Origin of the sequence: Streptomyces arenae (assembly GCF_022343545.1) — a bacterium.
In the GTDB taxonomy this organism is placed as follows: Bacteria; Actinomycetota; Actinomycetes; order Streptomycetales; family Streptomycetaceae; genus Streptomyces; species Streptomyces humi.
The window spans coordinates 1-56,709 of the sequence record NZ_JAKQYH010000044.1 but is presented as its reverse complement, the minus strand read 5'-3'; the positions used below and the strand labels follow the sequence as shown (position 1 = coordinate 56,709).

The window sequence follows — 56,709 nt, the reverse complement described above, 5'->3', positions numbered from 1 at the left end:
GCCCGCTTCACCTCGGTGCGCAGTCAGCTGCTGAACCAGTCCCCGGAACTCCGGGACTGCTGACGCGGTGTTTCGCCACTGCTGACGCAGTGAGCCGCTTGCTTGCCGCTCCACACGCGGGAGGTGCATCAGTCACTGGGGCGGCAAGCTCCCCGCGGCGGCCGGGTCACCCGAGGTTGGGGAGTACCTCGGCACCCAGCCGTCGTACGTTCTCCTCCGTGGCCGCCAGATCCCCCGAGCCCTCGGTCAGCAGGGCGAACCGGGAGATGCCGGTCCGCTCGGAGGTCGCGGCGAGCCGGTCGGCGCAGAGCCGCGGGGTACCCACCGGGTGCAGCCCGCAGAGCAGTTCGGTGTAGGCGAGCGGGTCGCGCATCGAGCGAATCCGGCCGTCCACCGTCACATGGGCCTCCAGGCCCTGCTTCAGCCAGCCCGGCATCGCCTTCGTCAGCGTCTCCGCGGCGTCGGCGCGGCTGTCCGCGATCTGGCAGACGCCGGCCGACACGTGGGCCGCGCCGGCGATCTCGTCGCCCGGCCGTCCGGCGGCCCGCGCGTGCTGCCGCCACAGCGCCACCATCTCGGCCTTCTCCTCGTCCCCGACGTGCATGCCGAGCAGCATCGGCAGGCCCCGCTCGGCGGCCAGCCGGACACTCGCCGGCGAGGTGCAGGCGACCACGACCTCCGGCCCCGGCACCTCCGCCAGGTTCTCCGCCAGCGCCTCCGACGGGCGCGGTACGACGGGGACTTCACGGAAGGAGAAGCGCGGCCCGGAGGCCGACACGGCCGGTTCGCGCAGCCAGCGCATCAGCAGATCGAGTGATTCGGGGAAGCCCTGTTCGTACGCCTCCAGTCCGGCCCCGAAGACCTCCAGGTCCACCCATGGTCCGCCGCGCCCCACGCCGAGCGTGAAGCGGCCGCCGCTCGTCACATGGAGCAGCGCGGTCTGCTCGCCCAGGGCGACCGGGTGGACGGTGGGCAGCACGCTGACCGCCGTACCGACCCGCAGCCGCCGGGTGCGGCCCAGCAACAGGGCCGCCAGCGTGACCGCCGACGGGCACGTGCCGTACGGCACGAAGTGGTGCTCGGCCAGCCAGACCGCGTCCAGACCGGCCTCTTCGGCCACTTCCGCCGTGCGCACCGCCCGGTGCAGGGCCTCCCCCTGGCCCTGGCCCGGGAACTGGGCGGCCAGCACAAAACTTCCTACGCGCATCGCATTTCCTGCTTTCCTGGCTCCTACCCGGAGCTCCCCCACCCGGCATAACCGTCTGACACGTGCCGAGGACACGGCCTGACGGAGAGATTTGCGGATTGTCTGGAGAATGGGTCGCCCTGAAGGGGGACTTGTGCGGGTTGGTTCCCTACGCGTACCCCCGCGTGCGCGTCGTAGGCTGGACACAGCCCGTGCTTCCTGTATAGCCCCGAGAGGTGTCCCGTGTCCCCGCGTCGCAACCGACCCAAGGGCCCGAACGGAGCGGCCTCGTCCGGCCAGAGCGCCGAGGACGACCGTACGGACCGTTACGGCGGCTGGCAGTCCACGGAGAGCTGGCAGGGCGAGGAGTGGAGCGTACGGCATGTGGCGGGCGCCAGCGCGGTCGGGAAGACGTACCGCTGCCCGGGCTGCGACCAGGTGATCCCCTCCGGCGTGCCGCACGTGGTGGCCTGGCCGGAGCACTCCGGCGTCGACGAGCGCCGGCACTGGCACAAGGCCTGCTGGAACGCGAAGGACCGCCGCACCACGCGGGTGCAGCGGTCCCGTAACGCGCCGAAGTTCTAGCCGGCTACACGTCCCGCTTCTCCAGCAGCAGGAAGGCGCCGCCGAAGGCCAGCGCGGTCACCACCAGCATGATCCACAGCGGGTCCCAGCCCGACGGGCCGTCCTGGCTCAGCGAGTTGGAGTAGAAGATGCTCAGCTGGTTCGGGATCGAGTACTCGAACAGGGCGTTCCGCACCTTCTCCAGCGACTGCGAGAACATGAACAGCGCGATCACCAGCGGGGCGAGCAGCGCGCCGATCATGATCGTGATGGCGCCCGCGGAGTGCCGGATGATCGAGCCGACGAGCAGCGAGAGCAGCCCCAGCAGCGCCATGTAGAAGCTGACGCCCAGGGTCGCCTTCAGCCAGTCCTCGTTCGTCGGGGTCCGCGCGCCGGTGTCGCTCAGCATGGACGCCTGGGCCATGGCGACGAACGCGCTGGCCGCGAGCGTGACCACGAAGGCGACCGCGAAGAAGACGATCGCCTTGGCCGCGAGCACCCGCACGCGCGACGGGCAGGCCACCGTCGTCGTACGGATCATGCCCGTGCCGTACTCGGAGGCGGTGGTGAGCACACCCAGCGTCATGATGCACATGCTGCCGATGAGCAGTCCGAAGAAGCCGAGCGACAGCGGGTTCTCACCGCTCATGCCGGAGGACGACGAGGCGCCGCTGACCAGGGCGCCGGCCAGCAGGCCGATGCCGACGACCAGCACCACGAAGACACCGAGCGTCCATATCGTCGAACGCACCGACCTGATCTTCGTCCACTCGGAACCGATCGCGTGCCCGAGGTGGGTGCGGACCACCGGGATCGGCGAGACGTAGCCGGCGTACGGGCCGCCGGGCGCCGCCTGCCGTTCGGGCGCGGCCGGGGCCGCCTGCGGCGTCACGGGCTGGTGGGTGCTCATCGGGCGTCCTCGGGCTTGGTCAGGTCGGCGGAGGCGGGGGCGGGAGCGGCGGGGGAGGGCGCGGGTGCGGGCGCCGCCGGTGCGGGCGTGGCGGCCGCGGGCGGCACCGGCGCGGCAACGGGCGCCGCATAGGGGTTCGGAGCGCCGTAGGGGCCCTGGGGGGCCTGCGGAGCGCCGTACGGACTGGCGGGTGCCCCCGGGGCGCCGTACGCCCCGGGGAAGGGCCCGCTGCCCTGCTGGGGCGGCGGCGGGGCGTACCAGCCCGGCTGGCCCTGCCCGGGCACCGGCATCGGCGGCTGCGCGCCGGGCGGCAGCGGCGGCTGGAAGCCGGCCAGCTCGTCGGCGGTGGACCGGTAGTCGACGGCGCCCTGCGTCATCCGCATGTACGCCTCCTCCAGGGAGGCCTGGTGCGGGGAGAGCTCCCACAGCCGTACGTCCGCCTCGTGCGCGAGGTCGGCGATGCGCGGCAGCGGCAGGCCGGTCACCCGCAGCGCGCCGTCCTGCTCGGGCAGCACGTGGCCGCCGGCCTCGGTCAGCGCCGAGGTGAGCTTCTCGCGCAGCTGCGGCTCGGTGTCCGGGGTGCGGACTCTCGCGAAGTCGGCGGAGTTGGCCGAGATGAAGTCGGTCACGCTCATGTCGGCGAGCAGCTGGCCGCGCCCGATCACGATGAGGTGGTCGGCGGTCAGCGCCATCTCGCTCATCAGGTGGGAGGAGACGAAGACCGTGCGGCCCTCGGCGGCCAGCGACTTCATCAGGTTGCGCACCCACAGGATGCCCTCCGGGTCGAGGCCGTTGACCGGCTCGTCGAAGAGCAGCACCTGGGGGTCGCCGAGCAGCGCGGCGGCGATGCCGAGGCGCTGGCCCATGCCGAGCGAGAAGCCCTTGGAGCGCTTCCCGGCCACGTCCTGGAGGCCCACCACGCCGAGCACCTCGTCCACCCGGCGGGCCGGGATCGCGGACAGCTGGGCCAGCGAGAGCAGGTGGTTGCGGGCGGACCGGCCGCCGTGCACGGCCTTGGCGTCGAGCAGCGCGCCGACCTGGCGGGCGGCGTTGGGCAGCTTGCGGTACGGGTAGCCGCCGATGGTGACCGAGCCGGCGGTCGGGTTGTCCAGACCGAGGATCATCCGCATGGTCGTCGACTTGCCCGAGCCGTTGGGCCCGAGGAAGCCGGTGACGGCTCCGGGCCGTACCTGGAAGGAAAGGTTGTACACGGCGGTCTTGTCGCCGTATCGCTTGGTCAGGCCGACAGCCTCGATCATGCTCCGCACCCATCGAAAGGATCAGGACAGCAGGGCAGACGCCCCCGTAAGGGTTAGGAGGATATCGGGGCGCTGACGGTTCCCATCAAGAGCTGGCAAAGCCGGTCCGTACCGGTCAGGTCACCGGGCGTCCCGCCGCCTCACTGGGCGTCCCGTCTCTTCAGCAGCACGTAACCGCCGGCGAGCGCGGCGACCACCCACAGCCCCATGATGCCGAGCCCGCCCCAGGGACCGTAGGGGACCTCGTCGCCGACCCTCGGCACCACCTGCATGACATGGCTGCCCGCCTGGTCCGGCAGGAACCGGCCGATCTTCTTGGTCGCGTCGACGTTGCCGAGGATGTTGGAGATCAGGAAGAAGAACGGCATCAGGATGCCCAGCGACAGCATCGGCGAGCGCAGCATCGTGGCCACGCCCATCGAGAACACCGCGATGAGCGTCATGTAGAGCCCGCCGCCGACGACCGCGCGCAGCACCCCCGGGTCACCGAGGTACGCCCGGTGCGGGCCGAGCATCGCCTGTCCCAGGAAGAAGGCGGCGAAGCTGGTCACCATGCCGACCACCAGCACCAGGGCCGTCGCCACCGCGATCTTGCTGAACAGGAAGGTGGCCCGCTGCGGCACGGCGGCCAGCGAGGTGCGGATCATGCCGGTGCTGTACTCGTTGGACACCACCAGCACCCCGAACACGATCATCGCGAGCTGGCCCAGGGTCATCCCGGCGAAGCTGATGTTCGTCGGGTCGAAGGAGAGCCGCTCCCGCACGGGCATGTTGCCGAACTGACTGTTCGCCAGCGCGGACAGCAGCATCCCGAGCGCCACGGTGACCACGACGGCCAGCGACAGTGTCCACACGGTCGACGCGACCGACCGGATCTTGGTCCATTCCGACCGTACGACCTGGGTGACGACCGCCATCTCAGGCTCCCCTGTCCCAGCCGGCGCCCCAGGCCCGCGGCGCCGGGGGCGAGTCGGCGTGCGCGTGGTACTCCACCGTCTCCGCGGTCAGCCGCATGAACGCCTCCTCCAGCGAGGCCTGCTGGGTGCTCAGCTCGTGCAGCACGATCCCGTGCCGGCCGGCGAGCTCCCCGATCGGTTCGGCCTTCCCGCCCTCGGCCTCCAGCGCCCCGGTGTCCGTCTCCACGACGGTGATCCCGGCCCGGTGCAGCACGTCGAGCAGCCGCTCGCGCTGCGGGGAGCGGACCCGGACGTACGACCGTGAGTTCGCCCGGATGAAATCGGCCATGGAGGTGTCGGCGAGCAGCCGGCCCTGTCCGATGACGACGAGGTGGTCGGCGGTCAGTGCCATCTCGCTCATCAGGTGGGAGGAGACGAACACCGTCCGCCCCTGCGCGGCCAGCGACTTCATCAGGGTCCGGATCCAGTGGATGCCCTCGGGGTCGAGGCCGTTCACCGGTTCGTCGAACATCAGGATCCGCGGGTCGCCCAGCAGCGCACCGGCGATCCCGAGCCGCTGCCCCATGCCGAGCGAGAACCCCTTGGCCTTCTTCTTCGCGACGGCGGTGAGGCCGACGGTGTCCAGCACCTCGGCGACGCGTGCCTTCGGGATGCCGTTGCTCTGCGCGAGGCACAGCAGGTGGTTGTAGGCGCTCCGGCCGCCGTGCACCGCCTTGGCGTCGAGCAGCGCACCCAGGTACGTCAGCGGGTCCCTGAGCTGCTCGTACCGCTTGCCGTCGATCCGGACCCGGCCGGAGGTGGGGTGGTCGAGGCCGAGGATCATCCGCATGGTGGTGGACTTCCCGGCGCCGTTGGGCCCGAGGAACCCGGTCACGATGCCGGGCCGCACGGCGAAGGTGAGGTCGTCGACCGCCGTCCTGTCGCCGTAGCGCTTGGTCAGGCCCGCCAGTTCGATCATGCGGTCACGCTATGACCGGGGTGCGGGGGCTGCCACCTGAGCGGCCCCTGAGAGTGTGCTGGTGGAAATCGGGGGAGTGGCGCCGCGGGGGCGGACGGTGTAGCCGGGTGCGGGTTGTGTGTGGTTGCTCGCGCAGTTCCCCGCGCCCCTTTCAGGGGCGTCCACCGGCGCCCCTTCAGGGGCGCGGGGAACTGCGCGACCAGCCCCCACCGGCCCGCACGTCGGCGACGAGGGCCAGCCGCCCCGGACCGACCGTCCCCTCCCGCGGCCCATGACGAAAGCCCGCACCCCCGTAGGGAATGCGGGCCTCGGTGTCGCCGGGTGTCGCCAGGGCTTACCGGGACTGCTGGGCCGGGACCCCGCGGGAGATCGGCTCGTCCTCGGTCGGGGAGCCGGCCGCGGCCACCGCGGCGCCCGTCAGCGTCGCCAGCATCTCGCGGACGTTGGTCAGCTGGGCGTTGATGCTGTCGCGACGGTTCGTCAGCGCGGCGAGCTCACGCTCCGATTCCGAACGGATCCGGTCGGCCTTGGCGTTCGCGTCCGCGACGATGTCCTCGGCCTGACGCTGTGCCGTCTCGACGGTCTGACGCGCCCGGCGCTCGGCGTCCGTACGGAGCTTCTCGGCCTCCAGGCGGAGCTGCTCGGCGCGGTGCTCGATCTCCGCGAGGCGCTTCTCGGCCTTCTGCTGACGGGACGCCAGGTCACGCTCGGACTGCTCGCGGCGCTTCGCGAGGTTCGTCTCGAAGTCGGCGGCGGCCTGCGCGGCCTTGGCGCGGGTCTCCTCGAAGAGGGCGTCCGCCTCCTCGCGCTTCGACTGCGCGTCCTTCTGAGCCTCGGAGCGCAGCTGCGACGCGTCGCTCTTGGCCTTCTCGACGATCCGGACGCCCTCGTCCTCGGCCTTGGCCTTGCGCTCCGCAGCGAACGATTCTGCGTCGTTGCGCACCTGCTGGGCCGCCGACTCGGCGAGCTCGCGGTGCTGCTCGGCGGCCCGGCGGGCCTCCTCGCGCAGGTCCTTCGCCTCTTCCTCGGCGAGGCGGAGGATCTTCTCGACACGCGCGCCGAGACCGGCGTACGACGGCTCGGCGTCGGTAACGGCGGCCTGGGCGTTCTGCGTCTCGAGGTGGAGCTCCTCGATGCGCTTTTCCAGAGCGGTGATGCGGGCGAGAGCGCTGTCACGGTCGGAGACGAGCTTGGAGATCCGTTCGTCCACCTGAGCGCGGTCGTACCCACGCCGCACTAGCTCGAAGCCGTAGGGGGAAGTGTCGCTCATGGGTTTCCTGTCGAGTGAGACCGGTGAGGTGATAGGTGGAATCCTAGGGGCGAAAGCGGTGTGTCATCGAGCGGATGCGCGTTTGATCTGGAGAATGACACCCCTTTTGGGTGGCTGGCTGTGAGAACGCTTGCCAAAGCCTCAGCGGATGAAACGGGCAAACGCCTCAGACAGCTACAGAATCACCCTTGGTCCCTAGCCTTCTGACGACTTGCCACCCGATCGGGGGGCACCCACCGAACTGCCCGCCTTGACCCCGCCGTCCTTGCTGCCCGACGGGGCCTCGAAGGACTCCAACGCCTCCAGGACGTCCTGGACACGGGAGATCTCGCCGTTGATGTTCTCCCGCCGGCGCTCCAGGATCTCCAGCTCGCGCTTGCCCTCCTCGACCGTGCGCCGGGCCTCGCGGATCGCCTCGGCCTTGAGCTCCTCGGCCTCCCGCACCAGCGTGGCCTTCTTCTGCTCGGCCTCCTTGAGCAGCCCCTCCGCCTTCTTGACGGCCGCGATCCGGACCTTGCCCGCCTCGGAGTTGGCCTCCGAGACCAGTTCCTTCGCCTTGACCTGGGCCTTGGCGAGCTGCTCCTCGGCGGCCTTGATCAGCGCGTCGCAGCGGTCACCGGTGGACTTCATGGTCTCGGCCGCCTCACGGCGGGCCCGCTCGTGCAGCTCCTCGATCTCGCTGGTGATGCGGTCCCGCAGCTCCTCGGCCCGCTCCCTTATGGCGGTGGCGTCCCGGCGGGCACCGACGAGCAGTTCGTCCGCGTCCGTACGGGCCTTCTCCACCCGCGAGTTGCCCTCGACCGTGGCCTCGGACACCAGCCGGTCGGCCTCCTTGCGGGCCGCGCCCACCATGAGGTCGGCCTGCGCCTCGGCGTCCGCGGTGGTCTTGTGGGCCTGCGCCTGCGCCTCCGTGAGCAGCTTGTCGGCCTCGGCGGTGGTCTCGTTGATGAGCGTGTCCACCTGCTCGGCCACGTCCTGGCGCCGCTTGTTGGCGTCCTTGCGGGCCTCGTCGAGCGTCCGGTCGGACTCCTCGCGCGCGGCGTTGACCATGCGCTCGGCCTCCGCCTCCGCCTCCGCCTTGAGCCGCTCGGCGTCACTGCGGGTGCGGTCGGCGTGCAACTGGGCCGATCCGACCGTCTCGGCGGCCTCGGCACGCAGCCGCTCCGCGTCCCCGGTGGCGTCCGAGATCAGCTTCTCCGCCTTGGCGATGGCGTCCGCGCGGACGCGGTCGGCCTCGGCGATGGTCTCGTTCTGGAGGAGTTCGGCCTCGTTGCGGGCTTCCGTGATGAGGGTGTCGGCCTGGGTGGCCGCGTCGGAACGGATCCGGTTGGCGTCCTCCCGGGCCTCGGCCCGGGCACGGGCGGCGTCCTGCTCGGCCTGGGCGATGCTGTCGGAGGCCTCGGTGCGCACCCGCTGGGCGTGCGCGGCCGCCTCGGACCGCAGCCGCTCGGACTCGGCCATGGCCTCGGCGACGGTCCGCTCGGCGAGCGCCTTCGCCGCCTCCGAGGCCTCGCTGGACTCCCGCCGGATCCGGGTCGCGTCCTCGCTGGCCCGCTCCCGCTCGGCGTAGGCGTCGGCGCGGACCCGGTCCGCCTCCTCCTCGGCCTCCCGCCGGGTGCGGTCCGCCGCGTGCTCGGCGGCCGAGCGCAGCCCGCTGATCTCCTCCTGCGCCTGCTCGTGCAGCCCGGAGACCGAGTCCCGCACCTGCTGGGCGTGGAGTTCGGCGGCCGACACCATCTCGGTGGCCCGCCGGTCCGCCTCCTCGACCAGCCGCACCGCCTCGGCCTGCGCCTCCTCGACCCGGTTGCGGGCGGAGGCGAGCAGGTCCTCGCTCTGCTCGCGGGCGCGCTCCCGCTCCTGGTCGGCCTCCTGCCGGGCGGAACCGAGGAGTTCCTCGGCCTCGCGACGGCGCCGGGTGGCCTCCTCCTGCGCGGCGGCCAGCGTCTCGGACGCCTCGGTGGACAGCCGCTCGGCGGCCGCCTGCGCCTCGGCACGGACCCGGTCCGCGGTGTCCTGCGCCTCCTGCTTGAGCCGCTCCGCCTCGGCCGCGGCCTCGGACCGCAGCCGTACGGCGATGCTCTCGCCCTCGGCACGGGACGCGGAGGCGTCCGCGGCGGCCTCGTCGCGCAGCCGCTCGGCCTCGGTCTCCGCCTGCTGCTGGAGCGTACGGATGCGCTCGGCGGCCTCGGACCGCAGGCGCTCGCTCTCCTCGGCGGCCTCCCGGCGGATCCGGCCGGCCTCCTCGCGGGCCTCGGTCAGCGACCGCTCGGCGCCCGCCAGCCGGTCCTCGGCCTCGGTGTGCAGGCGGGCCAGCTCCTCGGCGGCCTCCGCGCGCCGCGCCTCGACGCCCCGCTCGGTCTCCTCGCGCAGCTCGGCCGCGGCCCGCTCGGCGTCCGCCTGGACCCGGTCGGCCTGCTCCTGGGCCTCCGCGCGGAGCCGGTCGGCCTCCTGCCGGGTACGCTCCAGGGTCTCCTCGGCCTGCCGGCGCAGCGCGGTCGCCCGCTCGATGGCCTCGGTGCGGACCTTCTCGCTGTCCGTGGTGGCGGTCTGCCGCAGCTCGTCGGCGTCGGCCTTGGCCTTGGCGAGCAGCTCCTCGGCGGACTTGGCCGCCTCCTCGATCTGCTGCACCGCCTCGCGCCGGGCCTCGGCACGGATCGACTCGCCCTCGGCGACCGCGTCGGCACGCAGCTGCTCGGCCTCGCCGCGCAGCCGACGGGCCTCCTCCTGGAGCTCGACCGTCTTGGCGCGGTACTCCTTGGTGTCGTCCTTCGCGGCGCCCTTGAGGCCCTCGGCGATGTCGTGGGCCTCGGCACGCAGCCGGTCCGCCTCGGTCTCCGCCTCGGTGCGGATCCGCTCGGCCTCCTCGGCGGCGGCCTTGGTGGTCCGCTTGGCCTCCTCGGCCGCCCGGTTGAGGACGTCCTCGGCGGTCTTGGCGGCCTTGGACAGCTGGGAGGCGCTCTCCTCGGCGGTGAGGGTGCGGGCCTTCTCGGAGGCCTCCGCGATGATCTTCTCGGCCTCGGCCTTGGCGTCCGTGACGATCTGCTCGGCGTCCGCCTTGGTGACCTCGGCGTCCTTGGTGGCCTCGGTGACCAGCCGGGCGACCTGCTCCTTGGCCGTGCGGGTGCGCTGCTCGTTGGTGGCCTCGGCGCTCGCCAGGGCCTTGGCGGCGGTGGCCTCGGCCTCGGTGACCAGCTTCTCGGCCTCGGACTGCGCCTTGCGCAGCGCCTCCTCGGCCTCCGCCATCCGCTGCTCGGCGGCCCGGCTCAGCTCAGTGGCCTGCCGACGGGCCGAATCGGACTCCGTCGCCGTCGAGTTGCGCAGCTGCTCCGCGTGGTCGGTGGCCTCCTGGGCCTGGGTGGAGGCCGCGTTCAGCAGCCGCTCGGCGTCCCGGCGGGCACGCAGCAGGATCTGCTCGGCCTCCGTGCGCGCGGCCTCGGTGTCGTTGCTCAGCCGCTGCCGGGCCTCGTTCGTCAGCCGCTCGGCCTCGGCGCGGGCGGCCGCCATGGCCTGCTCGGCCTCGGCCCGCGACTCGTCGAGCAGCCGGCGGGCCTGGGACTCGGTGCGCGCCCGCAGCTGCTCGGCCCACGCCACGTTCTCGTTGACGTGCGACTCGACGGTCTGGCGGCGCTCGGCCAGCTCCTGGTCGAGCTGCTGGCGGCGGGTCACCGCCTCCTGGTGCAGCTCCGACTGGAGCCGCGCGGCCTGCTCGGCGTGCTCCTGGAGGATCCGCTGGGTCTGCGCCCGGGCCTCCGCGGCCACCCGCTCCGCCTCCTGGCGGATCTGGTCGGCCTGCATCTGGGCGTTGCGGAGCATCTGCTCGGCCTGGTAGCCGATGTCACCGCCGTCGAACGCGGGCCGGGACATGATGGTGCGCCGCGCCTCGTGCAGCTTGGCGCGCAGCACCTCGACCTGGTAGCCGAGGTCCTCGGCATGCTGGATCGCCTTTTCCCGCTCGGTCTTCAGCCGCTTCATCTCGGCCTCGAACCGAGAGAGGTGGTCGACGTCAGCCGCCGGCTCTCGCTCCTGGCTCTCGTAGCCCCGCACTGCGCGGTCCCATCCGTCCCCTGGTCGCAACCTTCTCCGTACGAGCTCCGTCCTTCCGCCGAACGGGGCCCCCGGGGAATGGTGTCAGATCAACGGCGGAGCACGGGCTGCTGCCCCGACGCTCGTCCCCCGAAACCCGGACCCCGGCATGCGGCCGCCCCGGCCCTGCGAACCTGCGAAGGGACGACCGCCCCCAACCCTACCGGCCCATATGTACGAGGGTCAGTGCTCAGGTGACTCAACAGCCGCCGAAGTGACCAGTTCTGTCAGTACTCCGTGGCAATCCTTGGGATGCAGGAAGGTGATCCGCGACCCCATGGAGCCGCGCCGTGGCTCCTCGTACAGAACGCGTACGCCCTTGGAACGGATGTCCGCGGCGTCGGCGTCGACGTCCGCCGTGCCGAAGGCGATGTGGTGCACCCCCTCGCCGTTCTTCGCGAGCCACTTCCCGACCGCCGAGTCCTCCCGGGTCGGCTCCAGAAGCTGCAGGTAGGAGGCGCCTCCGTCGGACGTCTCGTTGATCTTGAGCATGGCCTCGCGCACGCCCTGTTCCTCGTTGACCTCGGTGTGGAACACCTCGAAGCCGTACGTGGCCCGGTAGAACTCGACGGTCGCGTCGAGGTCGTGGCAGGCGATCCCGATGTGGTCGATTCGCGTCAGCATGGATTCAGTGCAGCGCCACCGCGATGGTTACGCAACGTGCCAGCGATCACACTGACGGCCCGATGACGGCACGGAGTGCCACGCAATACATTCGAAGTAAACCCTCGTTCACTCCTCGGCAGTGCAGCCGGTAAGGGGAATCACCGCTCATGACTTCTGAAACTCCCGGCAGGCCCACCTCGGTGATCGTCGCGGGCGCCCGGACGCCCATGGGACGACTGCTCGGCTCGCTGAAGTCCTTCTCCGGAGCCGACCTCGGCGGCTTCGCGATCAAGGCCGCCCTCGACCGTGCGGGCATCGGGGGCGACCAGGTGCAGTACGTGATCATGGGCCAGGTGCTGCAGGCCGGCGCCGGCCAGATCCCGGCCCGTCAGGCCGCCGTGAAGGCCGGCATCCCGATGAACGTCCCGGCGCTCACCGTCAACAAGGTGTGCCTGTCCGGCCTCGACGCGATCGCGCTGGCCGACCAGCTGATCCGTGCGGGTGAGTTCGACATCGTGGTCGCGGGCGGTCAGGAGTCCATGACCAACGCCCCGCACCTGCTCCCCAAGTCCCGCGAGGGCTTCAAGTACGGCGCCGTCGAGATGCTCGACGCGATGGCGTACGACGGCCTCACCGACGCCTTCGAGAACATCGCCATGGGCGAGTCCACGGAGAAGCACAACACGCGCCTCGGCATCCTGCGCCCCGAGCAGGACGAGGTCGCCGCCCTGTCGCACCAGCGGGCCGCCGCCGCCCAGAAGAACGGGCTCTTCGAGGCCGAGATCACCCCGGTCGAGATCCCGCAGCGCAAGGGCGAGCCGGTCGTCTTCAGCAAGGACGAGGGCATCCGCGGCGACACCACCGTGGAGTCGCTGGGCAAGCTGCGTCCCGCGTTCACCCGTGACGGCACGATCACGGCCGGCACCTCCTCGCAGATCTCGGACGGCGCGGCCGCCGTGGTCGTGATGAGCAAGGCCAAGGCCGAGGAGCTGGGCCTGGAGTGGCTCGCCGAGATCGGTGCCCACGGCAACGTGGCCGGACCGGACAACTCGCTCCAGTCCCAGCCGTCCAACGCGATCCGGCACGCCCTGAAGAAGGACGGCCTGGACGTCTCCGACCTCGACCTCATCGAGATCAACGAGGCCTTCGCCGCGGTCGCCGTGCAGTCAATGAAGGACCTCGGCGTGTCCACGGAAAGGGTGAACGTCAACGGTGGCGCCATCGCCCTGGGCCACCCCATCGGCATGTCGGGCGCGCGTCTCGTGCTGCACCTGGCCCTGGAGCTCAAGCGACGGGGCGGCGGGGTCGGCGCGGCCGCGCTGTGCGGTGGCGGCGGGCAGGGTGACGCCCTGATCGTGCGGGTACCGAAGGCCTGAGTACGTTTCTGAAGCGAACGGAGCTGTGATGCAGGACGTCTCCTCACTGGTGGCCGGGGCCAGAGAAGGCCGACCGCGTGCGGTGGCCCGGCTGATCTCCCTGGTGGAGGGGGCGTCCCCGCAGCTCAGGGAGGTCATGGCGGCACTCGCGCCGCTGACGGGCAACGCCTACGTGGTGGGCCTGACCGGCTCGCCCGGTGTCGGTAAGTCGACCTCCACCTCGGCACTGGTCAGTGCCTACCGCAAACAGGGGAAGCGGGTGGGCGTGCTGGCCGTCGACCCCTCCTCGCCCTTCTCGGGCGGCGCCCTCCTCGGCGACCGCGTCCGGATGTCCGACCACGCCTCGGACCCCGGTGTCTACATCCGCTCGATGGCCACCCGCGGCCACCTCGGCGGCCTCGCCTGGGCGGCCCCGCAGGCCATCCGGGTGCTGGACGCGGCGGGCTGTGACGTGGTCCTGGTGGAGACCGTGGGCGTCGGCCAGTCGGAGGTCGAGATCGCCTCGCAGGCCGACACCTCGGTCGTCCTGCTGGCCCCGGGCATGGGAGACGGCATCCAGGCCGCCAAGGCCGGGATCCTGGAGATCGGCGACGTCTACGTCGTCAACAAGGCCGACCGGGACGGCGCGGACGCCACGGCCCGTGAACTGAACCACATGCTGGGCCTCGGCGAGTCCCGCGGCCCCGGCGACTGGCGCCCTCCGATCGTCAGGACGGTCGCGGCCCGCGCCGAGGGCATCGACGAGGTCGTGGAGGCCCTGGAGAAGCACCGCGCGTGGATGGAGGAGCGGGGTGTCCTGGCGGAACGCCGGCTGGCCCGCGCCTCCCGGGAGGTCGAGACGATCGCCGTGACGGCGCTCCGGGAACGCATCGGCGACCTGCACGGGGACCGCCACCTGGGTGCGCTGGCGGAGCGCATCGTGGCCGGTGAGCTGGACCCGTACCGCGCGGCGGACGAACTGGTGGCGGGCCTGACGGAGGGCTAGCCACCGCAGGGGCTGTTCTCCGGGTGCGGACGGGGCGATACAGCGAGCGGCGAACGAGACCTGAACCCTCGTCCGCCGCTCTTCAGGTGCTGTCTGTCGTCACGGGCGCCCGCGTTGGCCCCTCAGGTGCTCCGCGATGGGCTTCAGGCCCTTGTCCAGCTCTATCAGTGCCTCCGGCGACAGCAGGTCGATGAAGTGCCGTCGCACGGAGGCGACATGATGTGGCGCCACCTTCTTCATCGTCTCCATGCCGTGCTCGGTGAGGACGGCATACAGCCCGCGGCGGTCCGACTCGCAGTTCTCACGGCGGACCAGGTTCGCGTTCTCCATACGGGTGATCTGGTGCGAGAGCCGGCTCTTGGACTGGAGCGTGGCGGACGCGAGATCGCTCATGCGCATCCGGTCGTCCTCGGACTCGGACAGGTTCACCAGGATCTCGTAGTCGTTCATTGTCAGTCCGAACGGCTGTAGATCTTTTTCGAGCTGGTACGTCAACAGCCTGTTGACCTCCAGGTGGGTGCGCCAGGCGCACTGCTCCGCATCGGTCAGCCAGCGCGTGGCCGTCTCGGTCTCCATGAATGAAGTCTACCTAAAATGTTGAAAGGCGAACTAGTGAGGGTGGTGTGACTGTGCGCACGCGTTCGATGTCACACTCCGCAGACTACCGCTCACAGCCCGAAGCGACGCTGGAGGTCTCCCAGCTGTCCGGGAAGGCGCGGTGTGGGCTGCTGCTGTGGAGGCCCTGTGAAGGGGCCTCCGCCGCCGGGTACCCCGGGCTGCTGCGGAACCGCTCCCGTGGCCTGCTCGGCCATCAGGGTTTCGGTGGACTGGAGCAGGACCGTACCCGCCCCCACGAACTCGAACTGGTGCTCCTCCCCGGAGGCCCCGCCGAGGCCCGTCATCGCACGTAGGCCGCCGATGACACCTGTCAGGTAGCCGTGGTCGTAGTGGTGGCAGGGGGAGGGGCAGTCGGCCCATCCCACCAGCGCCTGCGGGTCCACCCGGATCGGGGGTTCCATGAACACCACCGGACCGTTGGACGCGGCCACAAACTTTCCGGTTCCGATAAGGGTCAGAAAACCCGGAACGATTGATTGCTTCAGAGCGAGACTTGGCTGAAAAGCGAGCAGGTTGCCGGAGCGAATGGTCAGGTTGCCGTCGTCGAGGTCGTACGAATTGACGTCGAAGGCCCGGTCGGCGAGGAGCATCTTGCCCGAGCCCTCCGCCACCACCCAGTCGCTCGCGTGCAGAGGCGAATGGAAGGAAGTGCGGACCAGACGGTCGAGACGGCCGTGCCCGACGCCGTTGAAGTCGACCGAACCGTAGTAGGCGATCATCTTCCCCTTCTGCAGGAACCACTGGCTCCCCTTGAGCTCCACGCAGAAGGTGTACTTGTTCACGTTGTCGTCGACGGGCAGGGTCATCGGGTCGTACACGACCGGTCCGGCGGCCCCGTATGCGCTCACAGCTTCTCCTCCGACGCCTGCACGTACACCATGCCGTTGCCGCTGAGCTCCAGCTGGAACGCCTCGCCGGAGCCGCGGCCCACCATGTCCCGCCAGCCGAGCGCGGTCGACAGCTTGTTGCGGACGTCGCCGTGGTGGGCGACGTAGGCCTGCGGGTCGACGTGGACCGGGCGCTGCGGGGTGACCGGGATCTCGAAGACCCCGCCATGGGCCATCACGGCGACCGCGCCGTGGCCCTTGAGGGTGGTGGTGAACAGGCCCTGGCCGGTCACCTGGCCGCGCACCATGCCCATCACCCCGCCCTGCGAGCCCATGAACATCGTGCCCTGCTGGAGCGTGCCCTCGAAGGCGAGCAGCCGGTCCGCCTCGACGTAGAGCGTGTCACCGGTGAGGGTGATCACCTGGACGTGGTGGCCGCCGTGCCCGAAGAAGACCGTGCCGCTGCCCTCGACCGTCATCAGGGGGGTCGCCTCGCCGGCCACCCGGCGGCCGAGCATCGACATCACCCCGCCCTGGCCGCCCTGGATGTTGGGTGTGAAGGACACCTCGCCCTTGTACGCGAGCATCGCCCCGCGCTGACTGAACAGCCGCTGCCCGGGGACGACGGTCGCCTCGACCATCTTGGAGTTCACCTCGCGCAGGGCCATCTCACACGTCCCCCGCGATCGTGTTCCGCTCGCTCGGCTGTACGTACACCAGCCCGTCCCCCTCGAACCGGATCTGGAAGGCCTCGCCGCCGCCCTCCCCGAGGAACGTGCGGAACGTCACACCCGACTGGAAGGACTGGCGGAGGTTGCCCTGGTGGGCGATGTAGGCACCCGGGTCGACGGTCAGCGGGTACTGCCCGCTCACCCGGAGCACCACCGCCGGGCCGTCCGACATGATCGCCGCCTGGCCGTGGCCCTCGACGGTCGTCGTGAACAGGCCGTTGCCCTGGGAGGCGCCGCGCAGACCGGTGAAGGTGGTGCCGGTGCGCAGGCCGGCGTCGGTCGCCAGCAGGTTGCTGGACTCGACGTACAGCTTGTCGCCCTGGAGGCCGACCAGGTTGATCTCGGACGCCCGGTCCGCGAACCAGCACGTCCCGTGCCCCTTGACCTCCATCACGGTCATCTGCTCGCCGGTGAGCCGCCTGGTCACCATCCCCCGCAGCCCCTCACCACCACCGCTCATCTTCTTGAACGTCATCTGCCCGTCGTACGCGACCATCGAGCCGTTCTTCGCCTTCACGGCGTCCCCGGTCATCTCGACGGCGAGCACCTTGCTGCCCTGGAGTCGGAACATCGCCACGCTGCGAAGGTAGCCGCAGGCCGACGGCGGCGACAGGTCCCGTGGGTGGACGTCACCCCGGATCCGTCCCCTAGGGGGCCGGCTGTCGCTTCCCGGGCAGCCGGACGACCGCCGTTCCGGCCGCCAGGTCGACGGTGGACCGCGGGGGCGCCCCGTCCTCCTCGTCGTCGCGCAGCACCAGCGCGCTCTGCCGCTCCTTGAGCTCGTGCTGCTTGCCCGGGGAGAGCGCCGCGTGCAGCTGCTCGAAGCCGGTCGCGGAGATCTGGCCCTGCCGCGCCGCGTTCCGCCAGGGCAGCATCCCGGCCCGCCCGGCCCGCAGCAGCAGCTGGTCCGCGAAGGCCAGGACCGTGAGCAGCACCACCAGCCCCGGCAGGGTCATGAAGAAGACGAACTGCATCGCCCGGCACCCCCTCCGTCTCGGGACCCACCCTGCCACCCCCGTGCCGGGGCCGCGAGGCTTCTTTGCCACAATGGTTGAACGTTTGTGCCCGCGTTCACAAAGAGTGGACGTCTCTCCCCCCGAAGGTGACTCGTGGACATCAAGACCGCCACCGCCATCCGCCGCCTGCGGCTGGTCTCCGCCCCGGAGGCCGTCTCCTTCCTGATCCTCCTCCTCTGCTCGGTGCTGAAGCGGACCACGGACTTCAACGCGGTGCCCGTGATGGGCGCGGTCCACGGTGTCCTGTTCATCCTCTACGTGATCTTCTGGGCCGACGCCTGGAACCGCGCCAAGTGGCCCGCGGGGACCGCCGCCCTGTACTTCGTCCTCTCCGTGCTGCCGACCGGCGGTTTCTTCGCCGAGCGCAAGCTGCGCCGGGAGGCGGAGGACGCCGTCATCGCCGCCCGCGCCCGCCAGGAAGGCGTGGTGAAGGCATGATCGTCGCCTTTTCCGTGACGCCGCTGGGCGTCGGCGAGGACGTGGGGGAGTACGTGGCCGACGCGGTCCGTGTCGTGCGCGAGTCCGGGCTGCCCAACCGCACCGACGCCATGTTCACCTCGGTCGAAGGCGAGTGGGACGAGGTCATGGACGTCGTCCGGCGGGCCGTCGCCGCCGTGGAGGCACGCGCCCCGCGGGTCTCCCTGGTCCTCAAGGCGGACATCCGGCCCGGCGTCACCGACGGACTCACCAGCAAGGTGGAGACGGTCGAGCGGCACCTCGCCCGGTAGCCGACAGCCGACAGTGAACAGCGCCCCGGGCCGCCACGGCCGGGGCGCTCAGTCGTCCCCGGGGGCCGCGGCACCCGACGCCAGGGCGATGCCCAGCGGGGTCCGTTCGTACAGCACCTGGTGGCCGTAGCGGCGGGAGGTGAGCAGCCCCGCGTCCCGCAGTGCCGTCAGATGGGCGGAGACCGAGGACGGGGCCAGCCGGAGCCGGTGGGCGAGGGCGGTGGTGGTGGCGGGGTCGGTGAGCGCGGTGAGGACGGCGGCCCGGCCCCGGCCCAGCAGCCGCACCAGGGTGTCCGGCGCGGTCGCGGCCGGGTCGGTCCACAGGCCGCCGATGCCCCGGGCGGGGTAGACCAGCGTCGGGCGCGCGGGCGGGTCGAAGGAGCTGATCAGGTCCGGCCAGGTGAACACGCTGGGCATCAGCACCAGGCCCTGACCGCCGAGCCGCCGCTCGTGCACACCCGCCGACTGCACGGTCAGCGTCCCGCTGCGCCAACCGCAGCGGCGGTGGATCTCGGGCAGCAGCCCGCCCAGACCGACCTCCGCGAGCCGCCGGGAGTGGAAGGCGATGTCCGCCTCCAGCAGGGAGCGCAGCCTCGGCCAGTCCGGGGCGACCAGGACCTGCCAGGCCGCCTCCAGGGCGTCCGTCAGCTCCCGGACCAGGCGCGCCGGATCGGCCAGCCAGGCCCGGCCCGTCGCCGACTCCAGCGCGCCGGGGGTGTCCGCGAGCGACCGCGCGGTGTCCGCCCGCGCCGTCTCCGGGTCCACCGCCCGCAGGACGGCGAGCTCCTCCTCGATCGAGGCCGCGGGACCGGAAGGCGGCGGCACCAGCCAGTCCGGGGTGTGACCGCGCCGGGGCATCACCAGCCACAGCGGGGTCAGATCGAGGCCGTCGGCCACCGCCCGGATCCGCCGCAGCCACGGCGCGTGATAACCGTGCCGGTCCGGCCGCCGCAGCGTACGCACCGCCTCCTGCGTCTCCCACACCGGCGACACGACGAACCGGCACCGCAGAAAGTCGTCCTCGTCGAAGTGGAGGTGGGAGGGCATGGCGGGTCCTGGAGGGGTCCTGGAGGGTAAAGGGGAGCGGGTGGCCCCGGCGGCGGCCGCTCCGGAGGCGAAGCGGCCCGCACCGGCGGGCCTGCCGAGGGCGGCAGACCGGGCCCGGGACCGGCCGGTGCCCACGCACACGACGTGGTCAGCCGGGGCGGAGGCGGGGCCGGTGTGGGGACCGGGGTCAGGGCCGGTGTCGGCGTCGGCGTCGGCGTCGGCGTGGGGGCCGGGGTCGGTGTCGGGTCGGCGTCGGTGTCGAGGCCGGGTCGGTGTCGGTGTCGGCGTGGGAGCCGGGGTCGGTGTCGGGGGTGGCGTGGGGGTTGGTGTCGGGGCCGGGGCCGGGGCCGGGGTCGGTGTCGGGTCGGCGTCGGTGTCGAGGTCAGTGTCGGGGCCGGGTCGGCGTCGGTGTGGGAGCCGGGTTTGCCGTCGGTGTCGGGGGTGGTGTGAGGGTCGGCGTCGGTGTCGAGGTCAGTGTCGGGGCCGGGTCGGTGTCGGCGTCGGCGTGGGGGTCGGCGTGGGGGTGGGAGCCGGGTGGTGTCGGTGAAGATTCGGCTGGTGCCGAAACTCTAAGGCGGCGGGCCCGGCGCGGGCACGCTGGGGCCCATGTCCGCTCCCGCCCTGTCCGGGCCCGTCGGCTACGGCCGGGTCCTCGCCGTTCCCGAGTTCCGTGCCGTCTTCGCCGCCCATGTCCTGTCGATGCTCGGTGTCATCGTCAGTGAGATCGCGCTGTCCGTGCTGGTGTACGACCTCACCGGGTCGCCGCTGCTCAGCGCGCTGACCTTCGCGCTCGGGTTTCTGCCCTACCTGGTCGGCGGCACGCTGCTGGCCGGGGTCGGCGACCGGTACCCGGCCCGCCGGGTGCTGGTGGTGTGCGACCTGGTGTGCGCGGGCTGCGTGGCCGCGATGGCCGTACCGGGAACCGGGATCGGCGTGCTGCTCGGGCTGCGCTGCGCGCTGGCCGTCGTCTCGCCGGTGTTCGCCGGCACCCGGATGGCCACCCTCTCCGACATCCTCGGCGGCGGCGACCTGTTCGTGCTCGGCCGCTCCCTGCTCCGCATCGTCGCGCAGAGCGCGCTGCTCGTCGGCTACGGCCTCGGCGGCCTGCTGCTCGCCGTCCTCGCCCCGCGCCACGCGCTGCTGATCACCGTCGCCGGCTTCCTCGCCTCGGCCGCGCTGCTGCGCCTGGGCACCCGGCACCGGCCCGCCCGCGCCCGGGTCCGTGAACGCGGCGGCACCCGCCAACTGCTCGCCGACCGCCGCATCCGCCTGCTGCTCCTGCTCTTCTGGATCCCGGCGATGTTCGCCGTCGTCCCCGAGGCGCTCGCCGCCCCCTACGCCGACGCGCTCGGCGCCGGATCCCCCGGCCTCGGCCTGCTGATGTGCGCGCTGCCGGTCGGCACGGTCGCCGGCGAGCTGTACGCGGGGGCGCGGCTCGGCCCCGCCGCCCGGGAGCGGATCGCCCTTCCGCTGGTCTGTCTCACCCTGCTGCCGTACCTGGGCTACGCCCTGCACCCCTCCCTCACCGTCTCGCTGCTCCTGCTGCTGCTCGCGGGCGCCGGGTCGGCGTACACGCTGGGCCTGGACCAGTGGTTCGTGCGGGCCGTGCCGGAGGAGCTGCGCGGCCGGGCCATGACGGTGCTCAGCGCGGGGCTGATGACCATCCAGGGCGTCGGCATGGCCCTGGCGGGGGTGGCCGCGGAGACGGTGGGGGTACGGGCCACGGTGGCCGCGGCCGGGGTGGTGGGCGCGGCGTGCTGCTGCGCCCTCGCGGCGGCGGCCCGGCGGGCGGTCAGGCCGGGGTCCTGACGGAGGTGGCGCGCCGGGTCGCGGGCAGAGGTGACCGAAAGCCGAGACAGGGCTGACCGCTATATGACCGGCCGGTAGGGTCGGTGGCGTGCCCAAGCCACTCAGTCTTCCCTTCGACCCCATCGCCCGTGCCGACGACCTCTGGAAGCAGCGCTGGGGGAGCGTCCCCTCGATGGCCGCGATCACCTCGATCATGCGGGCCCAGCAGATCCTGCTGGCCGAGGTCGACGCGGTGGTCAAGCCGTACGGGCTGACGTTCGCGCGCTACGAGGCGCTGGTCCTGCTCACCTTCTCCAAGGCCGGCGAACTGCCGATGTCGAAGATCGGCGAGCGTCTGATGGTGCATCCCACCTCCGTGACGAACACCGTCGACCGGCTGGTCAAGTCCGGGCTGGTCGCCCGGCGGCCCAACCCCAACGACGGGCGCGGCACGCTCGCCACGATCACCGAGAAGGGCCGTGAGGTCGTCGAGGCGGCCACCCGCGACCTGATGGCGATGGACTTCGGACTCGGCGTGTACGACGCCGAGGAGTGCGGCGAGATCTTCGCGATGCTGCGCCCGCTCAGGGTCTCCGCGCACGACTTCGACGAGGACTGAACGCGCCGCCCGCCGAGCGGTGCCCCGGGGCAAGATCTACCGGAACGGGTGGTTACGCTCGTGCCCATGAAAAAGAGCGTGCTGACCCGCTACCGCGTCCTGGCCTACGTCACCGGTGTGCTGCTGGTGCTGCTGTGCCTGAGCATGATCGCCAAGTACGGGCTGGACATCGACGGCGCGGCCGACGTCACGCGGGTCGTCGCCATCGCGCACGGCTGGCTCTACGTCGTCTACCTGGTCTTCGCCTTCGACCTGGGTTCCAAGGCGAAGTGGCCGGTCGGCAAGCAGCTGTGGGTGCTGCTGGCGGGCACGATCCCGACGGCCGCCTTCTTCGTGGAGCGCAAGGTCACCCGTGAGCTCGACGCCAGGGTGACCGAGGGCGCCCCGGTCGTCGCCAAGGCCTGAGACCCGGCACACACCGCCGTACGGACACCCGTGCGGCGGTCTCCATCGACATTTACTTGGACGTCCTAGTAAATTCGAGGGTATGGACGCTGACGCCATCGAAGAGGGCCGCCGACGGTGGCAGGCCCGTTACGACGCGGCCCGCAAGCGGGACGCGGACTTCACGACGCTCTCCGGTGACCCCGTGGAGCCCGTGTACGGGCCCCGAGCGGGTGACACGTACGAGGGATTCGAGCGGATCGGCTGGCCGGGTGAGTACCCCTTCACCCGCGGGCTGTACCCGACCGGCTACCGCGGGCGGACCTGGACCATCCGCCAGTTCGCCGGGTTCGGCAACGCCGAGCAGACCAACGAGCGCTACAAGATGATCCTCGGCAACGGCGGCGGCGGTCTCTCCGTCGCCTTCGACATGCCGACCCTCATGGGACGCGACTCGGACGACCCGCGCTCGCTCGGCGAGGTGGGGCACTGCGGGGTCGCCATCGACTCCGCCGCCGACATGGAGGTCCTGTTCAAGGACATCCCGCTGGGCGACGTGACGACGTCCATGACCATCAGCGGGCCCGCCGTGCCCGTCTTCTGCATGTACCTGGTCGCCGCCGAACGGCAGGGCGTCGACCCGTCGGTCCTCAACGGCACGCTCCAGACCGACATCTTCAAGGAGTACATCGCGCAGAAGGAGTGGCTGTTCCAGCCCGAGCCCCATCTGCGCCTCATCGGCGACCTGATGGAGCACTGCGCGGCCGGCATCCCCGCGTACAAGCCGCTGTCCGTGTCCGGCTACCACATCCGCGAGGCGGGGGCGACGGCCGCGCAGGAGCTGGCCTACACGCTCGCCGACGGCTTCGGATACGTCGAACTGGGCCTCAGCCGCGGCCTGGACGTCGACGTCTTCGCGCCCGGCCTCTCCTTCTTCTTCGACGCGCACGTCGACTTCTTCGAGGAGATCGCCAAGTTCCGGGCCGCGCGCCGGATCTGGGCGCGGTGGATGCGCGACGTGTACGGCTCCCGGTCCGAGAAGGCGCAGTGGCTGCGCTTCCACACCCAGACCGCCGGAGTCTCGCTGACCGCCCAGCAGCCGTACAACAACGTGGTGCGCACGGCCGTGGAAGCACTCGCCGCGGTGCTCGGCGGGACCAACTCGCTGCACACCAACGCCCTGGACGAGACCCTCGCCCTGCCCAGCGAACAGGCCGCCGAGATCGCGCTGCGCACGCAGCAGGTGCTCATGGAGGAGACCGGGGTCGCCAACGTGGCGGACCCGCTGGGCGGTTCCTGGTACGTCGAGCAGCTCACCGACCGGATCGAGGCCGACGCCGAGAAGATCTTCGACCGGATCAAGGAGCGCGGACTGCGCGCCCACCCGGACGGCCGGCACCCGATCGGGCCGGTCACCTCCGGGATCCTGCGGGGCATCGAGGACGGCTGGTTCACCGGGGAGATCGCCGAGTCCGCCTTCCGGTACCAGCAGTCGCTGGAGAAGGGTGACAAGCGGGTCGTCGGCGTCAACGTGCACACCGGTTCCGTCACCGGCGACCTGGAGATCCTGCGGGTCTCCCACGAGGTGGAGCGGGAGCAGGTGCGGGTGCTGGGCGAGCGGAAGGCCGCCCGCGACGACGGCGCGGTGCGCACCGCCCTGGACGCCATGCTGGCCGCCGCCCGGTCCGGCGCCAACATGATCGCCCCGATGCTCGACGCCGTACGCGCGGAGGCCACCCTGGGCGAGATCTGCGGGGTACTGCGGGACGAGTGGGGGGTGTACACGGAGCCGGCCGGGTTCTAGGGCGTCGGAGCCGGCCGGGTTCTGGGGCGTGTCGCGAGGCAGGCGTGTCGCGAGGCAGGCGGGTCTTTCGCGACGCGCCCCAGCCGTGCCCTAGCCGCCGTCGCCCGGTGGGGTGGTCGCCTCGGCACGCTCCGAGCCGAGGCCCTGGAGCAGCACCCGGGTGAAGTCGCGTACCCAGTCCGCGTCCGCCGGTTTGCCGCTCATCAGGGTGCGGTGCACGACCGCGCCCGCCACCATGTCGAAGATCAGGTCCACCGTGCGGGCGGCCGCGCCCGGGTCCGGTTCCGTGGGGAGTTCGCCCCGGCACTGGGCCCGGGCCCGGCCCTCCAGGACGAGCCGCTTCTGGCGGTCCACGATGGACGTGCGGATACGTTCCCTCAGAGCCTCGTCCCGGGTCGACTCGGCCACCGCCGCCATCAGGCCGCTCCTGGCCTCCGGGCGGTCCAGGATCGCCGCGAACTGGAGCACCACGCCCTCGATGTCGTCGGCCAGGCTGCCGCGGTCGGGGAGTTCGAGCTCGTCGAACAGCTCCGCCACCGCGTCCACGACCAGTTCGTTCTTGCCGGCCCAGCGGCGGTAGAGCGTCGTCTTCGCCACCCCGGCCCGGGTCGCCACGTCTCCCAGGGTGAGCTTGGACCAGCCCAGTTCCACCAGTGCCTGCCGGGTCGCCGCCAGGATCGCCGCGTCCGCGGCGGCGCTGCGCGGGCGGCCGGTACGGCTGGCGGGGGTGCGGCTCTGCATCCCTCGACCATAACCGGCGGTTCGTGTGAGGTCGTGAGGGAGATCACCGGAAACCGGTGTCGCGCGGGGCCCCGATGGCATTACGCTACGAGTCGTAGCGAAAGCTCGTGACGACCGCACGGGCGACGACCACGGGTGTCGGGTGGGGACCCGGCACCAACTGAAAACGTACCGCAGACCTGGCTTTCACAACGCTTTTCACTTGCGCGCGGGAACGGGGGAGGATAGACGCATGCAGCCACGGAACATGTCCATGAGCGGCGTCGTCGACCTCGCCGCGGTGAAGGCGGCCCAGGAGGCCAAGGCCAAGGCCGAGCAGACGCGCGCCGAAGCGGCCCGGCAGGGTGGTGCCGGTGCCGTCGCCCCGGCCGACCTGGTCATCGACGTCGACGAAGCCGGCTTCGAGCGCGATGTCCTCCAGCGGTCCGCCGAAGTCCCCGTCGTCATCGACTTCTGGGCCGAGTGGTGTCAGCCCTGCAAGCAGCTGAGCCCGGTCCTGGAGCGTCTCGCCGTCGAATACAACGGCCGCTTCCTGCTGGCCAAGATCGACGTCGACGCCAACCAGATGCTGATGCAGCAGTTCGGGATCCAGGGGATCCCGGCCGTCTTCGCGGTGGTCGCCGGGCAGGCGCTGCCGCTCTTCCAGGGGGCGGCGGGCGAGGAACAGATCCGCGGCACCCTCGACCAGCTGATCCAGGTCGCCGAGCAGCGGTTCGGGCTCACCGGACTCGTCGTCGACGCCGACGCGCAGCCGGGAGCCCAGCCGGCGCCCGCGATGCCGGCGGGTCCGTACGACCACCTCCTCGAAGCCGCCGTGCAGGCGCTGGACGCCGGTGACTTCGGCGGTGCGGTCCAGGCCTACCGGAACGTGCTGAGCGACGACCCGGCCAACAGCGAGGCGAGACTGGGGCTGGCCCAGGCCGAGTTGCTCCAGCGGGTGCAGGGGATGGACCCGCAGCAGGTGCGCAAGGACGCGGCCGAGAAGCCGGCCGACGCCGAGGCGCAGATCGCCGCCGCGGACCTGGATCTGGTGGGCGGGCACGTCGAGGACGCCTTCGGGCGGCTGATCGAGACCGTGCAGCGGACCGCCGGGGATGACCGGGACGCGGTACGGCGCCGACTGCTCGAACTCTTCGAGGTGGTCGGCACCGACGATCCCCGAGTCGTCGGCGCGCGCCGGGCGTTGGCACGGGCGCTGTTCTGAACCGGCTTCTGACCAGTCGCTAAACGTCACGTCCTGTGATGCCCGAGTGAAAGATTGGCCGACATGGGGTCACGGCGGCTGCTCTTTGCCAAATCTTGGTAATTGCAGCCGCTGTTACTCGCAGTAAATCAGGGGCGTTGACCTGTCCGGTTCCGTCCAAGGATCAACTGTTTTGTTCCGCCCCTGAAGGCCACCCAGCGTCGCACTCCGAGACCGGCAGGTCGTCCTTCGGTTATCCGGCCGTTACTACCGAGTAACGAAGGGCCTTGTGCGGGCGGCGAGAATGCACCACGATCGGCGACGCTCGGTCCATTCCCGTACCCCGACAGCCGGTCGGGTCCACGGGTTCATCTGGGTCCCCACCGAGCAGAGTCGGCGGCAGTGACGCCGGCTCTTGGGCAGGGGGGTCTTCGCCGGTACGGCGAAGCCTGTCCGGCAAGGTTGTGCGTGATGCGTGTCAGGCGCGACCAGTGGTTGTCGCTCGGGGGTGATCGCCGGTGATCGAGGTGCGGTTCGCGCCTCCGAGCGCGGGCGCTCCCCTTCCGAGGACGTAGCACTTCTCCCATCCCTGCCCGGCCGAGCCGCCGCCGGTGGCGATCCCGGGCCAGGAGATGTACGTCCGAGAAGGAGGAAATATGGAGTCCCAGGTGCGTGGCGGGACCAGATGGAAGCGGTTCGCTGTGGTCATGGTGCCCAGCGTGGCCGCCACGGCGTGTATAGGTGTCGCCCTCGCGCAGGGCGCTCTCGCCGCGTCGTTCAGTGTGTCGGGACAGCAGTTCAAGGTCACGGCGGACTCGCTCGAGGGTGACGGCTTCGTCCAGTACGGTGCCGTCGACTCGGGTTACACCCTCTCGGGTGACAAGACGGCCCACCCGGTGGCGGTCTCGGCGTTCAACAGCGCCACGATCACCAACCTGTGCCAGTCCGTGGTCACCCCGAATGTGCCGTTCTTCGGGAACGTCAGCCTCATCCTGCACGCGGGCACCGACCCGAAGAAGCCGGTCGAGGCGACCAAGCTCTACATCGACCTCGACGACCTCAACGCCGACGCGACGTTCACCAACATCAACATCGGTGTCGCGGCCCAGGACTCGACCAAGGGTCCCGGCATCAAGGGCGACGAGCTCAAGGCCGGCAAGACGAACCCGTACGGGTTCGCGCAGGAGGCGGACCACGCCTCGCTGACCGGAGTGAAGCAGACGGCGTGGGCGACCACCGCCGCCACCTTCAAGCTGAGCGGTCTGCACATGTCGATCTCGACGAAGGGAGCGGAGTGCTACTAAGCGCTCCGTGACGGGCGGGGGAGCCGACGGCACCCCCGCCCTTGCCCCTTCTGTCCACGGTCTTCACACGCGGTACAACGCACCACCACCGCCCGATCACAGCAACACACCACAGCAACGCCGCACCAGGGAGCTGTTTCCATGAGCGCCGAGACCTCTGCCGCATCCGGCCAGTTCACCCGCCGGAGGCTGCAGTTCCGCGCCTGGCGGGGCACCCGGCCGTTCTGGGCCGGTTTCTACATGCTGCTCGCCGGCTTTCCGATCATGTACTTCCCGTACGCGCACCTCCAGGTCGGTCACCTCACGATCGCGATGGCGACCACCGCGGGTGCCGGGTCCCTGATCATCGGCGTGCTGCTCGTCGTCCTGGGCGTCAGCGTCTGGTACCAGAAGCACATCCGCACGTTCGCGGGAGTCGCCGCGATCCTGCTGGCGCTGGTGTCCCTCCCCGTGTCCAACTTCGGCGGCTTCGTCATGGGCTTCCTGCTCGCCCTGATCGGCGGAGCGATGGCCGTTGCCTGGTCGCCGGGCGCTCCCCCGCAGCAGCAGCCGGAGGGCGAGGTCCCCCCGGCCGGGGACAGCGCACCGGACGAGGCCCCCTACTTCGCGGGTTCGGACGGCGTGGTCGACGGCGGCCCCTCCAAGGGCTTCACCGCCCCGGAGGAGAACGACCTGTCAGGAACGAGCCCGGTGAACGGGGCGAACGGGAGGCACAGTGCCGGCTGACGAGGTGACCCACGGGACTGAGGTGGACGAGTCCCGTGTGAGAACCGGGCCGCGCCATGCGGCACCCAAGAAGCCGCTGTTCACCAGGTTCCAGATGCCGGCCGGCAAGGCGATAGCCTCCGTGGCGATGCCGACGGCCGTCATCATGGGCATGGGGTTCACCTCGACGCTCGCCATCGCGGACACGAACAACACGTCGGCGTCGTCGAAGAGCCTCGCCGAGGACTACAAGAACTGCGTCTCCGCCCTGGACTCCGCCTCGCCCTCCGCCTCGGCGAGCGCGAGCGACAAGGCCACGGACTCGGCGACGCCGTCCGCCACGGCGTCGGACGACGCCAAGGGCTCCACGTCGTCGTCGGGCGGCAAGTCGTCCTCGTCGGATTCAGGTTCCGACGACACGGCCACGCCGACGCCGTCCGCGACCAAGTCGTCCTCGTCGTCGGACGGTTCGGGCTCCTCCTCGGGCTCGTCCGGGTCCGACGGCACGGCCACCCCGTCGCCGTCCGCCTCCGCGAGCAGCAGCAGCGGCGGCGGCCTGCTGGACTCCATCGGGGACGCCATCACCGGCATCCTCGGCGGCAGCACGACGAGTTCGTCCTCGTCGGACTCCACGGCGAGCGCCACCCCCTCGCCGTCGGCCTCGGCCACCTCCGACTCGTCCTCGTCGTCGTCCTCGTCCTCCTCGTCGTCGGGCAAGGACAGCGGTTCCGACACCGTGTCCAAGACCGTCAAGAAGGTCACGGACACCGTGAAGGACACCACGGACACCGCGACCAAGGCGGCCGACAAGGTCACCAAGGACGCCACCAAGGCGGCCGGCGACGCCACCTCCAGCGCCTCGCCGAGCCCGTCCGCGAGTTCCACCACGTCGGCGGACGATTGCAAGGTCGCCACCGACGACGTGAGCGGTGTCGACAACAAGGTGGCGGTGGCGGACGACCCCTGGTACCTCAGTGCCAGTTCGCTGCTGCTGAAGAGCGCCGACTACCAGGGTGTCGTGGAGGTGAAGACGGCCAGCGGCAAGACGAAGAAGGTGCTGAAGTACGTCATCTCCGGCGGCACCGACATCGGCGACCTGCACCAGACGGTCAAGGACACGAAGATCGACAAGACCTACCACGTGCAGGCGGCCTCGGGTTCGACGTCCACGATCCGCGACGGCGACACGACGATGTACACGGAGTCGATCTCCGGCAACCTCTTCGGTCTGATCCCGATCACGTTCAGCCCGGACAGCCCGCCGCCGCTGAACATCCCGCTGATCTACTTCACCAACGTGAAGGTCGTCCAGGCGGCCCAGTTCGGTGGCACCCTGCACGTGCCCGGGATGCACGTGTACACCACCGACGGAACCGGCTGAGCACCACCAGGAACCTCTCCGGGAGCCGCGAGAAGGGCTGTGCCCCGCCGAACAGTTCGGCGGGGCACAGCCCTTCGCGTCGTACAGGGCCCTTCACGGGGGCGTCACTTGTTGACGCCGCCGATGTGGTGGACGCGGAGCATGTTGGTGGTGCCGGGGACACCGGGGGGCGAACCGGCCGTGATGATGACGGTGTCGCCCGGGTGGAAGCGCTTGATCTTCGCGAGCTCCTGGTCGACCATGTCGACCATCTCGTCCGTGCTGTTCACGAACGGCACCACGTGCGACTCCACGCCCCAGCTGAGGGTGAGCTGGTTGCGGGTGTTCTCGTCGGTGGTGAAGGCGATGATCGGCTGCTGGGCGCGGTAGCGGGAGAGACGGCGGGCCGTGTCGCCGGACTGCGTGAAGGCGACCAGGCCGCGGCCGCCGAGGAAGTCCGCGATCTCGCACGCGGCACGCGCGACCGAACCGCCCTGCGTACGCGGCTTCTTGCCCGGCACGAGCGGCTGCAGGCCCTTGCTCAGCAGTTCCTGCTCGGCCGCGGCGACGATCTTCGACATCGTCTTGACGGTCTCGACCGGGTACGCGCCGACGGAGGACTCCGCCGACAGCATGACCGCGTCGGCACCGTCCAGGATCGCGTTGGCCACGTCGGAGGCCTCGGCGCGGGTCGGACGGGAGTTGGTGATCATCGACTCCATCATCTGGGTCGCCACGATCACCGGCTTGGCGTTGCGCCGGCACAGCTCGATGAGCCGCTTCTGCACCATGGGGACCTTCTCGAGCGGGTACTCGACGGCCAGGTCGCCGCGGGCCACCATGACGGCGTCGAACGCCATCACGACGCCCTCCATGTTCTCCACCGCCTGCGGCTTCTCCACCTTGGCGATGACGGGGACCCGGCGGCCCTCCTCGTCCATCACCTGGTGGACGTCGTCGACGTCCTTGGCGTCCCGCACGAAGGACAGCGCGACCATGTCGCAGCCCATGCGCAGTGCGAACCGCAGGTCCTCGACGTCCTTCTCGGACAGCGCGGGCACATTGACGGCCGCGCCGGGCAGGTTGATGCCCTTGTGGTCGGAGACGACACCGCCCTCGATGACGATCGTCCTCACCCGCGGGCCCTCGACGTCCAGGACCTTCAGCTCGACGTTGCCGTCGTTGATGAGGATCTGGTCGCCGCGCGAGACGTCGCCCGGCAGGCCCTTGTAGGTCGTACCGCAGATGGTCTTGTCGCCCGGGACGTCCTCGGTGGTGATGACGAACTCGTCACCGCGCTCCAGCTCCACCGGTCCCTCGGCGAAGGTCTCCAGACGGATCTTCGGGCCCTGGAGGTCGGCGAGGACGCCGATGGGGCGCCCGGTCTCCTTGGCGGCGGCCCGGACGCGGTCGTACCGCCCCTGGTGCTCGGCGTGGGAGCCGTGGCTGAAGTTGAACCGGGCCACGTTCATACCCGCCTCGATCATGGCGACGAGCTTCTCGTGGGTGTCGACCGCGGGGCCGAGAGTACAGACGATTTTCGAACGGCGCATGGGGCGATCCTATCGGTTTGTTTCGCTGCGGAATATTCCGTCTGGCGGAAGATACAAATGGGCGCCGATATGCTCAGCTGTTATTCGCCGGCGCCGCCGTGGTTACTTCCGGGTTTACTTCCGACCAGCGCGTACGTCTGCTCGGCGATCTCCAGTTCCTCGTCCGTCGGCACCACCGCGACGGCCACCCGCGCATCCGCCGGCGATATCAGCCGCGGCCCGTCCGCCCGGACGGCGTTCGCCTCCGGGTCGACGGCCAGGCCAAGCCCCTCGAGGCCGGCCACGGCCGCCTCCCGCACGGGCGCCGCGTTCTCCCCGACGCCCGCCGTGAACGCCACCGCGTCCACCCGGCCGAGCACCGCGCAGTAGGCGCCGATGTACTTCTTCAGACGGTGAATGTAGATGTCGAAGGCGAGCTTCGCCTGTTCGTCACCCTCGTCGATCCGGCGCCGGATCTCCCGCATGTCGTTGTCACCGCACAGTCCGAACAGACCGCTCCCCTTGTTGAGAAGAGTGTCGATCTCGTCCATGGACATTCCGCCAACTCGCGCCAAATGGAAAATGACGGCCGGGTCCAGATCGCCGGAACGGGTTCCCATCACCAGCCCCTCCAAAGGCGTCAGCCCCATGGAGGTGTCCACGCACCGGCCGCCGCGGACCGCCGAGGCGGACGCCCCGTTGCCCAGGTGCAGCACGATCACGTTCACCTCTTCCGGTGCCTTCCCCAGCAGCCGCGCGGTCTCCCGGGACACGTACGCGTGCGAGGTGCCGTGGAAGCCGTAGCGGCGGATGCGGTACCGGTCGGCGATCTTCGGATCGATGGCGTAGCGGGCCGCCGCCTCCGGCATGGTCGTGTGGAACGCCGTGTCGAAGACGGCGACCTGCGGCAGGTCGGGGCGCAGCGCCCGCGCGGTGCGGATACCGGTCAGGTTGGCCGGGTTGTGCAGCGGGGCGACCGGGACCAGCCGCTCGATCTCGGTGAGCACCGCGTCGTCGATCACCGTCGGCTCGGTGAAGAACATCCCGCCGTGCACCACCCGGTGCCCGATCGCGGCCAGCTCCGGCGAGTCGAGCCCGAGGCCGTCCCGCGCCAGCTCCTCCGCCACCGCCTTCAGGGCGGCCTCGTGATCGGCGATCGGCCCGTTCTGCTCCCGGGTCCCGCCACCGGTCGCGCAGGTGTGCTTCAGCCGTGAGGTCTGCTCGCCGATCCGCTCGACCAGCCCCGTCGCCAGCCGGCTGCCGTCCCGCATGTCCAGCAGCTGGTACTTCACCGACGAGGAACCGGAGTTGAGGACGAGGACACGACTGGGGCTCACTGGACGGCTGCCTTCCCGCTCGGGTTCTGGGCCTGGATCGCCGTGATGGCGACGGTGTTGACGATGTCCTGGACGAGAGCGCCCCGGGACAGGTCGTTGACGGGCTTGCGCAGCCCCTGGAGCACCGGCCCCACCGCGATGGCGCCGGCCGACCGCTGCACGGCCTTGTAGGTGTTGTTGCCGGTGTTCAGGTCCGGGAAGATCAGCACGCTGGCCTGCCCGGCGACCTCGGAGTCCGGCAGCTTGGTGGCGGCCACGCTCGGCTCCACGGCCGCGTCGTACTGGATCGGCCCCTCGATCATCAGGTCGGGACGCCGCGAGCGCGCCAGCCCGGTCGCCTCCCGCACCTTGTCGACGTCTGCGCCCGAACCCGACGTACCCGTCGAGTACGACAGCATCGCGATCCGCGGCGCCACGCCGAACTGGGCGGCGGTGGCGGCCGACTGGATGGCGATGTCGGCGAGCTGGGCGGCGTCCGGATCCGGGTTGACCGCGCAGTCGCCGTACACCAGGACCTTGTCGGCGAGGCACATGAAGAACACCGAGGAGACGATCGACGACCCGGGCTCCGTCTTGATGATCTCGAACGCCGGCCGGATGGTGGCCGCCGTCGAGTGCACCGAACCCGACACCATCCCGTCGGCCAGCCCCTCCTGGACCATCAGCGTCCCGAAGTAGTTGACGTCGGAGACCACGTCGTAGGCCAGCTCCACGGTCACGCCCCGGTGGGCGCGCAGCAGCGCGTACCGCTCGGCGAAGGCGTCGCGGAGTTCGGAGGTGGCCGGATCGATCAGCTGGGCGTCGCCCAGGTCGATACCGAGGTCGGCGGCCTTCTTGCGGATCTGGTCGACCGGGCCGAGCAGGGTCAGGTCGCACACGCCCCGGCGCAGCAGCACCTCCGCCGCGTGCAGCACACGGGTCTCGGTGCCCTCCGGGAGGACCACCCGGCGCTTGTCCGTGCGGGCCTGTTCGAGCAGCTTGTGCTCGAACATCATCGGGGTGAGCCGGCCGGTGCTCGGCGCCGAGACCCGCTTGTTGAGACCGGAGGTGTCGACGTACCGCTCGAACAGGCCCAGCGCGGTCTCGGCCTTGCGCGGGGTGGCCGCGTTCAGCTTGCCCTCCAGGGCGAACAGCTGGGCGGCGGTCGGGAAGCTGTTGCCGGGCACGGAGAGCACCGGGGTGCCCGGGGCGAGCCGGGCGGCGAGCGTCAGGATCTCGTCGGTGGGCCGCTCGCCCAGGGTGAGCAGCACCCCGGCTATCGGCGGGGTGCCGGCGCTGTGCGCGGCCAGCGAACCCACGACCAGGTCCGCGCGGTCGCCCGGGGTCACGACCAGACAGCCCGGGGTCAGGGCGGGCAGGAAGCTCGGCAGCATCGCCCCGCCGAAGACGAAGTCCAGCGCGTCCCGGGCCAGCCCCGAGTCGTCGCCGAGCAGCACCTTCGCGCCCAGGGCGTGGCTGATCTGGGCGACCGTCGGCGCGGACAGGGCGGGTTCGTCGGGCAGCACGTACACCGGCACCGGCAGCCGGCCGTCGATCCGCTCCGCTATCTCGTCCCGGTCCTCGCGGGCCACCCGGTTGGCGACCATCGCCAGCACGTCACAGCCGAGGCCGTCGTACGCCCGGAACGCGTTGCGGGTCTCCGCGAGCACCGACTCCGCGTTCTGGTCACGACCGCCGACCACCGGGATCACCGAGGCCCCGAACTCGTTGGCGAGCCGGGCGTTCAGGGACAGCTCGTCGGGGAACTGGGTGTCCGCGTAGTCGGTGCCGAGGACCAGGACGACGTCGTAGTCCCGGGCCACCAGGTGGAACCGGTCGACCAGGGTGGAGACCAGCTCGTCGGCGCCCTGCTCGGCCTGGAGGGCGGACGCCTCGTGGTAGTCCATGCCGTACACCGTCGCCGGATCCTGGGAGAGGCGGTAGCGCGCCCGCAGCAGCTCGAACAGCCGGTCAGGACCGTCGTGGACGAGGGGCCGGAACACCCCGACCCGGTCGACCTGCCGGGTCAGCAGCTCCATCACGCCCAGCTCGACGACCTGCCGGCCGTCGCCGCGGTCGATCCCGGTCACGTACACGCTGCGCGTCACGTGCGCACACTCCGTTCCCTGCATCTCGTCTTCGGCATAAAGTCTTCGGCATAAAAATCGCCCACCGAGGTGAGCAGAACCCTCTTGACAATACCCCCGGTGCCGGATAAGGCGCCCGTCAGGATTTCAGTGCCCCGCACGGCATGAAACAATCGGATCGGCTCATCGGTCACGAAAGCGAGCAGGAGACACACCACCATGCGTATCGGAGTTCTCACCGCAGGCGGCGACTGCCCCGGCCTGAACGCCGTCATCCGATCGGTGGTGCATCGCGCGGTCGCACAGTACGACGACGAGGTCATCGGCTTCGAGGACGGTTTCCGGGGGCTGCTCGACGGCCACTACCGCCCCCTCGACCTGGACGCGGTCGGCGGCATCCTGGCCCTCGGCGGCACCATCCTGGGCTCGTCGCGACTGGAGCGGGACCGGCTCCGCGAGGCGTGCGACCGGGCCACCGACATGGTGGCGGAGTTCGGCATCGACGCGCTGATCCCGATCGGCGGCGAGGGCACCCTGACGGCGGCACGCATGCTGTCCGACGCCGGCCTGCCGGTGGTGGGCGTCCCGAAGACCATCGACAACGACATCTCCTCCACCGACCGCACCTTCGGCTTCGACACCGCGGTGGGCGTCGCCACGGAGGCGATGGACCGGCTCAAGACCACCGCCGAGTCCCACCAGCGGGTGATGGTCGTCGAGGTGATGGGCCGGCACGCCGGCTGGATCGCCCTGGAGTCCGGGATGGCGGCGGGCGCGCACGGCATCTGCCTGCCCGAGCGGCCCTTCGACCCCGCCGACCTGGTCAAGATGGTCGAGGAGCGGTTCGCCCGCGGGAAGAAGTTCGCCGTGGTGTGCGTGGCGGAGGGCGCCCATCCCGCCGACGGCACGATGGACTACGGCAAGGGCGCGATCGACCAGTACGGCCACGAGCGCTTCCAGGGCATCGGTACGGCACTGGCGTACGAGCTGGAACGGCGGCTCGGCAAGGAGGCCAAGCCGGTCATCCTCGGACACGTCCAGCGGGGCGGCACGCCGACGGCCTACGACCGCGTCCTCGCGACGCGGTTCGGGTGGCATGCGGTGGAGGCCGCGCACCAGGGGGAGTTCGGGAAGATGACCGCGCTGCGGGGGACCGACATCGTGATGGTGCCGCTCGCGGAGGCGGTGACCGAGTTGAAGACGGTGCCGAAGGACCGGATGGACGAGGCGGAGTCGGTTTTCTAGGCGGCTGCGGGTGTAGTTGTAAGTGCGGGTCCGTGGGGGCTGGTCGCGCAGTTCCCCGCGCCCCTTCGGGGCGCTTTCGGTCAGGGGTGTTCAGAAGTTCCCGTTTTCGATTGCGGTCCAGAAGTGCGTGACGATCCGGGTCAGGAAGTCCTCGCCCAGTTGTTGGGCCTGTGCTGACGTGGGTGAGTCGGCCCATGAGAGCGTTGCTGTCATGCGGCCCTGGTACTCCTCGTGGAGTTCGCGCAGGGTGTTCTCGAGCAGGTGTCTGTCCAGCGGGACCAGCTTGCCCACCTGCCGGACGTGGGCCTGCCAGCGGGTGGTGACCGCGCCGCGGAGCAGGCCGGCCAGCTTCTCCTCCTTTCCGGTGACGGTGACGAAGTCCGGCAGGGACAGCTGGAGGAGGTCGGCGAGGACCGCGGACTGCCGCTCCGTGCCCCGCCAGTCCCCGGCCTCCTCCATGTCCAGGTAGGGGAGGAGTTCCAGACCCACCGCCATGGCCACGTCCTCCGGCGCGACGCCCCGCGCGATCCGGTGTTCGCGCAGGGTCCGCGGCCGGCCGATCAGGTCACCCGGCGAGCACCACAGCACCCCCGCGAGCGCGGTGAGTTCGGGACTGGTGGGGACCACGGCCCCCTGCTCCCAGGCGCGCACGAGATCGGGCGTGGCGTACGGCATCCCGTACGACGCCCGCAGGTCGTGGGCCACGTGTTCGGGCCCCATGCCGAGCGCGGACCGGAGTCTGCGCGCGGCGGGGGCGTCGAAGGGAGGACCTGGCTGGTTCGGCAGAGCTGGGGGTCGGCGCACAGCCGACAAGGTAGGGGCGGGCGGGGGCGCTGACTACGGTCCGTTCGGCCAGGAACACGGATTGTGCGAACGTACTGTTTCGATCATCTGCTCGTCCTGTTCATCCCTTGACGGCGCCGCCCAGCGCGAACCCGCCGCCCAGCCGCCGCGCGACCAGCACGTACAGCAGGATCACCGGCGTCGAGTAGATGACGGAGAACGCGGCGAGCTGGCCGTAGGCGACCAGGCCACGGTTGCCGAAGAAGTCGTTGATGCTGACCGAGGCGGGCATCTGGTCCGGCGAGAGCAGCAGCATGAACGGGACGAAGAAGTTGCCCCACATCATCACGAAGGCGAAGACGGTGACGACGGCGAGCCCAGGTCCCATGAGCGGCAGCACGATCCGCACCAGCGACTGGGCGGAGTTGGCCCCGTCCGTCCAGGCGGCCTCCTCCAGCTCCTTCGGTACGCCGTCCATGAAGTTCTTCATCAGCCAGATGGCGAACGGGAGTTGGGAGGCGGCGAAGAACAGGATCGTGCCCTGCATGGTGTCGATGAGGTTGACCCGTACGAACAGCGCGTAGACCGGCACCATGATCGCGGTGATCGGCAGGCTGGTCGCGAAGAGGATGGACAGCAGGAACGGCCGGTTGAGCCGGGACCGGTAGCGGGAGAGCGGATAGGCGGCGAGGGCCGCGCAGGCGACGGTCAGCGCGGTGGCGCCGCCGCACAGGATCAGGCTGTTGAGCAGCGGGGTGTAGGTGATGTCGGGGGTGAGGATCGCGTCGAAGTTGCCGAGCGTGAACCCGTCCGGGATCTTCACCCGCAGATCGGCGTGCGGGTCGACGGCGGACAGCAGCACCCAGGCGAGCGGGAGCACGAACGCGGCGGCCACGACGAGCAGCCCGAGGTCGGCGGCGAGGCGCCGGGAACGGCTTCTGGAGCGGGGCATCTGGTGGTCTCACACCTCCGTGCGCAGCAGCCGCATGTAGACGACGGAGAAGAGCGAGCCGACGAGCAGCAGGAGCAGCGCGACGGCGGTGCCGTATCCGATCATGCTGTTCTGGAAGGCCTGTTCGTACATGAACAGGGGCAGGGTCTGGCTCCTGTCACCGGGACCGCCCCGGGTCATCACCCAGATCAGCCCGAAGACGGAGAGCGTCTGGAGGGTGTTGAGCATCAGGTTCGTACCGATGGACCGCCGGATCATCGGCAGCGTGATGTGCCACATCCGCCGCCAGCCGCCGGCGCCGTCCACCTCCGCCGACTCCTCGATCTCGTCCGGTATCTCGTCGAGGGCGGCGGAGTAGACGAGCATCGAGAAGGCGGTGCCGCGCCACACGTTGGCGAATGACACGGCCAGGATGGGCAGGGTGAACAGCCAGTTCTGGGACGGCAGACGGAGGAGGTCCAGGATGGCGTTCAGCGTGCCCTCCCGCCGGAAGAACGCGTACAGCAGGAACCCGGCGACGACCTCCGGCAGCACCCATGCCGTGATCACGATCCCGCCGGTGAGCGTCCGCACCGGCTTCGACGCCCGCCGCATCAGCGCGGCGAGCGCCAGCCCCAGTGTGTTCTGCCCGAGGAGTGAGGACAGCACGGTGAAGACGAGGGTCAGCCAGACGGCGTTCAGGAAGGCGTCGTCGTGGAACGCCGTGCGGAAGTTGGCGAGACCGACGAAGGAGGCGTGAGCCTGGCCGGTGAGCTGGAGGTCGGTGAAGGCGATGTACGCGCAGTAGGCGATCGGCCCCGCGAGGAAGAGGAGCAGCAGGACGAGGGCGGGGGTGAGGGGCAGTGCCCGGAACAACCGCCGTGAGCCCGCGCTCACTTGGTGGTCACCTGGTTGTCGGTGACGTCCTTGAGCGTCGTGTCGTACTGGCTCGCCGCCTTGTCGACCGAGGCGTCCCCGGTCGTCACCCCCTCCATGGCGTCCTGGATGGCGGTGGAGACCTTCGGGTAGGCGGGGTACGCGGGCCGGTAGTGGGTGCTGGCGACCAGGTCGGTGAAGAACTTGATGCCGGGCTGGGCGTTGACGTACGACGGATCGTCCGCGACGTCCTTGCGCACCGCGATACCCGAGTTGGCGATGTACCACTTCTCGGCGTTCGCCTTGGTCTGCATGGTCTTGACGAAGTCGAAGGCGAGGTCGGGGTTGCCGGCCTTGGCCGGGATCGCCCACGTCCAGCCGCCGGACATGCTCACCTTGCCCGGGGCCTGCCCGTGCTGGGTGGGCATGTAGGCCAGCCCGAGGTCCTTCGACCAGTCCGCCCACGCCCGCCCGCTGCCCTGGAGCCAGGTCTGCGGCAGCCAGGAGCCGTCGAGGTTGATGCCCAGCTTGCCCTCGGGCATGAGCTCACCCCAGACAGTGGTCCGGTAGTTGGGGTCGAGCGCGTCGGAGACGTCCGGCCCCAGCTTGTCCTTGTACACGGTCTCCACGAACGACAGCGCGTCCTTGAACCCCTGGCTCCCGGCGATCCACTTCTTGTCCGCCTTGTCGTACAGGGGGTCGGAGGTGCCGTCACCGGTGCCGTAGAGCAGCATCTCGAAGCCCTGCATGGCGGCGGTCTCGCCCGCGGGTTTGCCGGTGTAGACGTTGAGGGGCGTGACGCCGGGGACCTTGTTCTTTATCGTCCGGGCGGCGGCGAGCACGTCGTCCCAGGTCTTCGGCTGCCAGTCGAGCGGCAGGCCGGCCTTCCTGAACACCCGCTTGTCGAACCAGAGTCCGCGGGTGTCGGTCCCGTCCGGCACCCCGTACGTCTTCCCGTCCTCACCCCGGGCCGCGGTCTTCGCGGTGCCGATGAACTGGTCCCAGTCCTGCCACTTGGCGAGGTAGGAGTCGAGGGGCTTCAAGTACCCGCTGGTGATGTCGGAGTTGATGAGGAAGGTGTCCTCGTAGACCAGGTCGGGAGCGGTCCTCGGCGACCGGAGCATCTGCTGAAGCTTGGTGTAGTAGTCGGCGTCCGAGGCCTTGATGGGGACGAGTTCGACCTTCTTCCCCGGATACTGCTTCTCGAACTGCTTCTTGATGCCGGCGAGGTAGTTGTCCGTCACCTTGACGGAGTTGTCCATGGACTGCTTGAAGGAGACCCTGACGGTGTCGGGGCTGCTTCCGGATCCGCTGCCGCATGAGGTGAGGGACGCGGTGGCGGCGGTGGTGACGAGGGCGAGGGCAAGGATGCTGACGGCGGTGGGGCGCACGGGCACGACCTCCTCGGCGGCCACTGCGCTGTGGCCTGGGGGTTCGTCTCTCTTGCCGTGCGAAGGTAAGTGGAGTGGTCTAGTCAGGTCAATGCGTCTGCGTGGGTTTGACGTCGTGCGGGGGAGAGTCGTATGCCGGAACAGGGTGTCAGCGTCGGGCAGTTGCTGCTTGCCGAGTACCAGACGGTCAAGGACGAGCAGAAGGCGCGGATCGGGTTCCGGGACAACCTGCTGTACGTGACGCTCGGAGTGGTGGCCGCCGTCATCGCCGCGGCGGCGCAGGCCAAGCAGGCGTCGATGCTGCTGGCGTTGCCGCCGGTGTGCGTGGTGCTCGGGTGGACCTACCTGGTCAACGACGAGAAGATCTCGGCGATCGGCCACTACGTGCGCGAGGAGCTGGGACCACGGCTCGCACGACTCACGTCCGCGGAAAGTGACTTCGTCACCTTCGGGTGGGAGGCGTATCACCGGACCGATGTCCGGCGGCGGTCCCGCAAGAGGATCCAGGCCGCGATCGACCTGACCGCGTTCTGCGCGGTGCCGCTCGCGGCCCTGGCGGTGTTCTGGGCGGCCGGTGACGGAGGCGGGCCGCTCGTCGTCCTGTCGGTGCTGGAGGCCGTCGCGGTGGCCGGGTTCGGGGTGCAGGTGCTGCTGTACACGAGGCCGGCGCGACCGGCACGGACCCCGGCCTGACGCCGTACCGTCGACGCGGCGGGCGCGCCCGCCGTCCCCGTCGACGCGCTCAGGCCGGTGTCCTCACCCCTTGCCCCACCGGTAGACCAGCTCCGGCCGCCCCACCTGCCCGTACAGTGGGCTCCGGCCCGCCCGTCCCGCCTCCACCAGGTGTTCCAGATAGCGGCGGGCCGTGATCCGCGAGATCCCCACGCTCTCCGCCAGCGCCGCCGCGGTGAGGCCGTCCTCGGCCTCCCGCAAGGCGACCGTCACCCGTTCCAGGGTCGGCGCGCTCAGGCCCTTCGGGAGTGCCGCGGGGGTCGGTGCGCGGAGCGCCGCGAGGGCGCGGTCCACCTCGTCCTGGCCGCTCGCCTCGCCCACCGCCGCCCGGAACTCCGAGTACCGGGTCAGCCGGTCCCGGAGCGTGGCGAAGGTGAACGGCTTCAGGACGTACTGGACGACACCCAGCGACACGCCCTCCCGCACCACCGCCAGGTCCCGCGCCGACGTCACCGCTATGACGTCGGCCTGATGCCCGGCCGCCCGCAGGGAACGGGCGAACTGGAGGCCGTGCACGTCCGGCAGGTGCAGGTCCAGGAGCAGCAGGTCCACCGGCGTACGGTCCAGGATGCGCCGGGCCTCCGCCCCCGTGTGCGCCTTCCCCACCGCCACGAACCCCGGCACCCGCCCGACGTACATCACGTGCGCGTCCGCGGCCACCGGGTCGTCCTCGACGACGAGCACCCGGATCGGGTCACCACCGGTCGTCATCACGCCTCGCCCCCGGACACCGGCTGTGCCTTCCGCAACGGCAGCCGTACCTCGAACACCGCGCCGCCCTCCGGCGCCTCCGTCACGGTGAGCGTCCCCTCCAGGCGGGTGACCGCCTGCCGGACCAGGGCCAGGCCCAGCCCCCGGCCGCCGGGGCCCGCCGGCTTCGTGGAGAAGCCGCGCTGGAACACCAGTTCCGCGTGCGCGGGGTCGACCCCCGCCCCCGTGTCCGTCACCCTCATCACCAGCTCGGCATCCTCCGCGTAGGCGGTCACCGTCACGCGTGCCCCCACCGACCCCTGGGCCGCGTCCACCGCGTTGTCGATCAGGTTGCCGAGGATGGTCACCAGATCGCGTGCCGACAGGCTCTCCGGTAGCAAACCGTCATCCAGCCGGCTCTCGTCCGAGACCACCAGCTCCACGCCCCGCTCGTGGGCCTGGGCCGTCTTGCCCAGCAGCAGCGCGGCGAGGACCGGTTCGCCGACGGCGGACACCACCTGGTCGGTCAGGGCCTGCGCCAGCTCCAGTTCGGCCGTGGCGAAGTCGACGGCCTCCGCGGCCCGCCCCAGCTCGATCAGCGAGACGACGGTGTGCAGGCGGTTCGCCGCCTCGTGCGCCTGCGAGCGCAGCGCCTGCGTGAAACCCCGCTCCGAGTCCAACTCGCCCATCAGGGACTGGAGTTCGGTGACGTCCCGGAGGGTGACGACGGTGCCCCGGCGTTCGCCGCCCGAGACCGGCGAGGTGTTCACCACCAGGACCCGGTCCGCCGTGAGGTGCACCTCGTCCATGCGGGGCTCGGAGGACAGCAGCGCGCCCGTGAGCGGGGCCGGCAGCCCCAGCCCGGCCACCGAGCGGCCCACGACCTCCTCCTCCGTGTCCACGCCCAGCAACTCCCGGCCCCCGTCGTTGATCAGCGCCACCCGGTACTGGCCGTCCAGCATCAGCAGGCCCTCCCGCACCGCGTGCAGCGCCGCCTCGTGGTAGTCGTGCATCCGGCTCAGCTCCGCCGCGTTCATCCCGTGGGTGTGGCGGCGCAGCCGGGCGTTGATGACGTAGGTGCCCAGCGCGCCCAGCACCAGGGCGCCCGCCGCCACCCCGAACAGCGCCGTCACCTGTTCCTGGACCCGCTGGCTGATCGCCTCCACCTTGATGCCGGCGCTCACCAGGCCGATCACCCGGCCGTTCTCCTCCACCGGGGTGACCGTGCGCACCGACGCGCCGAGCGTGCCCTTGTAGGTCTCGCTGTAGGTGTGGCCGTGCTGGGCCGCGTCGATGTGACCGAGGTAGCGCCTGCCGATCTGGTGGTAGTCGGGGTGGGTCCACCGGATGCCGTCCGGGGTCATGATCGTGACGAAGTCGACCTCGGTGCCCCGCATGACCTGGAGGGCGTACGGCTGGAGCCGCGCGGAGGGGTCCGAGGTGTGGATCGCCGCACGGACCGAGGGGGAGTCGGCCACCGACCGGGCCACGGCCGTCGCCTGCCGGGTCGCCGCCTCCTCCGCCTGGTGCCGGTCGCTGACGTAGGTGAACAGCGCGTATCCGGCCACGACCACGGCTATCAGCACGGCCTGCATGGCGAAGAGCTGGCCGGCCAGGCTGCGCGGTCCGGGGACACGGGGGATGTGCATGGACTCAGTGTGCCTCGCCGTGATCGGCGGCCGTCCGCGCAGCTCGCCCCCTACGGCTTCGCCGGCTCCGATGTACTCAATGAACACAAGGGTGACCGGCCTCACAGGGCAGGAGATAGTCACCGCAACGAGGAATGAACGGAAGTCGGACAGTCGGTTCCGGCCAGGACTTCCGCTCCTCCGAAGCCGCATTCACCACATCCCCCGGACGTGAGCCGCACGCCGGTGATGCCGACGATGACGTCAAGGAGGCGAGCCGTGACGACGACGCCAACGGCACCAGCCGCACCCACCGCCAAGAGAGACCGCACCCACTACCTCTACCTCGCGGTGATCGCCGCCGTGGCGCTCGGTATCGTCGTGGGGCTGATCTGGCCCGACGCCGGGGTCGAGCTCAAGCCCCTCGGAACCGGGTTCGTCAACCTGATCAAGATGATGATCTCGCCGATCATCTTCTGCACGATCGTGCTCGGCATCGGGTCGGTACGGAAGGCCGCGAAGGTCGGTGCCGTCGGCGGTATCGCGCTCGGCTACTTCCTGGTGATGTCCCTGGTCGCGCTGGCCATCGGCCTCGTCGTCGGCAACATCCTGCACCCCGGTGACGGGCTGCACCTCACCAACGCCATCAAGGCGACCGGGCACAGCCAGGTCGACTCCGAGGCGCTCGGCCCCGTCGACTTCGTGCTGTCGATCATCCCGACCACCTTCGTGTCCGCCTTCACCGAGGGCCAGGTGCTCCAGACGCTGCTCATCGCGCTGCTCGCCGGGTTCGCGCTCCAGGCCATGGGCTCGGTCGGACAGCCGGTGCTGCGCGGTGTCGAGCACATCCAGCGGCTCGTGTTCCGCATCCTGGGCATGATCATGTGGGCCGCCCCGATCGGTGCGTTCGGCGCCATCGCGGCGGTGGTCGGGTCCGCCGGTCTCGACGCGCTCAAGAGCCTGGCCGTGCTGATGCTCGGCTTCTACGTGACCTGTGTGCTCTTCGTCTTCATCGTGCTCGGCGCGCTGCTGCGGATCGTGGCCGGCCTGAACATCCTCACGCTCTTCAAGTACCTGGCCCGCGAGTTCCTGCTGATCCTGTCCACCTCCTCCTCCGAGTCCGCGCTGCCGCGGCTCATCGCGAAGATGGAGCACCTGGGTGTCAGCAAGGCCGTGGTCGGCATCACCGTCCCGACCGGCTACTCCTTCAACCTCGACGGCACCATGATCTACATGACCATGGCGTCCCTGTACATCGCCGACGCCCTCGGTACGCCGATGTCGGTCGGTGAGCAGATCCCGCTGCTGCTCTTCCTGCTGCTGGCCTCCAAGGGCGCGGCGGGCGTCAGCGGCGCCGGTCTGGCCACGCTGGCCGGCGGTCTGCAGTCGCACAAGCCCGCGCTGGTCGACGGTGTCGGCCTGATCGTCGGCATCGACCGCTTCATGAGCGAGGCGCGTGCCCTGACGAACTTCGCGGGCAACTCGGTCGCCACCGTCCTGATCGGCACCTGGACCAAGGACATCGACAAGGCCCGGATGCAGCAGGTGCTCGCCGGCGAGCTGCCGTTCGACGAGAAGACGCTGCTGGACGAGGGCGAGGGCGAGGGCGGTACGCCCGAACTGCCCGAGCAGCGCGAGGAGCTGGCGAAGGCCTGAGCGCCCCGGGCGCCACGACCACCGGGCGTCCGGCTCGGCCTGAACCCGGGCCGGCCGTCCGGTCACCGCTCTCCGGGCGGCTGAGGACTCCCCCCGTGTCTCAGTCGCCCGGAGGCATGTCTACCGGCTCGACCCGGCCACCAGCGCGGTGGCCTCCGAGGCGGGCACACCCGCCGCGGTCAGTACGCTGACCGCGGCGGCGTGGCCCGCCTCCTTCGCGTCCAGCAGGCCGTCGTTCACCGCCTCCATCACCGCGAAGAGCAGCTGCTCGTGGACGTACGCCAGTGCCGGCGCCGGCAGCGGCGAGGTGAACACGCCCTCGTCCAAGCCGCGTTGCAGCACCGCCACCTTGTTCTCGCGCAGTGGTGCCAGCCGGTCGCGGATGCCCTGCACGGTGACCGTGCGCTGGGCGAGGCCGATCAGCAGCCGGTAGCGGTCGGCGATCTCCCAGATCGCCAGCACCGACCGGGCCACGGCCTCCGCCGGGTCCGCCGTCTCCCTGCGGGCCGCCGCGTCCGCGGCCGTCAGCGCCTCCACCGCGCCGTCGACGAGCGTGCCGATCAGCGCCTCCCGGCTGGGGAAGTGGCCGTACACGGTCCGGCGTACCACCCCGGCGGCGCGTGCGATCTGGTCCATCGAGGCGTCGGGGTCGTGCAGCAGCTCGGTGAGGGCGACGTCGAGGATGCGACGCCGGTTGGCGTCGGCGCGGGCGCTGGCACCCGTGTTACCGGTGGTCATGGCTGTCATTCTGCCTGCCCCGCGGGGGCGTGCGCGGTCCCTCCGCAAGGGCTTCACCTCCTTCATTTGCACAGTGTTGTGCATATCCCTTACATTGCACATGGTTGTGCAATTGCACGCCACTGTGCAAGTCGTACGCGTCTGTGAGGAAGGCGATCCCTGCCATGCGACTCGTGATGAACGAACCCGTCGAGCGGATGCCGCGGCCGTACCCGCGCCGCTGGTGGGCGCTGCTCGTGCTCTGCCTGAGCCTGCTGATCATCGTGATGGCCAACACCGCCCTCACGGTCGCCGCGCCCGACATGACCGCCGACCTGGGGCTCAGCAGCTCCGACCGCTGGGGGCACCTCCCACGCGTTTAGCAGTGGGGGAGGGTCATCGACGGCTACACCGTCCCGTACGCCGCCCTGATGCTGCTGCTCGGCGCGATCGGCGACAAGTACAGCCGCCGGGGAGCGCTCGTCCTGGGCCTGGTCGTGTTCGGCGGCGGAGCCGTCTTCGGCTACCTCGCCGACAGCGCCACCACGGTGATCGCGGCCCGTGCCGTGATGGGCACCGGTGCCGCCCTCATCATGCCCGCCACCCTCTCGCTGCTCGCGGCGACCTTCCCGCGCGCGGAGCGGGCCAAGGCGATCACGCTGTGGACCGCCACCGCCGGGCTCGCCATCGCCGCCGGACCCGTGGTCGCCGGCGCCCTGCTGCGCGACCACGGCTGGTCCTCGACCTTCCTGATCAACGTGCCGATCGCGGCCGTCGCGATCGTCGCCGCCCTCGTGCTCGTGCCGCCGTCCAGGGCGGGCCACCACGACCGCATCGACTACGTCGGCGGGCTGCTGTCCGTGCTCTGGATCGGCTCCCTCGTCTACATGATCATCGAGGGGCCGCACTTCGGCTGGGGCGTCCGGGCCGTCACCGCGGCGGTCGTCGCGGGCGCGGGCCTGGTCGCCTTCGTCCTCTGGGAGCTGCGCCACCCGCGTCCGGTCCTGGACGTCCGCCGGTTCGCCCACCGCCGCTTCGCCGGCTCCAACCTCGCCGTCGCCCTCTTCTTCCTGGCCGTCTTCGGCGCCTTCTACTACCTCACCCAGCACCTCCAGTTCGTCCTCGGCTACGACGCCCTCGGCACCGGCGTACGGATGCTCCCGCTGGCCGGGGCGGTCTTCGCCGGCTCGGCCCTGACCGGCTGGCTCACCCCGCGCGTCGGCATGAAGTGGACGGTCACCGCGGGCATGGTCGGCGGCACCACCGCGCTGGCCCTGCTGACCCGGGTGGACGCCGCCTCCTCGTACGGCGACTTCGTCGCACCGCTGATCGTCCTGGGCCTTGCCATCGGGCTCGCCCTCTCGCCCTGCACCGACGCGATCATGGGGGCCTTCCCGGAGTCCGAACTCGGCGTCGGCGGCGCCGTCAACGACACCTCGCTGGAACTCGGCGGCTCCCTCGGCATCGCCATCCTCGGCTCGCTGCTCTCCACGTCGTACGGCAGTCACCTCGCGGACGCCACCAGGGGCAGCAGGCTGCCCGCGAGCACGCTCGCCACCGCCCAGGACTCGGTCGGCGCCGGCTACGCGGTCGCCCAGGGCATCGGCGAACAGGCCCGGCAGGCCGCGGCCCGGGCCGCCCACGCCACCGACCCGCAGCAGGCCGCCCAGTTGAAGCAGCAGGCCGCGCAACTCGCCACCGGGGCACGGCAGATGACGGATGCCGTCGGCGCCTCCTTCGCCGACGCGGTCGCCCACACCAGCCTGGTCGGCGCGCTGGTCCTGGGCGTCGGCACCGTGCTGGTGGCGGTGCTGCTGCCGGGGCGCGGCAAGACCCACGCGGACGCCCCGGCCGAGGAACGGGAGTTGGCCGACACCGGGGCACGCTGACCCCTGGCCGTCGTTTCTCACCCGAATCCACTAACGTGCCGCTCCGGACCAACCGGAACGGCACGTTGGCATTCCTGGCAGGAGGCACGGGGGATGAAGATCGACTGGGATCGGCGGCACTGCGCGCGCAAGGGGCACGTCACCTACGCACCGGACGACCCGCGGCTGCGGGTGCGGCTGCACGCCCAGACCGCGGTCGGGGACGTGTGGCGCTGTCTGCGCTGCGGTGACTTCGTGCTCGGCGAGCCGCACGGCTCGGGACCGGCCGCGGACGCCCCGCTGGTGCCGCGCGGGAAGGTGCTGCGGGACCTGTTCATCCTGCGGTTCCTGGCGGTCGAGCGGGCCGTGCGCGGGGTGTTCATCGTGCTGGTCGCGGTCGCGGTGTGGAAATTCAGCAACAGCCAGGACGCGGTACGACGGCTGTTCAACGAGTACCTGAACACGTTCCGGCCGGTCTTCCGGCACTTCCACTACGACCTCGACCATTCACCGGTCGTCGGCTCCATCCAGAAGGCCTTCGGATACAGACACTCCACGCTGCTGCTGGTGGCCGGACTGCTGCTGGCGTACGCGCTGATCGAACTCGTCGAAGCGGTCGGCCTCTGGTACGCCAAGCGCTGGGCGGAATACCTGACGGTGGTCGCCACCGCCGCGTTCCTGCCGCTGGAGATCTGGGAACTCACCGAGAAAGTGAGCTACCTGAAGATCGCCACTCTGGTGCTGAACATCCTCGCCGTGCTCTACATCGCCCTCGCCAAGCGGCTGTTCGGGCTGCGCGGCGGCCGCCGGGCCTTCGACGAGGAACGGCACAGCGCCTCCCTGCTGGAGGTCGAGGAGTCCGCCGGGCTCCAGCCGACCTTGCCTTGACGCCGACGTCAAGGCCTACGGTCGTACCCATGCGCATCGGCGAGCTGGCCGCGCGGGCCGGGACCACCACACGCACCCTGCGGTACTACGAGGCGCGTGGGCTGCTGCCCGCGCGGCGGGCCGACAACGGCCACCGGACGTACGACGAGAGCGACCTGAGGCTGCTCACGCAGATCCGGACGCTCCAGGACTTCGGGTTCGAGCTGGAGGAGACCCGGCCGTTCGTGGAGTGTCTGCGGGCCGGGCACCCGGAGGGCGACACCTGCCCCGCCTCGCTCGCGGTCTACCGGCGCAAGCTGGCGGAGCTGGACTCGCTGATCGGCGAGTTGCAGTCGGTGCGGGCGACGGTCGGGGCCCAGCTGGAGCGGGCCATGGGGGTCCCCCCGCTCGAGCGCAGCCGAGAGTGGGGGAGGACCCGGGCCGAGCTGGCCGCCGATGCGCTGGTTCCGGGGGGTCCGGAACCGGTGTGCGAGCTGGGAGGGAACTTCCCATGATCAAGGCGGCGGGTGTGGCCGAGGTGACGGACGCGGACTTCGCGGCGGAGGTGATCGGGGCGGAGCTGCCGGTGCTGGTGGAGTTCACCGCGGACTGGTGCCCGCCGTGCCGGCAGATGGGGCCGGTGCTGACGGCGCTGGCCGCGGAGGAGGGCGAGCGGCTGAAGGTGGTCCAGCTGGACGTGGACACCAATCCGGAGACGACGAACGCCTACAAGGTGCTGTCGATGCCCACGTTCATGGTCTTCCGGGGCGGGGAGCCGGTGCGGTCGATGGTGGGCGCCCGGCCGAAGCGGCGGCTGATCGAGGAACTGTCCGACGTGCTGGACTGAACCGGCCGGTTATACGAAGAATCCCCCGAGCAATTGCGCTCGGGGGATTTCCTTGCGTATATTCAAGAGTTCGTGACTTCACATCGAGCCAAGTCGATGAGGTCATGAAGAAGTTCAGTGGGCACAGTATATCCGGGCGGGAGCGGAATTGTCAAACACCGAATTTCCAGACGATGAATTGCGCCACGAGCAGGAATTCATCGACGGACTGTACGAACGGGTGGACGCGCTGCGCGGGGACACCGAGGGCGCGGTCGCGGACGCCCTCGCCCTCGGTGACAAGCCGATGCAGGCCCGGCTGGAGCGGGACATCCTGGTCGCCGAACGCTCCGGACTGCTCGCCGCGCTGAACGCCGTGGACGGCTCCCTCTGCTTCGGCCGGATCGACCTGACCTCCGGCACCAGGCATCACATCGGCCGCATCGGGCTGCGCCTGGACGACGCCGAGCGCACCCCGGTCCTGGTCGACTGGCGTGCCGAGGTCGCCCGCCCCTTCTACCTGGCCACCGGCCACACCCCGATGGGCCTGCGGCGCCGTCGGCACATCGGCACCGACGGCCGCCGCGTCACCTCCCTGCACGACGAGATCCTCGACCTCGGCGACCGCGAGCGCACCGGGCACGAGGACCCGTCCGGCGACGCCGTGCTGCTCGCCGCCCTCGACTCGGCCCGCACCGGCCGGATGAACGACATCGTGCAGACCATCCAGGCCGAACAGGACGAGATCATCCGGGCTCCGCACCGCGGGATCCTGGTGGTCGAGGGCGGTCCCGGGACCGGGAAGACCGCGGTCGCGCTGCACCGCGCCGCCTTCCTCCTGTACGAACACCGCGAACTGCTCGCCAAACGGGCGGTCCTGATCGTCGGCCCGAACCCCGCCTTCCTCGGCTACATCGGCGAGGTGCTGCCCTCGCTCGGAGAGACCGGTGTGCTGCTCGCCACGGTCGGGGAGCTGTTCCCCGGTGTGAAGGCGACGGCGGCGGACACCCCGCAGGCCGCCGCCGTGAAGGGGCGCGCGGACATGGCCGACGTGCTCGCCGCCGTCGTACGCGACCGGCAGGCGCTGCCCGACCCGGTGATCACCGTCGAGCACGACCGCGAGGTGCTGATGCTCGACGACGGCCTGGTCAACATGGCCCGCGAGCGCACCCGCGCGGCCCGGCTCCCGCACAACGTGGCCCGGGAGTACTTCGAGGGCCACATCCTCAACACCCTCACCGAGCTGTACGCCGAGCGGGTCGGCACCGACCCCTTCGACGGCAGCAGCCTCCTGGACGCCTCCGACATCACCCAGATCCGCGACGAACTCGCCGAGAACCCCGAGGTCTGGGCCGCCGTCGACCGGCTGTGGCCGCTGCTGACCCCGCGGGGCCTGGTCGCCGACCTCCTCGCCGCGCCCGAGGGCTACCTCGGCGAAGCGGACGCGGCCGCGGTCCGCCGCCCGGTGACACGCGCCTGGACGGTCGCGGACGTCCCGCTCCTCGACGAGGCGGCCGAGCTGCTGGGCGTCGACGAGCGCGTCGCCCGGGCCCGGGCGGAACGCGAGCGCGAGACGCAGATCGCGTACGCGCAGGGCGTGCTCGACGTGTCGTACGCCTCCCGGACGTACGAGTTCGACGACAAGGAGGACGACGACCCGGACGCCTCCGAGGTGCTGTCGGCCCACGACATCATCGACGCCGAACGCTTCGCCGAACGCCAGGAGGAGGAGGACTTCCGCAGCGCGGCCGAGCGGGCCGCGGCCGACCGGACGTGGGCGTTCGGGCACATCATCGTGGACGAGGCGCAGGAGCTCTCCCCGATGGCCTGGCGGCTGCTGATGCGCCGCAGCCCGACCCGTTCGATGACCCTGGTCGGCGATCCGGTCCAGACGGCGGAGGCGGCGGGCGTCGGCTCCTGGTCGAAGATCCTCGAACCGTACGTCGAGGACCGCTGGGAGCACACCCGCCTCGGCGTCAACTACCGCACCCCGTCCGAGATCATGGACCTCGCGGCGGCCGTGGTCCGCGCCGAGCACCCGGACTTCGAACCGCCGAGCTCGGTCCGTTCGACGGGCGTGCACCCCTGGGTCCGGCGGGTCCACGACGACCTGCCGGGCGCGGTCGGCAAGGCGGTGGCCGAACTCGCCCCCGCGGAGGGCCGGCTGGCGGTGATCGCCCCCCGCGACCTGCACCGCTCCCTGGCCGCCCGCCTGGACGGCGTCACGGCCGGCGGCGAACCCGACCTCACCCGCCGGGTCGTCCTCCTGGACCCCCGCCAGGCCAAGGGCCTGGAGTTCGACTCGGTCCTGGTGGTGGAACCGTCCCGGTACGGCACGAGCGACCTGTACGTGGCCCTGACCCGCGCCACCCAGCGGCTGGGGGTGCTGCACACCGGGGAGCTGCCGGCGGGCCTGGCCGGCACCGGGTGACCACGCGAGTGATCGCCCGGGCGACCACGGAGGAGGAGGCCCCGCGGGTCTCCTCCCCGGCCGCCGTGGACCTCAGGCCGGTCGCAGCCACACCGTGGCGAGCGGGGGCAGGGTCAGGCGGATGGCCGCCGGGCGGCCGTGGGCGGGGTGGGGTTCGGGCTTGACCGGGTCGGGGTTGGTGATGCCGCTGCCGCCGTAGCCGGCCGCGTCCGTGTTGAGGGCCTCGTGCCACGCCGGGACGTCGTCCGGGACGCCGAGGCGGTAGTCGTGGCGGACCACGGGGGAGAAGTGGGAGACCGCGAGGAGCGGGGTGCCGTCCGCGTCGTACCTCAGGAACGCGAGGACGTTGTCCTCGGCCGCGTCGCCCGCGACCCACTGGAAACCGGCGGGGGACGTGTCCCGCTGCCAGAGCGCCGGGGTCTCCCGGTAGACGGTGTTGAGGTCACGGACCAGGTCCCGTACGCCCCGGTGGTCGGCCGCGGCGCCGTACGCCGGGTCCAGCAGCCACCAGTCCGGGCCGTGCGCCTCCGACCACTCCGCGCCCTGCGCGAACTCCTGACCCATGAAGAGGAGCTGCTTGCCGGGATGGGCCCACATGAAGCCCAGGTAGGCGCGCTCGCCGGCGCGCTGCTGCCACCAGTCGCCGGGCATCTTCGAGACCAGTGAACGCTTCCCGTGCACCACCTCGTCGTGGGAGATGGGCAGCACGTAGTTCTCGCTGTACGCGTACACCATCGAGAAGGTCATCTCGTGGTGGTGGTACCTGCGGTGCACCGGCTCGTGGGCCATGTACTCCAGCGAGTCGTGCATCCAGCCCATGTTCCACTTCAGCCCGAAGCCGAGGCCGCCGGCGTCGGTCGGCCGGGTGACGCCCTCCCAGGCCGTCGACTCCTCGGCGATCGTGACCACGCCCGGGGCCCGCCGGTACACGGTCGCGTTCATCTCCTGGAGGAACGCCACCGCGTCCAGGTTCTCCCGGCCGCCGTGCTCGTTGGGCGTCCACTGGCCCGGCTCGCGCGAGTAGTCGAGGTAGAGCATCGAGGCGACCGCGTCCACCCGCAGCCCGTCGATGTGGAACTCCTCGCACCAGTACACGGCGTTCGCCACCAGGAAGTTGCGCACCTCCCGGCGGCCGAAGTCGAACTCCAGGGTGCCCCAGTCGGGGTGCGCGGCCCGCAGCGGATCCGAGTGCTCGTACAGCGGACGGCCGTCGAACTCCGCCAACGCCCAGTCGTCGCGCGGGAAGTGCGCCGGCACCCAGTCCATCAGGACGCCGATGCCGGCCCGGTGCAGCGCGTCCACCAGGTACTTGAAGTCGTCCGGAGTGCCGAGCCGGGCCGTCGGCGCGTAGAAACCGGTGACCTGGTAACCCCAGGAACCGCCGAACGGGTGCTCGGCGATCGGCATCAGCTCGACGTGAGTGAAGCCCAGTTCGCCGACGTAGGCGGGCAGCTGCTCGGCCAGGTCGCGATAGGTCAGGCCCGGGCGCCAGGACGGCAGGTGCACCTCGTAGACGGAGAAGGGCGCCTCGTGGACGGGCGTGTCGGCCCGGTGCTTCATCCACTGCCCGTCCGTCCACTCGTGGTGGGACGCGTGGACGATCGACGACGTGCTCGGCGGGGCCTCGGTACGACGGGCCATGGGATCCGCGCGCAGGGTGTGGGAGCCGTCCGGGCGGGTGATGTCGAACTTGTACAGCTCGCCCTCGCCGATCCCCGGCACGAACAGTTCCCAGATCCCGGAGGAGCCGAGCGAGCGCATCGGATACCCGGTGCCGTCCCAGAAGTTGAAACCGCCGGCCAGCCGCACGCCCCGCGCGTTCGGTGCCCACACCGCGAACCGGGTGCCGGCCACGCCCTGGTGGGTCATGGGACGCGAGCCCAGCGCCTCCCACAGCCGCTCGTGCCGGCCCTCGCCGAGCAGGTGCAGGTCCAGGTCGCCGAGCGTGGGCAGGAAACGGTACGCGTCCTCGGCCTCCTGGACCGTCCCGTCGTACTCCACCAGCAGCCGGTAGACCGGCACGTCGGACAGGGGGAGCAGGACGGAGAAGAAGCCGTCGCCGTCGTCGTTCAGTTCGGCCCGCAGATCCCGGCCGGCGACGACCGTCACCGCGCGGGCGTACGGCCGGAACGCCCGCACGGCTATCCCGCCGCCCGGCACCGGGTGGGCGCCCAGCACCGAGTGCGGGTCGTGGTGCGTGCCGAGCTGCAGCCGATCGCGGTCGTCGGGTGCTACGGATACGGACTTCGTGGAGGTCACGGACGCGTCTCCCGGGATCAGATCGGGTCGGGGGTGGCGAGGCGATGGACTGCCGACAGGGGCACGGGGAGCCAGTCGGGGCGGTGCCGGGCCTCGTAGACGACCTCGTAGACGGCCTTGTCGGTCTCGTAGGCCCGCAGCAGGACGGGGTCGGTGCGGGGGTCGGTGCCGGTGATCTCGGCGTAGCCGGAACAGTAGGCCGCCCGGCACCGGTCCGCCCAGCCCGGGGCGGGCGAGGCCGCCGAGTGGGCCGCGTAGTCGAAGGAGCGCAGCATTCCGGCGATGTCCCGCACCGGCGGCTGCGGCAGCCGGCGCTCGGCCAGCGGGCGGGCCGGCTCTCCCTCGAAGTCGATCAGCGACCACTCCCCGGACGGCGCGCGCAGGCACTGCCCCAGGTGCAGGTCGCCGTGCACCCGCTGGGCGGTCCAGGTGCGGCCCTCGGCGGCCAGGTCGGCCAGTGCCGTGTAGGCGGACCGCAGCCCGTCCTCGTACGGCCGCAGCGCCGGGACCGCCTGCACGGCCGCCGCCAGCCGCTCGGTCATGCCGTCGACCAGCGGCTCCAGCCCGCCGTGGCCGAGGGTGACGGTGGGCAGCGCTCGGGCCAGTGCCGTGTGCACCTCGGCGGTGGCCCGGCCCAGGGCCCGTGCCTCGGCGGTGAAGTCCTCGCCCTTGGCCAGCTCGCGCAGCGCCAGCTCCCAGCCGTCGGTCGCGCCGCTCAGGAACGGTTGCAGCACGCCCAGGACGTAGGAGGCGCCGGGTTCGTCGGCCGGCTCCGCGCGCAGCCACGCGGTCGGGGCCGGTACCCGGGCACAGCCCTCCCGGGCCAGCGCCAGGGGTATCTCCAGGTCGGGGTTGACGCCGGGCACCACCCGGCGCAACAGCTTCAGGATAAACGTATCTCCGTAGACGACCGAGGAGTTGGACTGCTCGGCGGTCAGCAGGCGGGCCGCGAGCCCGTCGCGTATCTCCCGGCCGGGGGCCCGTTCGAAGCGCAGGGACCCGATGCGGGCCCGGGTGCGCAGCGCCTCCAGGAGCACCTCGGCGGGCCGCGGGTCGTACAGGGCGTCGTAGACCGTGTGGCCGGCCAGCGGGCCGTCGGGTACGTGGCCGATCAGCGCGGGCGCCAGCCGGGGTGGCAGCGCCTCGCGCACGCCTATGAGGAGCTGGTAGCAGTCGCCTGCCTCGGCGGGGGCGGGCGGCTGCTCGGTACGGACGAGCAGATGGTGCAGGCCCACCCTGCCGTCCGACGGCAGCAGCTCGGTCTCGGCCACCGGGGAGAAGCCGGTGACCGGGCGCCCCTTGCCCGCGAACCACCGCTGCCGAGGCAGCCACTCGCGCAGCAGGGGGTCGAGCGAGGCGAGGAGAGCGGGTGTGGAGGGGGTGACCGTTTCCGCCATGGCGGTACGTCCTTTCCCCGGGTCGTCGGGGGTGTGAGTGATGCGTGCCCCGGGCGGGCCGGAGGAAACCGCCGCCGCCCGGGCTCTCGTCTTGTCGGGCCGTGTCCGCTGTCGGGCCGGGGCCGCCGTCAGGCCGTGTCCGCGCGCAGCCTGAACCAGTAGAAGCCGTGCCCCGCGAGGGTGAGCAGGTACGGCAGCTCGCCGATCGCCGGGAACCGCACCCCGCCGAACAGCTCCACCGGGTGCCGGCCGTTGAACTGCCGCAGGTCGAGTTCGGTGGGCTGGGCGAACCGGGAGAAGTTGTGGACACAGAGGACCAGGTCGTCCTCGTACTCCCGCAGGAACGCGATCACCGCCGGGTTGGACGACTGGAGTTCGGTGTAGGACCCCAGTCCGAAGGCAGGATTCTGCTTGCGGATCTCGATCATCCGCCGGGTCCAGTGGAGGAGCGAGGACGGGGAGGACATGGACGCTTCGACGTTGGTGACCTGGTAGCCGTAGACGGGGTCCATGATCGTGGGCAGGTAGAGGCGTCCGGGGTCGCAGGAGGAGAAGCCCGCGTTGCGGTCGGGGGTCCACTGCATGGGGGTGCGGACGGCGTCGCGGTCGCCGAGCCAGATGTTGTCGCCCATGCCGATCTCGTCGCCGTAGTAGAGGATCGGCGAGCCGGGCAGGGAGAGCAGCAGGGCGGTGAAGAGCTCGATCTGGTTGCGGTCGTTGTCGAGGAGGGTCGCGAGGCGCCTGCGGATCCCGATGTTGGCGCGCATCCGTGGGTCCTTCGCGTACTCGGCCCACATGTAGTCGCGTTCCTCGTCGGTGACCATCTCCAGGGTCAGCTCGTCGTGGTTGCGCAGGAAGATGCCCCACTGGCAGCCGGAGGGGATCGCGGGGGTCTTGGCGAGGATCTCCGAGACCGGGTAGCGGGACTCCCGGCGCACGGCCATGAAGATCCGCGGCATCACCGGGAAGTGGAACGCCATGTGGCACTCGTCGCCGCCGCTGCGGTAGTCGCCGAAGTAGTCGACGACGTCCTCCGGCCACTGGTTGGCCTCCGCGAGCAGCACCTTGTCCGCGTACTGGGCGTCGATCTCCTTGCGCACCCGCTTCAGGAAGTCGTGGGTGGCGGGCAGGTTCTCGCAGTTGGTGCCCTCGTGCTGGTAGAGGTACGGCACCGCGTCCAGGCGGAAGCCGTCGATGCCGAGGTCCAGCCAGAACCGCAGCGCGGAGATGATCTCCTCCTGGACGGCCGGGTTCTCGTAGTTGAGGTCCGGCTGGTGGGAGAAGAAGCGGTGCCAGTAGTACTGCTTGCGGACCGGGTCGTAGGTCCAGTTGGACGCCTCGGTGTCGACGAAGATGATCCGTGCGTCCTGGTACTGCTTGTCGTCGTCCGCCCAGACGTAGTAGTCGCCGTACGGTCCGTCCGGGTCCTTCCTCGACTCCTGGAACCACGGGTGCTGGTCGCTGGTGTGGTTCATGACGAAGTCGATGATGACGCGCATACCGCGCTGGTGGGCGGCGTCGACGAACTCCACGAAGTCCGCCAGGTCGCCGAACTCCGGGAGGACGGCGGTGTAGTCGGAGACGTCGTAACCGCCGTCCCGCAAGGGGGACTTGAAGAACGGTGGCAGCCAGAGGCAGTCGACGCCGAGCCACTGGAGGTAGTCGAGCTTGGCGGTCAGGCCCTTGAGGTCGCCGATGCCGTCGCCGTTGCTGTCCTGGAAGGAGCGCACCAGGACCTCGTAGAAGACCGCGCGTTTGAACCAGTCGGGGTCCCGGTCCTTGGCGGGAGTGTCCTCGAAGGTGTCCGGGACGGGTTCGTTGACGATCATTGTGTGGGTGACCCTCCGATCTGCGGGGACGGTCGCAGGACGGTGAGAACGTGCGCGGGCCGGTGTCCCGGTTCCAGGCGCACATAGTTGGTCCTGCCCCAGTTGTAGGTCTCGCCGGTGAGCTCGTCGCGCACCGGCACCGACTCGTGCCAGTTCAGGCCGAGTTGCGGCATGTCCAACGAGACCGTGGCCTCCTGGGTGTGGTGGGGGTCGAGGTTGACGACCACCAGAACCGTGTTCGATCCGCTCCGCTTGCTGTAGACGATCACCGCTTCCTGGTCGGCGTGGTGGAAGTGGAGGTCGCGCAGCTGGCGCAGGGCCGGGCTGGCGCGCCGGACGGTGTTGAGCCGGGTGATGAGGGGGGCGATGCCGTCTGTCTCCGCGCGGTCCCAGTCGCGGGGTTTGAGCTGGTACTTCTCGGAGTCGAGGTATTCCTCGCTGCCCTCTTTGAGGGGGGTGTTCTCGCAGAGTTCGTAGCCGCTGTAGATGCCCCAGGTGGGGGAGAGGGTGGCGGCGAGCACGGCGCGGACCTCGAAGGCGGGGCGGTGGCCGTGCTGGAGGTAGGCGTGCAGGATGTCGGGGGTGTTGGCGAAGAAGTTGGGCCGCATGTAGGCGGCGCTCTCGGTCGCCAGTTCGGTGGCGTACTCGGTGAGTTCCTCTTTGGTGGTGCGCCAGGTGA

General features: G+C 70.8%; 49 protein-coding genes and 2 pseudogenes (1 of these 51 only partly in view). 22 read left to right on the top strand and 29 right to left on the bottom strand.

The genetic code is table 11. The features are described 5' to 3' along the window. On the top strand, positions 1-63 hold the end of the coding sequence (locus MB828_RS19510; protein WP_046734776.1) for an SCO5389 family protein. 330 nt of this gene lie to the left of the window's left edge; 63 of the gene's 393 nt are visible here — the last part of the coding sequence; its start codon lies beyond the left edge, outside the window; the stop codon is at positions 61-63. Between the two features lie 103 nt (positions 64-166). Here the strand turns inward: MB828_RS19510 and MB828_RS19505 are convergent, their stop codons facing one another. Continuing rightward, positions 167-1,207, bottom strand: coding sequence for an LLM class flavin-dependent oxidoreductase (locus MB828_RS19505; protein WP_133025269.1), 1,041 nt, complete (start codon positions 1,205-1,207; stop codon positions 167-169). Between the two features lie 222 nt (positions 1,208-1,429). Here MB828_RS19505 and MB828_RS19500 point away from each other — a divergent pair, with 222 nt between their 5' ends. After that, entirely contained in the window at positions 1,430-1,771 is a 342-nt protein-coding gene (locus tag MB828_RS19500) for an ATP/GTP-binding protein (protein WP_133025268.1), read from the top strand. 4 nt (positions 1,772-1,775) lie between these two features. Here MB828_RS19500 and MB828_RS19495 read toward each other — a convergent pair whose 3' ends face one another. From MB828_RS19495 to mce, 7 genes are all read right to left on the bottom strand, one after another. Then, positions 1,776-2,660, bottom strand: a complete 885-nt coding sequence (locus MB828_RS19495) for an ABC transporter permease (protein WP_301649324.1) — start codon at positions 2,658-2,660, stop codon at positions 1,776-1,778. Further along, positions 2,657-3,919 (bottom strand): ABC transporter ATP-binding protein, encoded by a 1,263-nt coding sequence (locus MB828_RS19490; RefSeq protein WP_301649323.1) that lies wholly within the window; start codon positions 3,917-3,919, stop codon positions 2,657-2,659. The genes MB828_RS19495 and MB828_RS19490 overlap by 4 nt, the downstream gene beginning before the upstream one ends. Before the next feature lie 140 nt (positions 3,920-4,059). Beyond that, on the bottom strand, positions 4,060-4,836 hold the full coding sequence (locus tag MB828_RS19485; RefSeq protein ID WP_301649322.1) for an ABC transporter permease: 777 nt from the start codon (positions 4,834-4,836) through the stop codon (positions 4,060-4,062). Position 4,837: 1 nt separating this feature from the next. Next, positions 4,838-5,794 (bottom strand): ABC transporter ATP-binding protein, encoded by a 957-nt coding sequence (locus tag MB828_RS19480; protein WP_301649321.1) that lies wholly within the window; start codon positions 5,792-5,794, stop codon positions 4,838-4,840. A 334-nt stretch (positions 5,795-6,128) separates the two neighbouring features. Next, positions 6,129-7,064 carry a cellulose-binding protein gene (locus MB828_RS19475; protein ID WP_133025263.1) on the bottom strand — a complete coding sequence of 312 codons (936 nt, stop codon included), beginning with the start codon at positions 7,062-7,064 and terminating at the stop codon, positions 6,129-6,131. A 195-nt stretch (positions 7,065-7,259) separates the two neighbouring features. Next, a complete protein-coding gene (scy, locus tag MB828_RS19470; protein WP_301649320.1) occupies positions 7,260-11,108 on the bottom strand; it encodes a polarized growth protein Scy in 3,849 nt (1,282 codons plus the stop codon). Between the two features lie 222 nt (positions 11,109-11,330). Continuing rightward, complete coding sequence (gene mce, locus MB828_RS19465; RefSeq protein ID WP_133025261.1) at positions 11,331-11,771, bottom strand: methylmalonyl-CoA epimerase; 441 nt, start codon at positions 11,769-11,771, stop codon at positions 11,331-11,333. A 149-nt stretch (positions 11,772-11,920) separates the two neighbouring features. Here mce and MB828_RS19460 point away from each other — a divergent pair, with 149 nt between their 5' ends. Both MB828_RS19460 and meaB read left to right on the top strand, forming a co-directional pair. Further along, positions 11,921-13,129 carry an acetyl-CoA C-acetyltransferase gene (locus tag MB828_RS19460; protein ID WP_133025260.1) on the top strand — a complete coding sequence of 403 codons (1,209 nt, stop codon included), beginning with the start codon at positions 11,921-11,923 and terminating at the stop codon, positions 13,127-13,129. A gap of 28 nt (positions 13,130-13,157) precedes the next feature. After that, positions 13,158-14,114, top strand: a complete 957-nt coding sequence (gene meaB, locus MB828_RS19455; RefSeq protein ID WP_301649319.1) for a methylmalonyl Co-A mutase-associated GTPase MeaB — start codon at positions 13,158-13,160, stop codon at positions 14,112-14,114. Positions 14,115-14,213: 99 nt separating this feature from the next. Here meaB and MB828_RS19450 read toward each other — a convergent pair whose 3' ends face one another. The 5 genes from MB828_RS19450 to MB828_RS19430 all read right to left on the bottom strand — a co-directional run bounded on the left by MB828_RS19450 (position 14,214) and on the right by MB828_RS19430 (position 17,264). Continuing rightward, the gene (locus MB828_RS19450; RefSeq protein WP_133025258.1) at positions 14,214-14,690 is read right to left on the bottom strand and encodes a MarR family winged helix-turn-helix transcriptional regulator; all 477 of its coding nucleotides are present in this window, start codon (positions 14,688-14,690) and stop codon (positions 14,214-14,216) included. 92 nt (positions 14,691-14,782) lie between these two features. Then, positions 14,783-15,580 (bottom strand): AIM24 family protein, encoded by a 798-nt coding sequence (locus MB828_RS19445; protein WP_301649318.1) that lies wholly within the window; start codon positions 15,578-15,580, stop codon positions 14,783-14,785. After that, entirely contained in the window at positions 15,577-16,227 is a 651-nt protein-coding gene (locus MB828_RS19440) for an AIM24 family protein (RefSeq protein ID WP_133025256.1), read from the bottom strand. Before MB828_RS19440 ends, MB828_RS19445 begins: the two co-directional genes overlap by 4 nt. A 1-nt stretch (position 16,228) precedes the next feature. Continuing rightward, the gene (locus MB828_RS19435; RefSeq protein WP_046730837.1) at positions 16,229-16,861 is read right to left on the bottom strand and encodes an AIM24 family protein; all 633 of its coding nucleotides are present in this window, start codon (positions 16,859-16,861) and stop codon (positions 16,229-16,231) included. Positions 16,862-16,937: 76 nt separating this feature from the next. Next, positions 16,938-17,264, bottom strand: coding sequence for a DUF6191 domain-containing protein (locus MB828_RS19430; protein WP_301649317.1), 327 nt, complete (start codon positions 17,262-17,264; stop codon positions 16,938-16,940). 135 nt (positions 17,265-17,399) lie between these two features. Between MB828_RS19430 and MB828_RS19425 the strand changes: the two genes are divergently transcribed. Both MB828_RS19425 and MB828_RS19420 read left to right on the top strand, forming a co-directional pair. Then, positions 17,400-17,744, top strand: a complete 345-nt coding sequence (locus MB828_RS19425; RefSeq protein ID WP_301649316.1) for a DUF3817 domain-containing protein — start codon at positions 17,400-17,402, stop codon at positions 17,742-17,744. Next, positions 17,741-18,034 (top strand): MTH1187 family thiamine-binding protein, encoded by a 294-nt coding sequence (locus tag MB828_RS19420; protein ID WP_133025253.1) that lies wholly within the window; start codon positions 17,741-17,743, stop codon positions 18,032-18,034. The genes MB828_RS19425 and MB828_RS19420 overlap by 4 nt, the downstream gene beginning before the upstream one ends. A gap of 48 nt (positions 18,035-18,082) precedes the next feature. Here MB828_RS19420 and MB828_RS19415 read toward each other — a convergent pair whose 3' ends face one another. Further along, positions 18,083-19,081, bottom strand: coding sequence for an ArsR/SmtB family transcription factor (locus MB828_RS19415; protein ID WP_301649315.1), 999 nt, complete (start codon positions 19,079-19,081; stop codon positions 18,083-18,085). Between the two features lie 606 nt (positions 19,082-19,687). Between MB828_RS19415 and MB828_RS19410 the strand changes: the two genes are divergently transcribed. The 4 genes from MB828_RS19410 to MB828_RS19395 all read left to right on the top strand — a co-directional run bounded on the left by MB828_RS19410 (position 19,688) and on the right by MB828_RS19395 (position 23,676). Next, entirely contained in the window at positions 19,688-20,890 is a 1,203-nt protein-coding gene (locus MB828_RS19410) for an MFS transporter (RefSeq protein WP_301649314.1), read from the top strand. An 88-nt stretch (positions 20,891-20,978) separates the two neighbouring features. Then, positions 20,979-21,488 carry a MarR family winged helix-turn-helix transcriptional regulator gene (locus MB828_RS19405; protein WP_046730841.1) on the top strand — a complete coding sequence of 170 codons (510 nt, stop codon included), beginning with the start codon at positions 20,979-20,981 and terminating at the stop codon, positions 21,486-21,488. Between the two features lie 66 nt (positions 21,489-21,554). Continuing rightward, complete coding sequence (locus tag MB828_RS19400) at positions 21,555-21,893, top strand: DUF3817 domain-containing protein (protein ID WP_133025250.1); 339 nt, start codon at positions 21,555-21,557, stop codon at positions 21,891-21,893. 82 nt (positions 21,894-21,975) lie between these two features. Further along, on the top strand, positions 21,976-23,676 hold the full coding sequence (locus MB828_RS19395; protein WP_301649313.1) for an acyl-CoA mutase large subunit family protein: 1,701 nt from the start codon (positions 21,976-21,978) through the stop codon (positions 23,674-23,676). Between the two features lie 90 nt (positions 23,677-23,766). Here the strand turns inward: MB828_RS19395 and MB828_RS19390 are convergent, their stop codons facing one another. Then, complete coding sequence (locus MB828_RS19390; protein ID WP_133025248.1) at positions 23,767-24,417, bottom strand: TetR/AcrR family transcriptional regulator; 651 nt, start codon at positions 24,415-24,417, stop codon at positions 23,767-23,769. Between the two features lie 232 nt (positions 24,418-24,649). On the opposite strand from MB828_RS19390, the gene MB828_RS19385 reads away from it, so the two are divergent. The 4 genes from MB828_RS19385 to MB828_RS19370 all read left to right on the top strand — a co-directional run bounded on the left by MB828_RS19385 (position 24,650) and on the right by MB828_RS19370 (position 28,990). Then, entirely contained in the window at positions 24,650-25,621 is a 972-nt protein-coding gene (locus tag MB828_RS19385) for a tetratricopeptide repeat protein (protein ID WP_133025247.1), read from the top strand. A 635-nt stretch (positions 25,622-26,256) separates the two neighbouring features. After that, a complete protein-coding gene (locus MB828_RS19380; protein ID WP_133025246.1) occupies positions 26,257-26,904 on the top strand; it encodes a DUF6230 family protein in 648 nt (215 codons plus the stop codon). A gap of 141 nt (positions 26,905-27,045) precedes the next feature. Continuing rightward, positions 27,046-27,630: a DUF6114 domain-containing protein gene (locus MB828_RS19375; protein WP_301649312.1), complete on the top strand. Its 585-nt coding sequence runs from the start codon at positions 27,046-27,048 to the stop codon at positions 27,628-27,630. After that, a complete protein-coding gene (locus MB828_RS19370) occupies positions 27,620-28,990 on the top strand; it encodes a hypothetical protein (protein WP_301649311.1) in 1,371 nt (456 codons plus the stop codon). Before MB828_RS19375 ends, MB828_RS19370 begins: the two co-directional genes overlap by 11 nt. A 104-nt stretch (positions 28,991-29,094) precedes the next feature. Here MB828_RS19370 and pyk read toward each other — a convergent pair whose 3' ends face one another. The 3 genes from pyk to pta all read right to left on the bottom strand — a co-directional run bounded on the left by pyk (position 29,095) and on the right by pta (position 33,925). Continuing rightward, a complete protein-coding gene (gene pyk, locus MB828_RS19365) occupies positions 29,095-30,522 on the bottom strand; it encodes a pyruvate kinase (protein ID WP_301649310.1) in 1,428 nt (475 codons plus the stop codon). Positions 30,523-30,602: 80 nt separating this feature from the next. Next, positions 30,603-31,838 (bottom strand): acetate kinase, encoded by a 1,236-nt coding sequence (locus MB828_RS19360; protein WP_301649309.1) that lies wholly within the window; start codon positions 31,836-31,838, stop codon positions 30,603-30,605. Beyond that, positions 31,835-33,925: a phosphate acetyltransferase gene (pta, locus tag MB828_RS19355; RefSeq protein ID WP_133025242.1), complete on the bottom strand. Its 2,091-nt coding sequence runs from the start codon at positions 33,923-33,925 to the stop codon at positions 31,835-31,837. Before pta ends, MB828_RS19360 begins: the two co-directional genes overlap by 4 nt. Before the next feature lie 198 nt (positions 33,926-34,123). Here pta and MB828_RS19350 point away from each other — a divergent pair, with 198 nt between their 5' ends. Then, positions 34,124-35,149, top strand: coding sequence for an ATP-dependent 6-phosphofructokinase (locus tag MB828_RS19350; protein WP_301649308.1), 1,026 nt, complete (start codon positions 34,124-34,126; stop codon positions 35,147-35,149). Positions 35,150-35,239: 90 nt separating this feature from the next. Here MB828_RS19350 and MB828_RS19345 read toward each other — a convergent pair whose 3' ends face one another. The 4 genes from MB828_RS19345 to MB828_RS19330 all read right to left on the bottom strand — a co-directional run bounded on the left by MB828_RS19345 (position 35,240) and on the right by MB828_RS19330 (position 39,130). Then, positions 35,240-35,962, bottom strand: a complete 723-nt coding sequence (locus MB828_RS19345; protein ID WP_301649307.1) for a helix-turn-helix domain-containing protein — start codon at positions 35,960-35,962, stop codon at positions 35,240-35,242. Between the two features lie 91 nt (positions 35,963-36,053). Next, a complete protein-coding gene (locus MB828_RS19340) occupies positions 36,054-36,884 on the bottom strand; it encodes a carbohydrate ABC transporter permease (protein ID WP_046730853.1) in 831 nt (276 codons plus the stop codon). Positions 36,885-36,893: 9 nt separating this feature from the next. Further along, on the bottom strand, positions 36,894-37,760 hold the full coding sequence (locus MB828_RS19335; RefSeq protein WP_301649306.1) for a carbohydrate ABC transporter permease: 867 nt from the start codon (positions 37,758-37,760) through the stop codon (positions 36,894-36,896). Continuing rightward, positions 37,757-39,130 (bottom strand): extracellular solute-binding protein, encoded by a 1,374-nt coding sequence (locus MB828_RS19330; protein WP_301649305.1) that lies wholly within the window; start codon positions 39,128-39,130, stop codon positions 37,757-37,759. The genes MB828_RS19335 and MB828_RS19330 overlap by 4 nt, the downstream gene beginning before the upstream one ends. 132 nt (positions 39,131-39,262) lie before the next feature. On the opposite strand from MB828_RS19330, the gene MB828_RS19325 reads away from it, so the two are divergent. Then, complete coding sequence (locus MB828_RS19325; RefSeq protein ID WP_301649304.1) at positions 39,263-39,823, top strand: hypothetical protein; 561 nt, start codon at positions 39,263-39,265, stop codon at positions 39,821-39,823. A 63-nt stretch (positions 39,824-39,886) separates the two neighbouring features. Here the strand turns inward: MB828_RS19325 and MB828_RS19320 are convergent, their stop codons facing one another. Both MB828_RS19320 and MB828_RS19315 read right to left on the bottom strand, forming a co-directional pair. Further along, positions 39,887-40,573 carry a response regulator gene (locus MB828_RS19320; RefSeq protein WP_301649303.1) on the bottom strand — a complete coding sequence of 229 codons (687 nt, stop codon included), beginning with the start codon at positions 40,571-40,573 and terminating at the stop codon, positions 39,887-39,889. After that, entirely contained in the window at positions 40,573-42,201 is a 1,629-nt protein-coding gene (locus tag MB828_RS19315; RefSeq protein ID WP_301649302.1) for an ATP-binding protein, read from the bottom strand. Before MB828_RS19315 ends, MB828_RS19320 begins: the two co-directional genes overlap by 1 nt. Before the next feature lie 237 nt (positions 42,202-42,438). On the opposite strand from MB828_RS19315, the gene MB828_RS19310 reads away from it, so the two are divergent. Further along, entirely contained in the window at positions 42,439-43,836 is a 1,398-nt protein-coding gene (locus MB828_RS19310; protein ID WP_301649337.1) for a cation:dicarboxylate symporter family transporter, read from the top strand. A 120-nt stretch (positions 43,837-43,956) separates the two neighbouring features. On the opposite strand, the gene MB828_RS19305 is transcribed toward MB828_RS19310, so the two are convergent. Continuing rightward, on the bottom strand, positions 43,957-44,583 hold the full coding sequence (locus MB828_RS19305; protein WP_301649301.1) for a TetR/AcrR family transcriptional regulator: 627 nt from the start codon (positions 44,581-44,583) through the stop codon (positions 43,957-43,959). Between the two features lie 155 nt (positions 44,584-44,738). On the opposite strand from MB828_RS19305, the pseudogene MB828_RS19300 reads away from it, so the two are divergent. The 5 genes and pseudogenes from MB828_RS19300 (at position 44,739) to MB828_RS19280 (ending at position 50,545) form a co-directional block, all read left to right on the top strand. Next, positions 44,739-46,442 (top strand): annotated as a pseudogene (locus MB828_RS19300) (MFS transporter). Positions 46,443-46,535: 93 nt separating this feature from the next. Further along, positions 46,536-47,309, top strand: a complete 774-nt coding sequence (locus MB828_RS19295; protein WP_132888960.1) for a DUF2127 domain-containing protein — start codon at positions 46,536-46,538, stop codon at positions 47,307-47,309. A 29-nt stretch (positions 47,310-47,338) separates the two neighbouring features. Then, entirely contained in the window at positions 47,339-47,803 is a 465-nt protein-coding gene (locus MB828_RS19290) for a MerR family transcriptional regulator (protein ID WP_301649300.1), read from the top strand. A gap of 14 nt (positions 47,804-47,817) precedes the next feature. Continuing rightward, entirely contained in the window at positions 47,818-48,135 is a 318-nt protein-coding gene (locus MB828_RS19285) for a thioredoxin family protein (RefSeq protein WP_206306303.1), read from the top strand. A gap of 178 nt (positions 48,136-48,313) precedes the next feature. Next, positions 48,314-50,545, top strand: coding sequence for a HelD family protein (locus MB828_RS19280; protein ID WP_301649299.1), 2,232 nt, complete (start codon positions 48,314-48,316; stop codon positions 50,543-50,545). Between the two features lie 72 nt (positions 50,546-50,617). Here MB828_RS19280 and glgB read toward each other — a convergent pair whose 3' ends face one another. The 4 genes and pseudogenes from glgB to MB828_RS19260 form a co-directional block, all read right to left on the bottom strand. After that, complete coding sequence (glgB, locus tag MB828_RS19275) at positions 50,618-52,804, bottom strand: 1,4-alpha-glucan branching enzyme (protein WP_343236182.1); 2,187 nt, start codon at positions 52,802-52,804, stop codon at positions 50,618-50,620. Positions 52,805-52,821: 17 nt separating this feature from the next. Continuing rightward, positions 52,822-54,201, bottom strand: a complete 1,380-nt coding sequence (locus tag MB828_RS19270) for a maltokinase N-terminal cap-like domain-containing protein (protein ID WP_301649298.1) — start codon at positions 54,199-54,201, stop codon at positions 52,822-52,824. Positions 54,202-54,329: 128 nt separating this feature from the next. Further along, on the bottom strand, positions 54,330-56,030 hold the full coding sequence (gene treS / locus MB828_RS19265; protein WP_133025229.1) for a maltose alpha-D-glucosyltransferase: 1,701 nt from the start codon (positions 56,028-56,030) through the stop codon (positions 54,330-54,332). Then, a pseudogene (locus MB828_RS19260) lies at positions 56,027-56,709 on the bottom strand (alpha-1,4-glucan--maltose-1-phosphate maltosyltransferase); the annotation flags it as partial. The pseudogene MB828_RS19260 and the gene treS, both read right to left, overlap by 4 nt.

Excerpts from the sequence above, each read along its gene's own strand:
- MB828_RS19430 (WP_301649317.1), bottom strand. The coding sequence starts at position 17,264 with ATGCAGTTCGTCTTCTTCATGACCCTGCCGGGGCTGGTGGTGCTGCTC.
- MB828_RS19460 (WP_133025260.1), top strand. The coding sequence starts at position 11,921 with ATGACTTCTGAAACTCCCGGCAGGCCCACCTCGGTGATCGTCGCGGGC.
- MB828_RS19400 (WP_133025250.1), top strand. The coding sequence starts at position 21,555 with ATGAAAAAGAGCGTGCTGACCCGCTACCGCGTCCTGGCCTACGTCACC.
- MB828_RS19310 (WP_301649337.1), top strand. The coding sequence starts at position 42,439 with ATGACGTCAAGGAGGCGAGCCGTGACGACGACGCCAACGGCACCAGCC.
- MB828_RS19290 (WP_301649300.1), top strand. The coding sequence starts at position 47,339 with ATGCGCATCGGCGAGCTGGCCGCGCGGGCCGGGACCACCACACGCACC.
- MB828_RS19495 (WP_301649324.1), bottom strand. The coding sequence starts at position 2,660 with ATGAGCACCCACCAGCCCGTGACGCCGCAGGCGGCCCCGGCCGCGCCC.
- MB828_RS19390 (WP_133025248.1), bottom strand. The coding sequence starts at position 24,417 with ATGCAGAGCCGCACCCCCGCCAGCCGTACCGGCCGCCCGCGCAGCGCC.
- MB828_RS19295 (WP_132888960.1), top strand. The coding sequence starts at position 46,536 with ATGAAGATCGACTGGGATCGGCGGCACTGCGCGCGCAAGGGGCACGTC.
- MB828_RS19480 (WP_301649321.1), bottom strand. The coding sequence starts at position 5,794 with ATGATCGAACTGGCGGGCCTGACCAAGCGCTACGGCGACAGGACGGCG.
- meaB (WP_301649319.1), top strand. The coding sequence starts at position 13,158 with ATGCAGGACGTCTCCTCACTGGTGGCCGGGGCCAGAGAAGGCCGACCG.
- MB828_RS19435 (WP_046730837.1), bottom strand. The coding sequence starts at position 16,861 with ATGTTCCGACTCCAGGGCAGCAAGGTGCTCGCCGTCGAGATGACCGGG.
- MB828_RS19440 (WP_133025256.1), bottom strand. The coding sequence starts at position 16,227 with ATGGCCCTGCGCGAGGTGAACTCCAAGATGGTCGAGGCGACCGTCGTC.
- MB828_RS19475 (WP_133025263.1), bottom strand. The coding sequence starts at position 7,064 with ATGAGCGACACTTCCCCCTACGGCTTCGAGCTAGTGCGGCGTGGGTAC.
- MB828_RS19350 (WP_301649308.1), top strand. The coding sequence starts at position 34,124 with ATGCGTATCGGAGTTCTCACCGCAGGCGGCGACTGCCCCGGCCTGAAC.
- MB828_RS19305 (WP_301649301.1), bottom strand. The coding sequence starts at position 44,583 with ATGACAGCCATGACCACCGGTAACACGGGTGCCAGCGCCCGCGCCGAC.
- MB828_RS19485 (WP_301649322.1), bottom strand. The coding sequence starts at position 4,836 with ATGGCGGTCGTCACCCAGGTCGTACGGTCGGAATGGACCAAGATCCGG.
- pyk (WP_301649310.1), bottom strand. The coding sequence starts at position 30,522 with ATGCGCCGTTCGAAAATCGTCTGTACTCTCGGCCCCGCGGTCGACACC.
- mce (WP_133025261.1), bottom strand. The coding sequence starts at position 11,771 with ATGCTGACGCGAATCGACCACATCGGGATCGCCTGCCACGACCTCGAC.
- MB828_RS19395 (WP_301649313.1), top strand. The coding sequence starts at position 21,976 with ATGGACGCTGACGCCATCGAAGAGGGCCGCCGACGGTGGCAGGCCCGT.
- MB828_RS19375 (WP_301649312.1), top strand. The coding sequence starts at position 27,046 with ATGAGCGCCGAGACCTCTGCCGCATCCGGCCAGTTCACCCGCCGGAGG.
- MB828_RS19385 (WP_133025247.1), top strand. The coding sequence starts at position 24,650 with ATGCAGCCACGGAACATGTCCATGAGCGGCGTCGTCGACCTCGCCGCG.
- MB828_RS19315 (WP_301649302.1), bottom strand. The coding sequence starts at position 42,201 with ATGCACATCCCCCGTGTCCCCGGACCGCGCAGCCTGGCCGGCCAGCTC.
- MB828_RS19380 (WP_133025246.1), top strand. The coding sequence starts at position 26,257 with ATGGAGTCCCAGGTGCGTGGCGGGACCAGATGGAAGCGGTTCGCTGTG.
- MB828_RS19320 (WP_301649303.1), bottom strand. The coding sequence starts at position 40,573 with ATGACGACCGGTGGTGACCCGATCCGGGTGCTCGTCGTCGAGGACGAC.
- MB828_RS19450 (WP_133025258.1), bottom strand. The coding sequence starts at position 14,690 with ATGGAGACCGAGACGGCCACGCGCTGGCTGACCGATGCGGAGCAGTGC.
- MB828_RS19420 (WP_133025253.1), top strand. The coding sequence starts at position 17,741 with ATGATCGTCGCCTTTTCCGTGACGCCGCTGGGCGTCGGCGAGGACGTG.
- MB828_RS19490 (WP_301649323.1), bottom strand. The coding sequence starts at position 3,919 with ATGATCGAGGCTGTCGGCCTGACCAAGCGATACGGCGACAAGACCGCC.
- MB828_RS19270 (WP_301649298.1), bottom strand. The coding sequence starts at position 54,201 with ATGGCGGAAACGGTCACCCCCTCCACACCCGCTCTCCTCGCCTCGCTC.
- MB828_RS19325 (WP_301649304.1), top strand. The coding sequence starts at position 39,263 with ATGCCGGAACAGGGTGTCAGCGTCGGGCAGTTGCTGCTTGCCGAGTAC.
- MB828_RS19505 (WP_133025269.1), bottom strand. The coding sequence starts at position 1,207 with ATGCGCGTAGGAAGTTTTGTGCTGGCCGCCCAGTTCCCGGGCCAGGGC.
- MB828_RS19410 (WP_301649314.1), top strand. The coding sequence starts at position 19,688 with ATGTCCGCTCCCGCCCTGTCCGGGCCCGTCGGCTACGGCCGGGTCCTC.
- treS (WP_133025229.1), bottom strand. The coding sequence starts at position 56,030 with ATGATCGTCAACGAACCCGTCCCGGACACCTTCGAGGACACTCCCGCC.
- MB828_RS19415 (WP_301649315.1), bottom strand. The coding sequence starts at position 19,081 with ATGCCCTCCCACCTCCACTTCGACGAGGACGACTTTCTGCGGTGCCGG.
- MB828_RS19340 (WP_046730853.1), bottom strand. The coding sequence starts at position 36,884 with ATGCCCCGCTCCAGAAGCCGTTCCCGGCGCCTCGCCGCCGACCTCGGG.